Origin of the sequence: Kineococcus halophytocola (assembly GCF_041276425.1) — a bacterium.
Classification (GTDB): domain Bacteria; phylum Actinomycetota; class Actinomycetes; order Actinomycetales; family Kineococcaceae; genus Kineococcus; species Kineococcus halophytocola.
Genome location: NZ_JBGFTU010000023.1, coordinates 1 through 57,671, shown reverse-complemented (window position 1 = coordinate 57,671; position 57,671 = coordinate 1). Strand labels below are relative to the sequence as shown.

Annotated in this window: 55 protein-coding genes, 1 tRNA gene and 1 pseudogene (1 of these 57 running past the window's edge); 33 read left to right on the top strand and 24 right to left on the bottom strand. The window is 74.8% G+C overall.

Annotated features, from left to right (window positions below):
• Positions 1-597 carry the end of a diguanylate cyclase domain-containing protein gene (locus AB2L27_RS17450; RefSeq protein WP_370442765.1) on the top strand. Its footprint begins 672 nt before the window's first position, so only the last 597 of its 1,269 coding nucleotides appear in the window; its start codon lies beyond the left edge, outside the window; the stop codon is at positions 595-597.
• A 113-nt stretch (positions 598-710) separates the two neighbouring features.
• Entirely contained in the window at positions 711-2,747 is a 2,037-nt protein-coding gene (locus AB2L27_RS17445) for a SpoIIE family protein phosphatase (protein WP_370442764.1), read from the top strand.
• A gap of 13 nt (positions 2,748-2,760) precedes the next feature.
• On the opposite strand, the gene pip is transcribed toward AB2L27_RS17445, so the two are convergent.
• From pip to AB2L27_RS17420, 5 genes are all read right to left on the bottom strand, one after another.
• Positions 2,761-3,726 (bottom strand): prolyl aminopeptidase, encoded by a 966-nt coding sequence (gene pip, locus AB2L27_RS17440; RefSeq protein ID WP_370442763.1) that lies wholly within the window; start codon positions 3,724-3,726, stop codon positions 2,761-2,763.
• 45 nt (positions 3,727-3,771) lie between these two features.
• Positions 3,772-4,275 (bottom strand): putative immunity protein, encoded by a 504-nt coding sequence (locus AB2L27_RS17435; protein ID WP_370442762.1) that lies wholly within the window; start codon positions 4,273-4,275, stop codon positions 3,772-3,774.
• A complete protein-coding gene (locus tag AB2L27_RS17430) occupies positions 4,272-4,541 on the bottom strand; it encodes a hypothetical protein (RefSeq protein ID WP_370442761.1) in 270 nt (89 codons plus the stop codon). The genes AB2L27_RS17435 and AB2L27_RS17430 overlap by 4 nt, the downstream gene beginning before the upstream one ends.
• A 65-nt stretch (positions 4,542-4,606) precedes the next feature.
• A complete protein-coding gene (locus tag AB2L27_RS17425) occupies positions 4,607-5,332 on the bottom strand; it encodes a type IV toxin-antitoxin system AbiEi family antitoxin domain-containing protein (RefSeq protein ID WP_370442773.1) in 726 nt (241 codons plus the stop codon).
• Between the two features lie 9 nt (positions 5,333-5,341).
• Entirely contained in the window at positions 5,342-6,439 is a 1,098-nt protein-coding gene (locus AB2L27_RS17420; RefSeq protein ID WP_370442760.1) for a PucR family transcriptional regulator, read from the bottom strand.
• Positions 6,440-6,528: 89 nt separating this feature from the next.
• On the opposite strand from AB2L27_RS17420, the gene AB2L27_RS17415 reads away from it, so the two are divergent.
• The 5 genes from AB2L27_RS17415 to AB2L27_RS17395 are packed head-to-tail and all read left to right on the top strand — an operon-like array spanning position 6,529 to position 10,192.
• Positions 6,529-7,446: a proline dehydrogenase family protein gene (locus AB2L27_RS17415; RefSeq protein ID WP_370442759.1), complete on the top strand. Its 918-nt coding sequence runs from the start codon at positions 6,529-6,531 to the stop codon at positions 7,444-7,446.
• A 29-nt stretch (positions 7,447-7,475) separates the two neighbouring features.
• Positions 7,476-9,110, top strand: coding sequence for an L-glutamate gamma-semialdehyde dehydrogenase (gene pruA, locus AB2L27_RS17410; RefSeq protein ID WP_370442758.1), 1,635 nt, complete (start codon positions 7,476-7,478; stop codon positions 9,108-9,110).
• A gap of 32 nt (positions 9,111-9,142) precedes the next feature.
• Entirely contained in the window at positions 9,143-9,616 is a 474-nt protein-coding gene (locus AB2L27_RS17405; RefSeq protein WP_370442757.1) for a phage holin family protein, read from the top strand.
• A complete protein-coding gene (locus tag AB2L27_RS17400; protein ID WP_370442756.1) occupies positions 9,613-9,915 on the top strand; it encodes a DUF3618 domain-containing protein in 303 nt (100 codons plus the stop codon). Before AB2L27_RS17405 ends, AB2L27_RS17400 begins: the two co-directional genes overlap by 4 nt.
• Positions 9,916-9,922: 7 nt before the next feature.
• A complete protein-coding gene (locus tag AB2L27_RS17395) occupies positions 9,923-10,192 on the top strand; it encodes a DUF4235 domain-containing protein (protein WP_370442755.1) in 270 nt (89 codons plus the stop codon).
• Positions 10,193-10,350: 158 nt separating this feature from the next.
• On the opposite strand, the gene AB2L27_RS17390 is transcribed toward AB2L27_RS17395, so the two are convergent.
• The gene (locus AB2L27_RS17390; protein ID WP_370442754.1) at positions 10,351-11,388 is read right to left on the bottom strand and encodes an LLM class flavin-dependent oxidoreductase; all 1,038 of its coding nucleotides are present in this window, start codon (positions 11,386-11,388) and stop codon (positions 10,351-10,353) included.
• A gap of 148 nt (positions 11,389-11,536) precedes the next feature.
• Between AB2L27_RS17390 and soxR the strand changes: the two genes are divergently transcribed.
• Both soxR and AB2L27_RS17380 read left to right on the top strand, forming a co-directional pair.
• Positions 11,537-12,007 (top strand): redox-sensitive transcriptional activator SoxR, encoded by a 471-nt coding sequence (gene soxR / locus AB2L27_RS17385; protein ID WP_370442753.1) that lies wholly within the window; start codon positions 11,537-11,539, stop codon positions 12,005-12,007.
• A 20-nt stretch (positions 12,008-12,027) separates the two neighbouring features.
• A complete protein-coding gene (locus AB2L27_RS17380) occupies positions 12,028-14,061 on the top strand; it encodes a SpoIIE family protein phosphatase (protein WP_370442752.1) in 2,034 nt (677 codons plus the stop codon).
• Here AB2L27_RS17380 and AB2L27_RS17375 read toward each other — a convergent pair.
• The 7 genes from AB2L27_RS17375 to AB2L27_RS17345 form a co-directional block, all read right to left on the bottom strand.
• On the bottom strand, positions 14,013-14,477 hold the full coding sequence (locus tag AB2L27_RS17375; protein WP_370442751.1) for a hypothetical protein: 465 nt from the start codon (positions 14,475-14,477) through the stop codon (positions 14,013-14,015). The genes AB2L27_RS17380 and AB2L27_RS17375 overlap by 49 nt on opposite strands.
• A 23-nt stretch (positions 14,478-14,500) precedes the next feature.
• A tRNA-Gly gene (locus AB2L27_RS17370) sits at positions 14,501-14,573 on the bottom strand.
• Between the two features lie 17 nt (positions 14,574-14,590).
• Positions 14,591-15,490 carry a glycoside hydrolase family 6 protein gene (locus AB2L27_RS17365; RefSeq protein ID WP_370442750.1) on the bottom strand — a complete coding sequence of 300 codons (900 nt, stop codon included), beginning with the start codon at positions 15,488-15,490 and terminating at the stop codon, positions 14,591-14,593.
• An 809-nt stretch (positions 15,491-16,299) separates the two neighbouring features.
• Positions 16,300-16,470 carry a hypothetical protein gene (locus AB2L27_RS17360; protein WP_370442749.1) on the bottom strand — a complete coding sequence of 57 codons (171 nt, stop codon included), beginning with the start codon at positions 16,468-16,470 and terminating at the stop codon, positions 16,300-16,302.
• A 446-nt stretch (positions 16,471-16,916) separates the two neighbouring features.
• Complete coding sequence (locus AB2L27_RS17355; RefSeq protein WP_370442748.1) at positions 16,917-17,645, bottom strand: hypothetical protein; 729 nt, start codon at positions 17,643-17,645, stop codon at positions 16,917-16,919.
• Between the two features lie 96 nt (positions 17,646-17,741).
• Positions 17,742-18,263: an FBP domain-containing protein gene (locus AB2L27_RS17350; protein ID WP_370442747.1), complete on the bottom strand. Its 522-nt coding sequence runs from the start codon at positions 18,261-18,263 to the stop codon at positions 17,742-17,744.
• Between the two features lie 20 nt (positions 18,264-18,283).
• Positions 18,284-21,019 carry a putative bifunctional diguanylate cyclase/phosphodiesterase gene (locus AB2L27_RS17345; RefSeq protein WP_370442746.1) on the bottom strand — a complete coding sequence of 912 codons (2,736 nt, stop codon included), beginning with the start codon at positions 21,017-21,019 and terminating at the stop codon, positions 18,284-18,286.
• A gap of 154 nt (positions 21,020-21,173) precedes the next feature.
• Between AB2L27_RS17345 and AB2L27_RS17340 the strand changes: the two genes are divergently transcribed.
• The gene (locus AB2L27_RS17340) at positions 21,174-22,946 is read left to right on the top strand and encodes a putative bifunctional diguanylate cyclase/phosphodiesterase (protein WP_370442745.1); all 1,773 of its coding nucleotides are present in this window, start codon (positions 21,174-21,176) and stop codon (positions 22,944-22,946) included.
• On the opposite strand, the gene AB2L27_RS17335 is transcribed toward AB2L27_RS17340, so the two are convergent.
• On the bottom strand, positions 22,927-24,540 hold the full coding sequence (locus tag AB2L27_RS17335) for a methyl-accepting chemotaxis protein (protein WP_370442744.1): 1,614 nt from the start codon (positions 24,538-24,540) through the stop codon (positions 22,927-22,929). The genes AB2L27_RS17340 and AB2L27_RS17335 overlap by 20 nt on opposite strands.
• 135 nt (positions 24,541-24,675) lie before the next feature.
• Positions 24,676-26,373, bottom strand: a complete 1,698-nt coding sequence (locus AB2L27_RS17330; RefSeq protein ID WP_370442743.1) for a CYTH and CHAD domain-containing protein — start codon at positions 26,371-26,373, stop codon at positions 24,676-24,678.
• Between the two features lie 58 nt (positions 26,374-26,431).
• Between AB2L27_RS17330 and AB2L27_RS17325 the strand changes: the two genes are divergently transcribed.
• The 8 genes and pseudogenes from AB2L27_RS17325 to AB2L27_RS17290 all read left to right on the top strand — a co-directional run bounded on the left by AB2L27_RS17325 (position 26,432) and on the right by AB2L27_RS17290 (position 33,174).
• On the top strand, positions 26,432-26,749 hold the full coding sequence (locus AB2L27_RS17325; RefSeq protein WP_370442742.1) for a hypothetical protein: 318 nt from the start codon (positions 26,432-26,434) through the stop codon (positions 26,747-26,749).
• A 231-nt stretch (positions 26,750-26,980) separates the two neighbouring features.
• Positions 26,981-28,099: pseudogene (locus tag AB2L27_RS17320) on the top strand (IS110 family RNA-guided transposase).
• A 148-nt stretch (positions 28,100-28,247) separates the two neighbouring features.
• Positions 28,248-29,630: an APC family permease gene (locus AB2L27_RS17315; RefSeq protein ID WP_370442741.1), complete on the top strand. Its 1,383-nt coding sequence runs from the start codon at positions 28,248-28,250 to the stop codon at positions 29,628-29,630.
• Positions 29,627-30,259 carry a maleylpyruvate isomerase family mycothiol-dependent enzyme gene (locus AB2L27_RS17310; protein ID WP_370442740.1) on the top strand — a complete coding sequence of 211 codons (633 nt, stop codon included), beginning with the start codon at positions 29,627-29,629 and terminating at the stop codon, positions 30,257-30,259. The genes AB2L27_RS17315 and AB2L27_RS17310 overlap by 4 nt, the downstream gene beginning before the upstream one ends.
• Before the next feature lie 130 nt (positions 30,260-30,389).
• Positions 30,390-31,493 carry a spore photoproduct lyase family protein gene (locus AB2L27_RS17305; RefSeq protein ID WP_370442739.1) on the top strand — a complete coding sequence of 368 codons (1,104 nt, stop codon included), beginning with the start codon at positions 30,390-30,392 and terminating at the stop codon, positions 31,491-31,493.
• A 113-nt stretch (positions 31,494-31,606) separates the two neighbouring features.
• A complete protein-coding gene (locus AB2L27_RS17300) occupies positions 31,607-32,068 on the top strand; it encodes an OsmC family protein (RefSeq protein WP_370442738.1) in 462 nt (153 codons plus the stop codon).
• Between the two features lie 46 nt (positions 32,069-32,114).
• Positions 32,115-32,690 (top strand): GNAT family N-acetyltransferase, encoded by a 576-nt coding sequence (locus AB2L27_RS17295; protein WP_370442737.1) that lies wholly within the window; start codon positions 32,115-32,117, stop codon positions 32,688-32,690.
• 4 nt (positions 32,691-32,694) lie between these two features.
• Positions 32,695-33,174 carry a VanZ family protein gene (locus AB2L27_RS17290; protein ID WP_370442736.1) on the top strand — a complete coding sequence of 160 codons (480 nt, stop codon included), beginning with the start codon at positions 32,695-32,697 and terminating at the stop codon, positions 33,172-33,174.
• Between the two features lie 417 nt (positions 33,175-33,591).
• Here AB2L27_RS17290 and AB2L27_RS17285 read toward each other — a convergent pair whose 3' ends face one another.
• A complete protein-coding gene (locus tag AB2L27_RS17285) occupies positions 33,592-34,347 on the bottom strand; it encodes an IclR family transcriptional regulator (protein WP_370442735.1) in 756 nt (251 codons plus the stop codon).
• Positions 34,348-34,418: 71 nt separating this feature from the next.
• Between AB2L27_RS17285 and hutH the strand changes: the two genes are divergently transcribed.
• From hutH to AB2L27_RS17255, 6 genes are read left to right on the top strand one after another with little or no spacing between them, the layout of a single operon-like run.
• A complete protein-coding gene (gene hutH, locus AB2L27_RS17280; RefSeq protein ID WP_370442734.1) occupies positions 34,419-35,963 on the top strand; it encodes a histidine ammonia-lyase in 1,545 nt (514 codons plus the stop codon).
• Positions 35,964-35,973: 10 nt separating this feature from the next.
• Positions 35,974-37,641, top strand: a complete 1,668-nt coding sequence (gene hutU, locus AB2L27_RS17275) for a urocanate hydratase (protein ID WP_370442733.1) — start codon at positions 35,974-35,976, stop codon at positions 37,639-37,641.
• The gene (locus AB2L27_RS17270) at positions 37,638-38,951 is read left to right on the top strand and encodes a formimidoylglutamate deiminase (RefSeq protein ID WP_370442732.1); all 1,314 of its coding nucleotides are present in this window, start codon (positions 37,638-37,640) and stop codon (positions 38,949-38,951) included. Before hutU ends, AB2L27_RS17270 begins: the two co-directional genes overlap by 4 nt.
• Positions 38,948-40,093, top strand: coding sequence for an imidazolonepropionase (hutI, locus tag AB2L27_RS17265; protein ID WP_370442731.1), 1,146 nt, complete (start codon positions 38,948-38,950; stop codon positions 40,091-40,093). The genes AB2L27_RS17270 and hutI overlap by 4 nt, the downstream gene beginning before the upstream one ends.
• Before the next feature lie 28 nt (positions 40,094-40,121).
• Positions 40,122-40,739, top strand: a complete 618-nt coding sequence (locus AB2L27_RS17260; RefSeq protein WP_370442730.1) for a phospholipid scramblase-related protein — start codon at positions 40,122-40,124, stop codon at positions 40,737-40,739.
• Positions 40,726-40,872 (top strand): hypothetical protein, encoded by a 147-nt coding sequence (locus AB2L27_RS17255; protein ID WP_370442729.1) that lies wholly within the window; start codon positions 40,726-40,728, stop codon positions 40,870-40,872. The genes AB2L27_RS17260 and AB2L27_RS17255 overlap by 14 nt, the downstream gene beginning before the upstream one ends.
• Here AB2L27_RS17255 and AB2L27_RS17250 read toward each other — a convergent pair.
• Positions 40,869-41,432, bottom strand: coding sequence for a hypothetical protein (locus AB2L27_RS17250; protein WP_370442728.1), 564 nt, complete (start codon positions 41,430-41,432; stop codon positions 40,869-40,871). The genes AB2L27_RS17255 and AB2L27_RS17250 overlap by 4 nt on opposite strands.
• A 93-nt stretch (positions 41,433-41,525) precedes the next feature.
• Here AB2L27_RS17250 and AB2L27_RS17245 point away from each other — a divergent pair, with 93 nt between their 5' ends.
• The gene (locus AB2L27_RS17245) at positions 41,526-42,425 is read left to right on the top strand and encodes a hypothetical protein (RefSeq protein ID WP_370442727.1); all 900 of its coding nucleotides are present in this window, start codon (positions 41,526-41,528) and stop codon (positions 42,423-42,425) included.
• A gap of 3 nt (positions 42,426-42,428) precedes the next feature.
• Here AB2L27_RS17245 and AB2L27_RS17240 read toward each other — a convergent pair whose 3' ends face one another.
• Complete coding sequence (locus AB2L27_RS17240) at positions 42,429-43,601, bottom strand: ATP-binding protein (RefSeq protein WP_370442726.1); 1,173 nt, start codon at positions 43,599-43,601, stop codon at positions 42,429-42,431.
• Between the two features lie 242 nt (positions 43,602-43,843).
• Between AB2L27_RS17240 and AB2L27_RS17235 the strand changes: the two genes are divergently transcribed.
• The 4 genes from AB2L27_RS17235 (at position 43,844) to AB2L27_RS17220 (ending at position 46,197) form a co-directional block, all read left to right on the top strand.
• Positions 43,844-44,677: a thymidylate synthase gene (locus AB2L27_RS17235; RefSeq protein WP_370442725.1), complete on the top strand. Its 834-nt coding sequence runs from the start codon at positions 43,844-43,846 to the stop codon at positions 44,675-44,677.
• On the top strand, positions 44,677-45,168 hold the full coding sequence (locus AB2L27_RS17230) for a dihydrofolate reductase (protein WP_370442724.1): 492 nt from the start codon (positions 44,677-44,679) through the stop codon (positions 45,166-45,168). The genes AB2L27_RS17235 and AB2L27_RS17230 overlap by 1 nt, the downstream gene beginning before the upstream one ends.
• 78 nt (positions 45,169-45,246) lie before the next feature.
• Positions 45,247-45,417, top strand: a complete 171-nt coding sequence (locus tag AB2L27_RS17225; RefSeq protein ID WP_370442723.1) for a hypothetical protein — start codon at positions 45,247-45,249, stop codon at positions 45,415-45,417.
• Between the two features lie 69 nt (positions 45,418-45,486).
• A complete protein-coding gene (locus AB2L27_RS17220; RefSeq protein WP_370442722.1) occupies positions 45,487-46,197 on the top strand; it encodes a DsbA family oxidoreductase in 711 nt (236 codons plus the stop codon).
• Between the two features lie 112 nt (positions 46,198-46,309).
• On the opposite strand, the gene AB2L27_RS17215 is transcribed toward AB2L27_RS17220, so the two are convergent.
• Entirely contained in the window at positions 46,310-46,888 is a 579-nt protein-coding gene (locus AB2L27_RS17215; RefSeq protein ID WP_370442721.1) for a TerD family protein, read from the bottom strand.
• Positions 46,889-46,898: 10 nt separating this feature from the next.
• Positions 46,899-47,519, bottom strand: a complete 621-nt coding sequence (locus AB2L27_RS17210) for a TetR-like C-terminal domain-containing protein (RefSeq protein WP_370442720.1) — start codon at positions 47,517-47,519, stop codon at positions 46,899-46,901.
• 88 nt (positions 47,520-47,607) lie between these two features.
• Between AB2L27_RS17210 and AB2L27_RS17205 the strand changes: the two genes are divergently transcribed.
• Complete coding sequence (locus AB2L27_RS17205) at positions 47,608-48,867, top strand: MFS transporter (RefSeq protein ID WP_370442719.1); 1,260 nt, start codon at positions 47,608-47,610, stop codon at positions 48,865-48,867.
• A 1-nt stretch (position 48,868) separates the two neighbouring features.
• Here the strand turns inward: AB2L27_RS17205 and AB2L27_RS17200 are convergent, their stop codons facing one another.
• Positions 48,869-49,051, bottom strand: coding sequence for a hypothetical protein (locus tag AB2L27_RS17200; RefSeq protein ID WP_370442718.1), 183 nt, complete (start codon positions 49,049-49,051; stop codon positions 48,869-48,871).
• Positions 49,052-49,107: 56 nt separating this feature from the next.
• Here AB2L27_RS17200 and AB2L27_RS17195 point away from each other — a divergent pair, with 56 nt between their 5' ends.
• The 3 genes from AB2L27_RS17195 to AB2L27_RS17185 all read left to right on the top strand — a co-directional run bounded on the left by AB2L27_RS17195 (position 49,108) and on the right by AB2L27_RS17185 (position 52,817).
• A complete protein-coding gene (locus AB2L27_RS17195) occupies positions 49,108-49,350 on the top strand; it encodes a hypothetical protein (RefSeq protein ID WP_370442717.1) in 243 nt (80 codons plus the stop codon).
• A 191-nt stretch (positions 49,351-49,541) separates the two neighbouring features.
• Positions 49,542-50,828 carry a multidrug effflux MFS transporter gene (locus tag AB2L27_RS17190; RefSeq protein ID WP_370442716.1) on the top strand — a complete coding sequence of 429 codons (1,287 nt, stop codon included), beginning with the start codon at positions 49,542-49,544 and terminating at the stop codon, positions 50,826-50,828.
• A gap of 9 nt (positions 50,829-50,837) precedes the next feature.
• On the top strand, positions 50,838-52,817 hold the full coding sequence (locus AB2L27_RS17185) for a M13 family metallopeptidase (RefSeq protein ID WP_370442715.1): 1,980 nt from the start codon (positions 50,838-50,840) through the stop codon (positions 52,815-52,817).
• A gap of 4 nt (positions 52,818-52,821) precedes the next feature.
• Here the strand turns inward: AB2L27_RS17185 and AB2L27_RS17180 are convergent, their stop codons facing one another.
• From AB2L27_RS17180 to AB2L27_RS17170, 3 genes are all read right to left on the bottom strand, one after another.
• A complete protein-coding gene (locus AB2L27_RS17180) occupies positions 52,822-53,988 on the bottom strand; it encodes a GGDEF domain-containing protein (protein ID WP_370442714.1) in 1,167 nt (388 codons plus the stop codon).
• Positions 53,967-54,392, bottom strand: a complete 426-nt coding sequence (locus tag AB2L27_RS17175) for a histidine kinase N-terminal 7TM domain-containing protein (protein ID WP_370442713.1) — start codon at positions 54,390-54,392, stop codon at positions 53,967-53,969. The genes AB2L27_RS17180 and AB2L27_RS17175 overlap by 22 nt, the downstream gene beginning before the upstream one ends.
• Before the next feature lie 138 nt (positions 54,393-54,530).
• Entirely contained in the window at positions 54,531-57,173 is a 2,643-nt protein-coding gene (locus AB2L27_RS17170; protein WP_370442772.1) for an MGH1-like glycoside hydrolase domain-containing protein, read from the bottom strand.
• Positions 57,174-57,671 lie beyond the last annotated feature (498 nt).

The following is a 57,671-nucleotide window of genomic DNA, read 5'->3' as shown; positions in this document are numbered from 1 at the left end:
GTCCTGGTGAGCCGCGACGTCACCCCGGTGCGGGAGCTGGAGCAGTCGCTGCGGGCCGCGACCCGTGCGCTGCGCGACCGCGCGACCCAGATGGCCAAGGCCACGCACCGCGACGCCCTCACCGGTGTCGCGGCGCGCAGCCTGCTGCAGGAGCGGCTGTCCGCGGCCCTCGGCGCGGCCGTCGAGACCGAGGCCCCGGTGTGCGTCCTGACCGCCGACCTCGACGGGTTCCGCGCCGTCAACGACTCCTACGGGCTGGCCGCCGGGGACGCCCTGCTCATCGCCTTCGCCGCCCACCTGCGCGCGGCCCTGCCGCCCAGCGCCACCGCGGGCCGGCTGGGGGCCGACGAGTTCGCCGCCGTCCTGCCGGGCACCGAGGAGGGCACCGCGCAGCGCATCGCCGACGCCGTCCGCGCCTGGACGCCGCCCTCGCCGCTGCCCGCGCGGGGCCGGCGCTCCGACGACCGCGTCGTCGGGGTCACCGTGGGCGTCGTGCGGGCGACGTCCCTGGAGTGCCGGTCCCCGTTCGACACCGGGGTGCGCTCGGTCCTGCAGCGGGCCGAGGAGGCCGTCGCGGCGCAGAAGACCGGGCGCTGAGGTCGAGCGGCCCGCGAGGGTCCCGCGGGCCGGCAACACGAGAACTCCCCTCACGGTGCGCTGCTCGCGCACTACAGTCGGTGCGACAACGGGTCGTCGAGGAGGTGGCGAGCGTGCTGGAGCCCGCGGGGTCCCTCCCTGTCCGGGATGGCCTGCGCGACGCCCCGTTCGACCTCGTCCTCGCCGCGGCCCGCGTCGCCGTCTTCGACTACGACCTCACGACCGGGGAGCTGTCGGCCGACGAACGGCTCGCCGCCCTGCTGGGGGAGCCGGCCGTCCCCACCGCCACCGGCTACGCCGACCGGTTCGCCGAGCTGGCCGGCCCGGAGGAGACGCACCGGTTCCGCGAGGCGGTGACCCTCGCCGTGCGGACGGCGACCCCGTTCCACGTGGAACTGCGCCTGCGACCGGGCCCGGACCGCCCAGCGTGGGTCGGCGTGCGCGGCCGGGTGGTCCTGGACGGGGACCGGCCCGCCCGCCTCACCGGGGTCGTGCACGACACGAGCGCCGACCACGTCGTCGACGCGGCCAGCGCGCTGGAGTCGTTGCCGGCGGCCTACTACGCCCTCGACCACGACGGGCTGCTGCGGGCGCTGAACGCCGAGGCCGAGCGGCTCGCGGGCCGGCCCCGCACCGACCTGGTCGGCCGCCCCTGGGGGGACGTGTTCCCACTGGCCTCCGGGTCCGAGGCCGACCGCGTCCTGCAGGCCGTGGAGCGGACCGGGCGGGCCGAGACCGTCGAACTGCTCCACCCCGAGCCGCTGTCGCTGTGGTGCGAGCTGCGCGCCTGGCCCGACGGCGACGGGACGAGCGTCCTGCTGCTGCCGTCGGCGGCGCGCCGGCAGGCGGAGGAGGCGGCCCAGCGGGCCAGGACCCAGGTGCAGGTCCTGACGCGGGTCGGGGCCCACCTGTCCGGGACGCTCGACGCCGAGACGGCGGTGGCCCGCCTGTCGGGCATCCTCGTGCCCGTCCTGGGGGACTGGTGCATCGTCTCGGTCGTGGAGGGGCAGTCGACGCTGCGCGACGTCGGCTGCCAGCACGCCGACCCCACCCGCCAGGACCTGCTGGAGTCCTACCGCTCGCACCGCATGCGGGCCCTCACCGAGCACCACCCGGCCGGGCCCCGGTACATCCTCGAGGCCGTGCGCACGGGGCGTCCGGTGATCCTGCCCGTCCCGGCGGTCACGACGATCCAGGACCTCGTGGGCCCGGGGCAGGCCCACGACGAGATCAGCGCCCTGGACCCCGAGTTCGTCGTCGTCCTGCCGCTGCGCGCCCGCGGCCGCACCGTCGGGCTGGTCACGCTCGCCCGCGACCACGGCCGGCGGCCCTTCGACCCCGAGGACCTCGCCACCATCTCCGGGGTCGCCGAGCGCGGGGCCCTGGCCCTGGACAACGCGCGCCTGTACGGCCAGCAGCAGCGCATCGCCGAGGACCTGCAGCGCCACCTGCTGACCCCTCCCGCGCGGTCCCCGCACTGGGAGACCGCGGTGCGCTACCGGCCCGCGGCGCACGCCGCGCAGGTCGGGGGCGACTGGTACGACGCCTTCCACCAGCCCGACGGCACGACGACGCTCGTCATCGGTGACGTCGTGGGCCACGACACCGCCGCCGCGGCCGCCATGGGGCAGCTCCGCAACCTGTTGCGCGGCATCGCCTTCGCCGCCCCGGACGGGCCGGCCGCGTTGCTGGGTCGGCTGGACGCGGCCGTCGCCGGCCTGGGGCTGGGCACCCTGGCCACCGTGCTCGTCGGCCGCCTGCACCCGCAGCCGGGCGGTGTCGTCCTGCAGTTCTCCAGCGCCGGGCACCCCGCGCCGGTCGTGGTGCGCGGCGGCAGCGGAGTCGCGGTCCCGCTCGTGGTGGCCGAGGGGCGCGACGGCCCGGACCTGCTGCTCGGCATCGACCCGGCGACCCCGCGCCACGAGGGGGAGGTGGTCCTGCGCCCGGGCGACACGGTCCTGTTCCACACCGACGGCCTCGTCGAGCGTCGCGACCAGGGCCTGGACGAGGGGACGGCGCTGCTCCTGGACGCAGCCTCCCGGCACGCCGGGCTCGACTTGGAGGGCTTCTGCGACGCGGTGCTCGACGACCTGCTCCCCAGCCGGCCCGAGGACGACGTGGCCGTCGTCGCGGTGCGCACCCTGAGCTGACCCACCCGCTCGCTCACCCGAGCGCGGCGAAGCGGTCCGTGGCGGCCGTGACGGGAGCGAGGAACGCGTCACCGCCGTGACCGGCGTCCTCGACGACGACGAGTTCGCTGCCGGGCCAGGCGCGGTGCAGGTTCCAGGCGACGTCGAGCGGGCTGGACACGTCGAGCCGGCCGTGGACGAGGACCCCCGGGGTGCCGGCGAGCCGGTCCGCGCCGGCGACGAGGTCACCGCCCGGAGCCAGGTCGGCCAGGAACCCGGCCGCGGCGAAGTAGTGGGTGACCAGCCGGGCGAAGGCGAGGCGGAACGCGGGGTCGGCGTAGCGGGGGTTCGGCCGGTCGCCCGGGGCGAGGGAGACGTGGACGTCCTCCCACGCGCACCACGCCGCCGCCGCGCGCTCGCGGACGTCCGGGTCGGGGTCGTGCAGCAGCCGTGCGTACGCGGCGGCCAGGTCCCCGTCGCGCTCGGCCGGTGGGACGGCGTCGCGGAACGCCTCCCACTCGCGGGGGAAGACCCGGCCGACGTCGCGGGTGATCCACTCGACCTCCCGCCGCGTCGTCGTCGCCACGGCGAACAGGACGAGCGCCCGGACGCGGTCGGGGTGCCGCTGCGCGTAGGCGAGCCCCAGCGTGCTGCCCCACGAGGCGCCCAGGACGACCCAGCGCTCGACGCCGAGGTGCTCGCGCAGCCGCTCGACGTCGGCGAGCAGGTGCGGGGTGGTGTTGGTGGACAGGTCCACGACGTCGCCGGCCGCGGACGGGGTGCTGTGCCCGCAGTTCCGCTGGTCGACCTGGACGATCCGGTAGCGGGCCGGGTCCAGGTACCGCCGCCACGCCGGTGTCGACCGTCCGCCCGGACCGCCGTGCAGGACGACCGCGGGCGTCCCGGCCGGGTTCCCGCTCACCCACCACGCGACGCGGTGGCCCTCGCCGGCGTCGAGCGTCCCCTGCTCGTGCGGTGCGCCCTCCGGGTAGCCGGGCACGAACCACCTCCGGTGCAACAGCGCTGGTGCACCGGACGGTACCGGTCAGAGGGAGAAGACGCCCCAGCAGATCGCGTCCCGCCGTTCCTGGTCCTCCAGCACGAGCGCCCGGACCGCCGCGGGCAACCAGTCGCGCTGCCGGTCCCGCTCCCGACGGCCGGCCGCGACGCCCGCGTCGGCGACGACGGCCTTGACCGCGTACGCGGCCGCGCCGAGGTCGTGCTCGGCGACGTGGGCGACGCACGCGGCCTGCCCCGCGGCGTAGGCGGCGAAGCGGGCCGTGCCGCGCAGGGGCCGCGCCGTCCCCATCGCGTGCCCGCCGAGGGCCCGGCACTCCATCATCGGCAACGATCCCGCGACCCAGCCCCGGGCGGCGTCGACGGCCTCGCGCGGGCGCCGGTCGTCCGGGAGCTCGCGCTCGAACAGCTCCAGGACGTGCTCGGCGCAGTCCGCGGCCCACAGCGCCAGGAGGTGGTGGTCGGCGTCGGTCAGCGTGCCGCCGCGACGGGTCGTGACGAGGCGGGGGTCGCGGACCGCGGGGAGGATCACCGGGAGCCCAGTCGCCGCACGTCCCTCACCCGGTGCAGCGCCCCGTGCCGGTTCCGCAGCTCGGCGTCGCGCGCTGACGCCGCACTCATCAGCAGCTCCCCCCGTGCGAGGGCCGAGTCGAGCCGGGCCACGGTGGCGTCCTGCCCGGCGTCCGCTGCCTCGAGGCGCTCACGCTCGAGGTGCTCTCGACCGGAGGTCGTGGCCGCCACAGCCGTCGCGAGGTGCAACCAGCCGGCGTCCATCCACGCCGTGTCCTGGGACGACACGTCGGTCCACCAGCTGTCGGCTGGCCTCTGCGCCCGGTAGCGCGCCAGTGCATCCTCGCTCCCGCTCACGCCGGCCTGCCCGACGACCGGCTCGGCGAGGGCTCCTGCCCTTCGCGGGCTGCGAGGGCACGTCGGAGGGCGGCGCGTCCGCGTTGCTCGTGCGCCAGGCGCTCCAGCTCCGCCGGGTCGCACCGCGGCCACAGCCCCCTGACGGCGTCCCACACCTCGCCGGGGAGGTCGAGCAGCCCCGGCCGTCGGGCCAGGTCGAGGAGCGTCTGCTCGGGGCTCGTGACCAGGACCGGGCCGAGGTCGGTTCCTTCGAGCTGAGCGTCCAGTGCGTCGACCGCTCGCTGGACGAAGACGACCCGAGCGTCGTCCCGGTCCTCCAACACCAGGGGAGGGCGTTGCTCGGGCACCGCGACGACGGCGACGGCCAGTGCCCGAGGGACGGCGCCCAGCACCCGGGCAGCGGACAGGTGCATGAGCACCGGAACGCGGTCCCCGAAGGCTGCGGTGGCCACCCCGGCGGCCAAGCTCTCCAGGCTCGGTCGCCATCCGCTGTCGGCCCCGTCCGGCACCAGGTAGTGCACGCCCCGGGCGGCTCGCCTGACCCGGCCCTGCTCCCGCAGCCGGTGCAGTTGCACAGCGGGCTGCGTGTAGCGCGCTGCCAGGACGTCGTTGCGGAAGGTGCGCAGCGGAGCGCGGGTGAGTTCCGGGGGCAAGGCGGCCACGTCAGTCCTCCGGTCAGTCAGTACTCGCGAGCTTATCTCTTTCGATAAGCAGATCGCCATCACGTGCGGTCAGCCGCCGAGCACCAGCGCCAGGTGGAGCGCCAGCCGGTCCCGCCCGTCGTCGAGGTCGAACCCGCTGACGGCGGTGATCCGCCGCAGCCGGTGGTAGAGCGTCTGCCGGTGGATCGAGAGCGCCTCGGCGCTCCGCTGCGCCGACCCGGCGAGGTCCAGGTAGGTCCGGGCGGTGAGGACCAGCTCGGGGTCGGCGGCCAGCAACCGGCGGGCCCGCTCGTCCAGCACGACCTCGGCGAGCGCCGCCGGGTCGCCGAGGGCGTGCAGCCGCAGCGCCCCGAGCCGTTCCCACTCCCGCACCCCGGGCCCGCCCGAGCGCAGCGCGGCGTCGGCCTGCTGCCAGCCCGTGTGCGCCGACCCGGCGGCGACCGGCCCGGAGACCCCGACGGCCAGCCCGCCCGGGTGCTGGGACAGCAGGGCCGCGGCGGCCCGTTCGGCGACGACGCGCCCGGCGAGCGGGGTGGGGACGACGAGGGCGGCGCGGTGGCCGACGGCCGCGGACAGCACCGCGCGCGGCAGCAGCCAGCCGTTGACCGCGCCGGTCGGGCCGCCGTCGACGGGGGCGATCGCCACGACGGTGACGGCCGGGGTGAGCAGCCCGTCGCGCTGCAGCTCCTCCACGGCCCGCGCCCGCGAGCCCGCGTCGGTGGACAGCAGCTCCCCGACGGCCCACGTCGTGCGGTCGGCGGTGCGCGCGCGGGTGGCGAGGTGGGCGGCGACGAGGTCGAGGGCGTCGTGGACGCGGTCGAGGTGCTCGGCGCGGACCCGTTCGTGCGGGTCGAGCAGCCACAGGTAGCCGTAGGTGACGCCGCGCCAGCGCACGGGTAGGCACCACCGGGCGAGGCGACCGGACGCGCCGTCCCCGGGGATGCGCAGCGGGCCGGTGGCGCGGGCGATGCCGAACCCGGCGAACAGCTCCTGCACGCGCGGGTCCGAGCGGCGGCGCAGGATCGAGCGCCGGCGCACGTCGTCGATGACCTCCTCGTGCCCGGAGCTGGCCACGAGGAGCAGGTCGCGGTCCTCCAGCGTCACCGGGGCACCGGTCAGCTCGGCGACGGTGTCGACGAGGTCCTGCACCTGGTCGGTCGGGTTCACCGGCTCATCATCCACGTGGATGACGAAGCAGGACGACGACGTGGCAGACGTCAGTGGCCCCGCTCACGCGGACGTTCTAGCGTCGAGGGGTGTTCGGACAACTCCTCCTGGGCGTCGCCGGCAACGACGGTGTGCGCCGGCTCGTGACCGGCAGCACCCTCAGCCGGCCCGTCGTCTCCCGCTTCGTCGCCGGTGACGACGTCGACGCGGCCGCCGGTGCGGTCCGCGACCTCGCGGCGCAGGGCATCGCCGCGACCCTCGACCGGCTCGGTGAGGACATCACCGCCCCCGAGCAGGCCGACGAGACCGTCGCCGGCTACACCGACCTGCTCGACCGCCTCGCCGGTGAAGGGCTCACCGGCGGCAACGAGATCTCGATCAAGCTGTCCGCCCTCGGCCAGGGCCTGGGCCCCGACGGGCCCCGCCGGGCCACCGAGCGCGCCCACCTCCTCGCCGAGCGCGCCGCCGCCGCCGGGGTCGACGTCACCGTCGACATGGAGGACCACACCCGCGTCGAGGACACCCTCGCGACCGTCCGCGCGCTGCGCGCCGACTTCCCGCGCACGGGCTGCGTCCTGCAGTCGATGCTGCGCCGCACCGAGGGCGACGCCCGCGACCTCGCGCACCCCGGGTCCCGCGTGCGGCTGGTCAAGGGTGCCTACAACGAACCGCCGGAGGTCGCGTACCCGGCCAAGGCCGACGTCGACAAGGCGTACGTCCGCTGCCTGCGCGCGCTGCTCGACGGCGGCGCGTACCCGATGATCGCCACCCACGACCTGCGGATCGTCGCCCTCGCCGAGGAACTGCTGCGGGGGAAGCCGGCGGGGTCGGCGGAGTTCCAGATGCTCTACGGCATCCGCGCCGGCGAGCAGCAGCGCCTGGCCCGCGAGCACACCGTCCGCGTCTACGTCCCCTACGGCACCGACTGGTACGGGTACTTCTCCCGCCGCCTGGCCGAACGTCCCGCGAACCTCGCGTTCTTCGCCCGCTCGCTCGTCGCCGGCTGACCGAAACCCGACACGGAAGGAAACCCGTCGTGCAATCCGTGACCGACGTCCCCGCCCCGCGCAACGAACCCGTCCACGGGTACGCCCCCGGCAGCCCCGAGCGGAAACTGCTCACCGACGCCCTCGCCGCGCACGTCGCGAACCCGGTGGAACTCACCCAGACCATCGGCGGTGAGAAGGTGTTCGGCGGCGGGGAGCGCGTCGACGTCGTCCAGCCGCACCGGCACGCGAGCGTCCTCGGCACGTTCGGCACCGCCACCGGTGACCAGGCCCGCGCCGCGGCCGACGCGGCGCTCGCCGCCCGCCGCGACTGGGCCGCGATGGACTACGACGACCGCGCCGCGGTGTTCCTGCGCGCCGCGGACCTCCTCGCCGGTCCGTGGCGGGAGAAGATCGCCGCCGCGACGATGCTCGGGCAGTCCAAGACCGCGCAGCAGGCCGAGATCGACGCCCCCTGCGAACTCGTGGACTTCTGGCGGTTCAACGTCGCGTTCGGCCGCCGCCTGCTGGAGGAGCAGCCCGTCTCCGGCCCCGGCGTGTGGAACCGGCTGGACCACCGCCCGCTGGAGGGTTTCGTCTACGCCATCACGCCGTTCAACTTCACGGCCATCGCCGGGAACCTGCCGACCGCCCCGGCGCTCATGGGGAACACCGTCGTCTGGAAACCCTCCCCGACGCAGACGCTCGCGGCCTGGCACACGATGAAGCTGCTCGAAGCCGCCGGGTTGCCGCCGGGCGTCATCAACCTGCTGACCGGTGACGGCAGGGACGTCTCCGACGTGCTGCTCGCCGACCCGCACCTCGCCGGCATCCACTTCACCGGCTCCACCGCCACGTTCCAGCACCTGTGGCGCACGGTGGGGGAGAACATCGCGGACTACCGCACCTACCCGCGCCTGGTGGGGGAGACCGGCGGCAAGGACTTCGTGCTCGCCCACCCCTCGGCCGACCCCGCGACCCTGTCGACGGCGATGACCCTCGGCGCGTTCGAGTACCAGGGGCAGAAGTGCTCCGCGGCCTCCCGCGCGTTCGTCCCGAAGTCGGTGTGGGACGTCATGGGTGAGGAGTTCCTCGCCCGCGTCGACTCCCTCACCTACGGCGACGTGAGCGACCTGTCGAACTTCGGCGGCGCCGTCATCGACGCCCGCAGCTACGCCAAGAACGTCGCCGCGATCGAGCGCGCCCGCGCCACCGACGGCCTGACGATCGCCGCCGGCGGGACGTACGACGACTCCGAGGGGTACTTCGTCCGCCCCACCGTCGTCCTGGGGCAGGACCCGACCGACGAGGCGTTCTGCACCGAGTACTTCGGGCCGTTCCTCGCCGTCCACGTCTACGACGACTCCCGGCCCGGCGCCTGGGCCGACGTCCTGACGACCGTCGACGAGGGCGCCCCGTACGGGCTGACGGGCGCCGTCATCGCCGACGACCGCACCGCCGTGGCGCAGGCGTCGGCCGCGCTGCGGTTCGCGGCCGGGAACTTCTACGTCAACGACAAGCCCACCGGCGCCGTCGTGGGGCAGCAGCCGTTCGGCGGGTCGCGCGCCTCGGGCACCAACGACAAGGCCGGCTCGATCCTCAACCTGCAGCGCTGGACGAGCCCCCGGGCGATCAAGGAGACGTTCGTCGCGCCGACGACGCACACCTACCCGCACATGGGTTGATTGAGAACGAGCTGTGCGGGTAAGGGCCGGGCATGACTCAACCCACTGGGTCCGGAACCCGGACCGACGATCTCAGCGTGTCGCACGGGCCGGGGCCTGCCGTCTCGACGACCCCGCACCGGCGCGACGAGAGCGTCGGCCAGCTCGTCGGCCAGCTCACCGAGCAGATGTCCCGCCTCGTGCGGGACGAGGTCCAGCTCGCCAAGGTCGACCTGACCGCCAAGGGCAAGAAGGCCGGCGTCGGGATCGGGATGTTCTCCGGTGCCGGTCTGCTCGCGTTCTTCGGCGTGGGTGCCCTGGTCACCACGGCGATCCTCGGCCTGGCGTACCTCGTCCCGGCCTGGCTGTCCGCGCTCATCGTCGCCGTCGTGCTGTTCGCCGTCGCGGCGGTGCTGGCGCTCATGGGCAAGAAGGAGGTCCAGGAGGCCACGCCCCCGGTGCCGCAGGCCGCCGTCGACGGGCTCAAGCAGGACGTGCAGACGGTGAAGGAGGGACTGCAGCGATGAGCGGCGCGACCCCGGCCCCCGGTACGGGCCCGACCCCCACCGACCGCGACGCCCTCGTGGAGGACATCGAGAAGACCCGCGAGCGCCTGGCGGCCACCGCCGACGCCCTCGCCGCCAAGGCCGACGTCAAGGCCCAGGCCACGGCGAAGGTCGACGAGCTCAAGGCCACCGCCCAGCACCGCGTCCACGAGACGAGCGAGCGCGCCCCCGGCACGCCGCCGCAGCAGACCGCGGTCCTCGTCGGCGCCATCGTCGCCGTCACCGCGTTCGCGGTGTGGCTCGTCGTCCGGGAGCGGTGAGGCGCGCGTGAACACCGCCAAGCTCCTCTACCGCCCCCTCGGCCTGGCCACCGGCGCCCTCGGCGGCGTGCTGGCCGGGACGATCGTCAAGCAGGTGTGGCGCAAGGCCTCCGGTGAGGAGGACGCGCCCGACGCGTTGCAGCACGAGTACCCGTGGAAGGAGGTCCTGCTGGCGGCCGCCCTCCAGGGCCTCGTCTTCGCCGTCGTCAAGGCCGCCTCCGACCGCGGCGGCGCGGTGCTGTTCGAGAAGCTCACCGGCTCCTGGCCGGGGGACTGAGCGTCCACCCGGGTCCACAGGATGCCTGTGGACAGTGTGGACAACCCTGTGCACAGCGCCAGGCCGGGTTGGGGTCGTTGACGCGAAGCGCCGAACCTAGTGGCGCGTCGCGTCAACGACTCAAACCCCCCGCCCCGCACAGTGACGCAGCGTCGAACTCAGCCCAGCTCCTTGCGCACGAGCGGCGCGACCTCGGTCCCCAGCAGCTCCACGGCCCGCATGACGTCCGCGTGCGGCATCGTCCCGGCGGACAGGTGCAGCATGAACCGGTCGATCCCCAGGTGCTGGTGCTGGAAGAGGATCTTCTCCGCGACCTCCTCGGGGGAGCCGACGAGCAGCGCGCCGCGGCGGCTGCGGGCGGCCTCGTAGGACGTGTGCGAGAAGTAGCCCCAGCCGCGTTCCTGCCCGAGCTGGTTCATGACGCCCTGGTAGGGCGTGAAGTGCACGTCGGTCGCCTGCTGCGTCGTCGGGGCGACGAACCCGTGCGAGTGCGTCGCCACGCGCAGCACCGACTCGTCGTGACCGGCGCGGCGGCCGGCCTCGCGGTACAGCTCGGCCAGCGGGGCGAACTGCTCGGGCATCCCGCCGATGATCGCGATGGCCAGCGGCAGCCCGAGGGTCCCGGCGCGCACGACGGACTGCGGGTTGCCGCCGACGGCGATCCAGACCGGCAGCGGCTGCTGCACGGGCAGGGGGAACACCCCGAGCCCGGGGATGCCGGGACGGTGCTTCCCGCCCGCCCACGTCACGTTCGACGGGTCCTCGCGGAGGGCGAGCAGCAGGTCCAGCTTCTCGGCGAACAGCTCGTCGTAGGCGTCGAGGTCGTAGCCGAACAGCGGGAACGACTCGATGAACGAGCCGCGCCCGGCCATGATCTCCGCGCGCCCGTCCGACAGGCCGTCCAGCGTCGCGAACTGCTGGAACACCCGGACGGGGTCGTCGGAGGACAGGACGGTGACGGCGCTCGACAGCCGGATGCGCGACGTGCGGGTCGCGGCGGCGGCCAGGACGACAGCGGGGGCGGACGCGGCGTAGTCGGTGCGGTGGTGCTCCCCGAGGCCGTAGACGTCGAGGCCGACCTGGTCGGCGAGCTCGATCTCCGCCACGACCTCCCGCAACCGCTGCGCGTGCGAGATGGTCGTACCCGTCCCCGGGTACGGCGTGGTCTCCGCGAACGCGCTGATCCCGATCTCCACGATCCCCAGCCCCCTGCTTGAAGTCTCAACGATACGAGGCGAGGGTACCCGGGTTCAGCAGCAGCACGCCACGCCCGCGTGTCCCCGGCGGCGGGAGGTCCAGGCGCACCGACCGGGACGACGTGGCCGGCGCCGCCCGCAGGTCACGATGTCCCTCGTGGCCGACCTGCTGAGCATCGGGACCGTGGCCGCGCGGGCGGGCGTCTCCGTCGCCGCGCTGCGGCACTACGAGCAGCGCGGCCTGGTCCACCCCGTGCGGGACGCGGGGGGCCGGCGCCGCTTCCCCCGCCACGTCCTGCGCCGCCTCGCCGTCGTCGCGGCCGGTCAGCGCGTGGGGTTGTCCCTGGCCGACATCGCCGAGGCCCTGGCGGCCCTCCCGACGGACCGCGCCCCCTCGGCGCGGGAGTGGGCGCGGGTGGGGGAGCGGTGGCAGCGGCTGCTGGACGAGCGCATCCGCGAACTGGAGGCCCTGCGCACCTCCCTCACCGGCTGCATCGGCTGCGGGTGCCTGTCGCTGACCCGGTGCACGTTGTTCAACCCGCACGACAGCGCCGCGGCGGAGGGGGAGGGGTCGCGCTGGCTGCGGGCAGCGACCGGCGACGGTGCGCCGAGCGTCTAGATCGGCACTAGGTTCGAGGTGTGGTCGCCCAGCTCCCGTTCGGTTCCGCTGCGGAGCTGCGGCACGCCTACGAGCAGGTCGACTGGTCGGCGACGGCGCTCGGCGCGCTGGAGGGCTGGCCCCGTGCGCTGCGCCGCGCGCTGGAGCTGGCGCTGGAGACCCGTTTCGCCATCCTCATCTGCTGGGGCCCGGACCTGGAGATGGTCTACAACCAGGCCTACGCCGACATGATCGGCGACAAGCACCCCGCCGCCCTCGGCCGTCCCGTGAGCGAGGTGTTCGCCGAGGCGTGGGACGACCTGGCCCCCCTGTTCGCCCAGGCCCGCACGGGCGAGGCCGTCTCCTTCGAGGACATGCCGCTGGTCATGGACCGGCACGGTCACCCCGAGGAGACCTACTTCACCTTCTCCTACTCCCCGGTGCGCGACGACGACGGCGAGATCGCCGGGGTCATGGACATCGCGGCCGAGACGACCCGCCAGGTCCAGGACCACCGCCGCCTGGAGCTGCTGACCCGCCTCGGCGACCTCGCCTCGGAGCTGCAGCCGCCCGCCGAGCTGGCCCGCAAGGCGCTCGACGTCCTGTCCACCGCCCCGGTGGACCTGCCCGACGTGGACCTGCAGCTGCCGGGCGGGGACACCCGGCTGCCCCCGCCGCCCGCCGCGCTGCAGCCCCGGCAGGTCCTCGTGCAGGAGGCCGGTGCGGGCGACGGTGCGGGCCACCTCGCCTGGGTGCGCATCCCCGCCGCGCTCGGCGGGGACTCCCCGGGGGTCCTGGCGGTCCGGCTCAACGACCAGGTGCCGCTGGACGCCGACTACCGCGACTTCGTGCGCCTCGTGGCCGCCACCGTCGGCGACGCGTTGTCGGCCGCGGCCTCCTACGAGGCCGAGCGCCGCCGCGCCGACCTGCAGCAGTGGCAGGCCCAGCGGCTGGCCGGGCTGGTCGCCGTCGCCCAGGCGCTGCCGACGGTGGAGACCGAGGACGACGTCCTGAAGATCCTGGGCCGGGGCGCGGCCGGGCTGCTGGGCGCCGACGGCATCGTCCTGGGACTGCTGGAGGAAGGGACGCTGCGCGTGCGCGGCGACGAGCGCGACCCCGCCGTGTCCGCGCTGGGGGCGGCCCTGCGCGGCACGCCGGTCGTCTCCGACGACGGCGTCACCGCGTGGCCGCTGTGGGTGGGCGACCGCGTCATCGGCGCGCTGGGGTTGTCGTGGCGCCGGCCCCGGGACCTGTCGGCCGAGGACACCGACCTGGTGACGGCGCTGGCCGCCTCCACGGCCCAGGCCCTGGACCGGGCCCGGGCCACGCAGGCCGAACGCACCGCCGCCGCGGCCGTGCGGACGATGGCCGAGACGTTGCAGCGCAGCCTGCTCACGTCCGCGCCGCAGCCGGAGCACCTGGAGACCGCCGTCCGCTACCTGCCCGCGGCCGAGCACGCCCAGGTCGGCGGCGACTGGCACGACGCGTTCCTCACCGCGGCCGGCGCGGCCTGCCTGGTCATCGGCGACGTCACCGGCCACGACCAGGACGCCGCCGCGGCCATGGGCCAGGTGCGCAACCTGCTGCGCGGCATCGGCTACTCCCTGGAGGTCTCCCCGGCCGCGGCGCTGTCCGCGCTGGACCGCGCCATGCGCGACCTCGGCGTGGGGGCGCTGGCGACGGGCATCCTGGCCACCGTCGAACCCCTGGAGGGGTCGGCCACCTGGCGGCTGCGCTGGTCCAACGCGGGGCACATGCCCCCGCTGGTCGTCAACCCCGACGGCACCGCCGAACTGCTGCGCACCGCCCCCGACCTCCTGCTCGGGCTGGAGGCGGGCTTCGTGCGCGCCGACCACGTGCACGGGCTGGCGCCGGGCGCGACGGTCCTGCTCTACACCGACGGGCTCGTCGAGCGCCGCGGCGCCTCCCTCGACGAGGGGCTGACGTGGCTGGCCGAGACGGCCGGTGGCCTCTCGGGCCTGGGCCCGGAGGAGCTGTGCGACCGCGTCCTGGAGCTGGTCGCCGGTCACGCCGAGGACGACGTCGCCGTCCTCGCGGTGCGCGTCCGGCCCTGACGACGACGGCCCTGACGGCGGCGGGCCGGGCGCGCGTACCCGCCGTCCTCCAGACCCGCCCACCGCTCGAACACGTTGCGGTGCGGCAGGTTCCGGGTCACCAGGGCGTTCAGGCCGTAGAGCGCGAGGAACGGCAGCGTCCCCAGCAGCGCGTACTGGTCCGCGTGGCGCAGCTCGTGGCGGCGCCGGCGCTCGCCGCCGAGGTCGCCGTGCAGCCACACGTTGCCGACGGTCGTCCCGCCCCGGCCGTACGTGCCGCGCGGCATCCCGGAGCACTCCACGAACAGGTCCTCGCCCACGAAGACCGTCGCCCCGTGGTGCAGCGCCCAGGCCAGGGCGAGCGCGCTGGCGGGCAGGTTCCGGGCGGCGCGGAACGCGATCCAGCCCCGAGAAGCAGAAGAGCGCCGGTCCCTCACGGGGACCGACGCTACTTCGACCGAGCGGACGACGAGACTCGAACTCGCGACCCTAACCTTGGCAAGGTTATGCGCTACCAACTGCGCTACGTCCGCAACGTGCGGTGATGAGTCTACACGCCCACGAGCGCCAGGGCGTACTCCTCGAACCACTCACCCGCCGCGGGCTCCCCCGGGCGGCAGCTCCCGTCGGACTCCCCGGGCCGCTTCACCCACAGCCAGGCGTCCACGACGTCCACCCCCGTCAGCGTCGAGGGCACCCGCCCGATCCGGCGCCCCGGCGGGTTGCACCAGTCCTCGACGCGGCCCGTGGCGACCGGCGCACCGGCCCCGTTGCGGCTGGTGTCGACGACGAAACGCGCCCCGCCCAGGAGGCGGGACAGCCTGCGGCCGTAGGCGACCGTGGCGTCGGTGGGCTGGACGTTGGACACGTTGAGGGCGAAGCCGGCGGCCCGGTCGACCCCCGCCGCCCGCAGCGCGCCCGCCAGGGCGGGCAGGTCCCGCACCCAGCCCGGGTGGCCCGCGTCGAGGTAGACGTGGGTGGCGGGCAGGGCGGTGAGGACCCCGACGGCCCGGCGCAGCAGCGCGAGCCGGGCCCGGGCGTCCAGGTCCCGGCAGCCGGTGACCGCGGCCGCCACGGCGTCGGGTTCGAGCACGACGACGGCCGGCCGGTCGCCGATGCCGGCGGCCAGCTCCCCGACCCACGCCAGGTAGGCGTCCTCGTCGGCGGCGCCGCCGGCGGAGAAGGAGCCGCAGTCGCGGCCGGGCACGTCGTAGGCGACGAGGACGGGCAGCGCCCCCGCCGCGGCGGCTGCCGTCGTCAGCGCCCGGGCCCGCTCGCGCGGTGCGTCCCCGGTGAACCAGGTCGCCGTCGGTGCCTGTGCCAGCGGTCGCAGCGCGTCGGCCAGGTCGGTGCGGCCGCTGTTCTCGTACGCGGCGAGCTGGCGCCGGGCCAGGGAGTCCGGGTCCGACCACAGCGGCCGCAGGCCGAGCCGGGGGACGGGCTCACCCACGGCGCCTCCCCCCACGGTCAGGGTGGCGAGGAGACCGCCGAGAACCCCCAGCACCCCGGCCCGCCGCACCCGTCCCGACCGCACGCCCACCTCACCGACACCCACCGATCGCGCGGGCCGGTCCCGCCGCTCCCAGTGCACCGCACGGGGCCGCACCCCGGCCACGACCGGTGACCGTCACGGACCCGGCCGGGTGAGGGGACCGCCCGTGCGGCGCAGCCCCCGCGCGTGCCGGTGGGGCGCGATCCGTGTTGGGCGGCCGGGGTGCCGCAGGGCACCGCTGCCGGTTCGACGGCTGGTCCGATGTCGGAACGGCGGTGGGATCGGCGAGAACGTCGCCCTGACGGCCACCAAGCCGTTCTCACCGCCGTTCCCATCCCCAGCTCGACGTCACGGTCATCCCGCTGTCGTGGACGTTGACGGTGCGGCCCTGTCGTCGACCGCACGTGGGGCGCCTTCAGTCCCCTGCTCCTGGGGCAGGGGGCTGCCCCGTCTGCCGCGCGTGGTCGATCACCCGACGCACGGCCTCACGCCGCTCGGCTCCGGTGCCTCCCAGCAGCCGCTGCACGTGCGGGGGCATGTCGTCCTCGCCGATCCACCCACCAAGAACGGCTGGAGGAGCAGAGGCGCCGGCCGGGGTGCTCTCCTCGTTCACGCCTCCGTCGTGCTGGGTCCTGCTCACCGACGACAGCCCCAGGGCGTCAGCACGTGCCTGCCGACCTCCCGCGCGAGGAGGCGCCGGACGGGCCGCGTCCGGTGCATCCCGCCGTCCGCGACGGCGCGGTCGTGCCGCAGGTGAGCGCGGCAGCTCAGCCGAAGAGGTCGACGGCGTGGAGGAGGACGTTGGCCCCCAGGCCCCCGCCGAGGGCGAGGGCCAGACGACGCCACCACGCTCGACTGCCCACCGGACGGAGGCCGGGCTCCTCGACGAGCCGCAGGCGCTCCGCGACCCGCCACGCACGAGACCGTCGTCGTTCCACGTCACCACCGTAGGGGCCAGCGCGCGGTGCGTCTGTTCGTCCCGCCCTCCGGGGGGGGGACGTGACGATCCGCGGCACCGCCGGGACGTCGCTGGAGCGGCACGTTCCGTCCCACCACCTCGCGGTGAACGTGTCGCGCCGGGCCACTTCCGCGGCGCGGTGCGTTCGCGTGCGGCACACCGGCGACGTCCGTCCCGCCGTGCTGGCAGGGCCCACCGTCGACCGTGCGAACTCACCCCGCGGACACGCCCCGTGGCACGGGTGCTGCTCAGCCCGTGACGGTCGTCGGTCTCCGCGAGCTGGCCCAGCGAGCCCCCGCCTCCCTCCGCCGAGGTCGTCTCCGTCCGCCGGTCACCGGGCGGTCGCGGAGGGGTGTGACCACCCGCGCACCGGGGCGATCCGGGGTGCAGCCACGGCGGTCCTCGACCCGGGCACCGCGGTCACCGTCACAACGCGCCGGCTCCGCCCACCGCCCCCGCCAGCAGCAGCGAGACGACGAACGCCTTCCCACCCCGCCACCGGCCAGGTCCCGGCGCCACGGGACGCCGCCCCGGCAACGGCCCCGACGCCAGCAGGAACACCGTCACCCCGAACGGCAGGGCGAACAGCCAGAACCACCCCCACCGGCTCACCCACCGCGGTTCCGGCCCGTTGACGAGCAGGAACACCGCTCCCAGCCACTGCAGCAGCGGCAGCACCCCCACCCAGCCGGACAACCCCACCCCCAGCACGGTGGCGGAGAAGGAGGATCGGGAACCGTGGTCGAGGCGGTCCACCCGCACGGTGGAGTCCCACTCCCGCACCCGTGCCCCCGCGTCCTCTCGCACGACGGGCAGGGGCGAACCGTCGTCACCGGTCATGGTGGTGCCCGGTTCCCGGGGGCCGGTCACCAGCTGCACCGCCACGTGGTGCGCCTGCCACCCCGAACGCCACCGCACGTCCTGCCGGACCGTTCCCGTCGTCCCCGGGGACGTGCCGCCGGTGACCTGGACCCGGGACACCCGCCCCGCCTCGACGTCGGCCTGCAGATCGCCCAGTGTCGCCGTGCGCTCACCCCACACCAGGGTGGCCAGCAGGACCACCGGCGTGATCACCAGCAGCAGGGCGCGCACCCCGGCCCACCCGCGCCAGGACGCCGGGAGCGCGGAGCTGGGAACGACGTCGGTGTCCAGCACGCCTCGACGCTACCGCTGCAGCCCCGCCCACCGAGGGGTCTCACCACGACGAGTGCGCGACGTCGCGCCCCGCCGACCTGCGCCCGGGCCCGCCCCTCAGTCCCGCGTCGCCAGCACCTTCGCGGCGAACGCGGCCGCCCGCTCGCGCAGCGCCTCCTGCCGCTGGGACACGCTCAGGCCCGGGTCCGGCTTGAGCGTCGGGGTGGCCCGCAGGACGCGGACGTGGTCGGCGCAGGCGAGGTCGGAGCAGGCGTACGTGCCGATCGTGTTGTGCTTGCGGCCCGCCTCCCCGGCGCGGGCGGCGACGAACAGCGAGACCTCCCCGGGTGAGCGGGTCGTGCGACACAGGTCGCACATGGCCGTGGCCCGCACCCCCTTGCCGGGCGTGGCCCGCAGGGCCAGGCCCACGACGGCCTCCCCGCAGGGGACGAGCAGCCAGCCGCGCTCGGGGGCCTTGGGGTCGCGCCAGCCGACGACCTCGTGGCCGGGGTCGCGCTCGAGCACCCAGCCCGGCACGCGCATCCGGTGCGCCTCGCCGCGGGAGCAGTTCGTCATCGTGGAGCGGACGACCTCGTCGGTCAGCCGACCGTCCTGGAGGTCCATCGTTGCCGGGGACACGAGCGCCGAGGGTACGCCGGTCAACCGGTCGGTTCGAAGCGGCAGGTCGCGTCGTACCGGGTGTGGCAGCCGTCGACGGCGGTCGGCAGCCGGTCGGCGGCCACGGGCCGGGAGAAGTAGTACCCCTGCGCGGTGTCGCACCCGACCGCCTGCAGCGCGTGCACCTGCGAGACCTGCTCCACGCCCTCGGCGACCACGCGCAGGCCGAAGCTGCGTGCCGCGCCCACGACGAGGCGGACGAGCTCGACGGTGCGCGGGTCCTCGGAGTCGACGAAGCTGCGGTCGATCTTCAGCACGTCGACGGGGACGCGGGCGAGCTGGCCGAAGGAGGTGTAGCCCGTCCCGAAGTCGTCGATGGCGATCTGCACGCCGATGGCCCGCAGCTCCTCCAGGCGGGCCCAGGCGGCGTCGTCCTCGACCATGACGGTCTCGGTGATCTCCAGGGCCAGCCGGTGCGGGGCCGTGCCGGACGCCTCCAGCGCCGAGCGGACGTCCTCGACCAGGTGCGGGGAGCGCAGGTGGCGCCCGGAGATGTTGACCGCGACCTTCAGGCCCGCGCCGGGCCCGCCGGCGGCGTCGAACGCGCGCAGCTGCGCCAGGGAGGTCCGCAGGGCCCACCGGCCGAGGTCGCAGATGAGGTCTGAGGTCTCGGCGACGGGGATGAAGACCCCCGGGGGCACGAGCCCCTCGCCCGGTCTCTGCCACCGCACGAGCGCCTCGACGCTGCCGACCCGGCCCGTGAGGAGGTCGGTGACGGGCTGGTAGTGCAGGACGAGCTCGTCCCGGGCCAGGGCGCGCCGCAGCCCGTCCTCGACGGCGGCGTGCGCGGCCAGGACCCGGCGCAGGTCGTCGTCGTAGACCTCGACCCGGCCGCGGCCGCCGTCCTTGGCGCGCTGGGCGGCGGTGTGCGCCTCCTGCAGCAACCGGTCGGCGGCCCCGCCGGCCTCGTGCAGCGGGGTGTCGGCGTCGAGGCGGCCGAGGGCGATCCCGACGCTGGCGCCGACGACGAGCGGGGACCCGGCCGGGGACCCGTCCGGGCCGGGCGGGGTGAGGGGTTCGGCGACGGCGGCGAGGAGCGCGTGGGCGAGGTCGAGCAGGCCCTTCTCGTCCTGCACGGGTTCGACGAGCACGACGAACTCGTCCCCGCCCAGGCGCGCCACGACGTCGGCGCTGCGCACCCGCTGGCGCAGGCGGTGCGCGACGGCCCGCAGGACGGCGTCCCCGGCGACGTGACCCAGGGAGTCGTTGACCGTCGTGAACCGGTCCAGGTCCAGGAAGAGCAGTCCCACGCGCTCACCCGTGCGGTGGGTGCGGCGCAGGGCCCGGTCGACCTGGGCCAGCGCCTCGGCGCGGTTGGGCAGCGTCGTGAGCGCGTCGTGGGTGGCCTGGTGGGCCATCTGCGCCTGCAGCCGTTCCCGGTCGCGCACCGCGCCGAGGATCTGCTGGACCGAGGCGTGCACGACGGCCCCGAGGGGACCGCCGACGGGACGGCGCAGGATCTCGTCGTCCAGGTCGCCGTCGGCGACGGCCTGGGCCTGGGCCTGGACCGAGCGCAGGCTCGCCACGGCCGCTCCGAGACCGTGCGCCACGACCCGGCTCTCCGGCGGGCCCTCGACGGCGACGTCCACGAGCTCGCCGCGGCTGATGGAGCGGGCGGCGGCGGCGAGCCGGTCCAGCGGGCCCGCGATCGACCGGCTCGTGACCAGCGTGCCGGCGACCGACAGCAGCAGCAGCAGACCGGTGGCCCCGGCGTACCGGGCGAGCTGCCCCTGGACCTGGGCGCGGTACCGCTCGGCCGCCCCGACCGCGTGGGCCGCCGCCGTGTCCAGCACGGCCCGCAGCGCGTCGTCGCGTCCGACGACGGCGGAGCTGAGGGAGACCAGGACCGCGGAGTCCGGGACGCCGCGGCCGCCGGAGGCCACGGCCTGCGACAGGGTGCGGTCGACGACCTGCGTCTGCTCCTCGGCCAGGGCGGCGATCCAGCCCGAGCGGACGGCCTGCTGGCCCGAGGCGGTGACGTCGTCGGAGGCGGTCCGCGAGCCGGCCCAGCTGCGCAGGAACAGCCGGCGCGCGGGGCTCTCGGCACCCTCGGGGGCGGCCAGGAACCCGAGGTAGTAGGGCACCTCCTCCCCGGCGAGGGTCGTGGCGTGGGCGGTGCGGCGCAGGTCGGCCAGGGCGTTCTCCAGCCCGAAGTCCCCGCCGCCCTGGGCGTCGGCGGCGGCCAGGTGCGCGTCGACGCCCTCGCTCAGACCGTCCACGAGGTAGCGGTACTTCTCGAAGAGCTGACGGTCGCTGGTCTCGCGCCGGCTGGGCGTGCTGCCGGCCCCCCGGGAGGCGCGGACGGCGGCCAGGCGGGTCGTGATCTCCAGGACCCGGGGCCGGGCCAGGGGGTCGCGGGCGGCCGCGGCGGCGGCGGCGTCGGTCCGGGCGCTCGCCTGCGCGACCAGGTCGCGCAGCTCCCCGGCCAGGTCCGCGTCCCCGTCGGGGTCCTGCTCCCGGTCGTCGAGGTCGGCCAGTTCGACCCCGGAGACGATCGGGATGGCCTCCTCGGTGACGCGGGCGCGGACGGCGGCCAGCGCGACGGCGGCGCGGACCTGGCGCACGGCGTCCTCGGCGGCCTGCACGCGCTGGAAGCGTTCCGTGACGAGGATCGAGGCGAGGACCGAGAACCCGACGATGGGCACCAGGACGAGCACGAGCAACCGGCTGCGCAGGCTGGCCGAGCGCCGGCCACGCCGCTCCGGGAGGTCCACCACCCACAGGTCATCGGCGCGCGGGCCCGCCGGCCTGAGCGCACTGGGCGGCGTGGATCGCGGTGGGCGGATTGTGCGCGGGCGCGTGGGGCGGCACACTCGTGACACCCATCTTCTAGAAGATGGGGTGAGGTCCAGCGAGGGACGGAGGTGCGCCGTGCGGCAGGACGAGAGCCCTCCCGAGCCCGGCACGCAGGGGTTCGACGTCGCGTCCGCCGTCCTGCCGTCCAGGACGGGGCTGGTCGTCTGCGACCTGCGCGGCCTGGTCCTGCAGGCCGGGGACGCCATCGCCGCCGACCTGTGGGCCTCCTGCGAGGCGGACCTGGTGGGCCGCACGCTGGGTGAGCTCCTGTCCTCCCCGGAGGCCGCCGGGGAACCGCTGCCCCTGGACCGCTGCGTCGAGGAACTGCGGGCCGGGGCCGAGGACGTCCGCACCGGCACCCTCGTGCGCCGCCCGGACGGTGAGGTCGTGCGCCGCACGGTGCTGCTGACGCTCGCGACCGCCCCCGAGGGCGGGCCGGTCGTGCTCGTGCAGCAGCTGGACCCCGGGGAGGACCCCGCCGGGGCCGGGGCCGGGGCCGGGGCCGGGGCCGTGGTCGGGGCCGGGTGGAGGTGCGGGGGAGTGGTGCGGCCCGCACCGGGCCGGGACGCGCTGACGGGCCTGCCGGACCGGGCCGGGGCACTGGCGGACCTGGACGAGCGGCTGCGCGCCCGCGGCGGGGTGCTGGGCGTCATCGCCTGCGACCTGGACCGGTTCCGCGTCGTCAACGACAGCCTCGGGCACGACGCGGGCGACCGGGTGCTGACCACCGTCGCCTCCCGGCTGGCCCTGGGGGTCCGCGGGCACGACCTGCTGGCCCGCCTCGGCGACGACGAGTTCCTCGTGGTCCTGACGGACCTGGCCGACCAGGCCGAGGCGGTCGACATCGCCCACCGCCTCACCCGCTGCGTGGGGGGCCCGTTCGTGGTCGACACCCCCGCCGGGCCGCAGGAGATCCGCTGCACCGCCAGCACCGGGCTCGTCGTCGTGGACCTCTCCACCCCCACCGCGTCCCCCACCGCGAACCCCACCGCCGGGGCGGTGCTGCGCGACGCCACCACGGCCCTGGCCGCCGCCAAGGCGGCCGGCGGCGGGAGCTGCCACGTCGTGACGCAGGCCCTGCGCGAGCGCGCCGCGCACCGGCTCACCGTCGAGAACGACCTGCGCCGCGCCGTGGAGGAGGGCGAGCTGCGGGTGCACTACCAGCCCGTGGTCGACCTGCGCGACGGCCGCCGGACCGGTTTCGAGGCGCTCGTGCGGTGGGCGCACCCGCGCCGCGGCCTGCTGCTGCCCGAGCAGTTCCTCGACGTCGCCCGGGACTGCGGGCTGCTGGCCGCCGTCGACGGTCTCGTCCTGGAGGAGGCCCTGGGGTTCCTGGCCCGCCACCCCGGCGTCCACGTCGCCGTGAACACCTCCGCGCGCCGCCTCGACGGGACGTTCGCGGCGACGGTGGCCCGGGGCCTGCGCTGCCGGGGGCTGAGCCCGGACCGGCTCACCGTGGAGCTGCTCGAGGACGCGATCGTGCCCGGCGACCCCGTCACCGAGAGCGAGCTGTGCGCCCTGGCCACCCTGGGGGTCGGGGTGCTCATCGACGACTTCGGCACCGGGTACTCGGCCCTGTCCTACCTGCGGCGGCTGCCGGTGACGGGGCTGAAGCTGGACCGCTCCTTCGTCGCCGACCTGCCCCAGGACGCCGGGTCGGACCGGATCGCGGCGGCCGTGGCCGGTCTGGCCGGCGGTTTCGGCCTGACCTCCACGTGCGAGGGGGTCGAGACGGCCGCCCAGGCCCGCCACCTCGCCGCCCAGGGCTGGCAGTCGGCCCAGGGCTTCCACTTCGGCGTACCGGCCCCGGAGGAGCGGTGGTTCCCGCTCAGCTCCGGTAGCTGCTGACGAGCTCGCGCAGGACCGCCGCCGACGTCTGCAGGTCCCCGGCCGTGTCGGCCGTGCCGGTCGCGTCCGCCGTCGTCCGCGTCGCCGCCTCGGCCAGACCGGCCACGTTGGCGGCGATGTCCCGGGACCCGCCGGAGACCTCGTTGACGTTGCGCACCATCTCGGCGGTCGTGGCCGACTGCTCCTCCACCGCGGCGGCGATCGTGGCCTGCAGGGCGTCGATCCGGGCGATCACGGTGCCGATCTCACCGATCGCGGTGGCCGCCGCCGCCGCGTCGGCCTGCGTCGCCAGCACCCGGGCGGTGATGTCGTCGGTCGCCCGGGCGGTCTGCTGGGCCAGTTCCTTGACCTCCCCGGCCACGACGGCGAACCCCTTGCCCATCTCCCCGGCCCGGGCGGCCTCGATGGTGGCGTTGAGGGCGAGGAGGTTCGTCTGCTCGGCGATGGAGGTGATGAGCTTGACGACGTCGCCGATCTCCCGGCTGGAGGCGGACAGCCGTTCCAGGGTGAGCCCGGCCGCCGTCGCGGACTCCACCGCCGCGGACGCGGTGCTGGAGGCCTCGGCCGTGGACCCGGCGATCTCGCCGATGGCGGCCGTCATCTCCTCCCCGGCCGCCGCGACGGTCTCGACGCTGACCGAGATCTCCTCGGTCGCCGAGGCGACCGTGTGCGCCTGGTCGCCGGAGACGCGGGCCCGGTCGGACAGGTCGGCCGAGACGGCCGCCAGGGCGTCGGCGGAGGAGGCCACCTCGCCCGCCGTGGCGGTGATGCGCTGCAGGACCCGCCGGAACCCGCCCGTGGCCGCGTCGAGCGCACGCGCCATCGTGCCGATCTCGTCGCGGCTGTCCAGGCCGGCCGTGACCGTCAGGTCACCGGCCGCCACGTCCTGCAGGACGGAGGTGACGTGCCGCAGCGGGGCGACGATGGAGCGCCCGATGGCCAGGGCCGCGACGACGGCCAGCAGCAGGCCACCGACCAGCACCACCAGCACGCTGAGCTGGGCGCGGTCGGCGATGCGGGCGAACTCCCGGCCCCCGGCCAGGGCGTCGCTCGCGCGCTGGGTCTCGGCGGCGATGGTCGTCTCGTACTCCTTGCGCAGGTCGCGGTTGGCCCCGAAGGAGAGCGCGGTCGCCCCGGCGGGGTCGGTCCCGTACCGGTCGTACTCCGCCTCCAGCGCGGTGAACCAGCCCGTGACCTGCGCCTCGATCCGGTCCAGGGTCGCGCGCTCGCCCGGGGCGGCGACGGCCCGGGACCGCTGCAGGGCCGCCTCGAAGGCGGTGCGGCGCTCCAGGCTCTCCGTGGCGAACGTCGGGTCGCCGGTGATCAGGTACCCGCGTTCGTCCGTGGCGGCGGCCTTGGCGGCCAGGGCCGCCTGCTGCAGACCGGTGATGTACGGCACGGCCCGGCCGACCTCGTCCTGCCGCTGCGCCTGCAGGTTCCCCAGGGCCGCCCACGCCAGGGCCCCGACGACCGCGGCGGCGACCGCCACGACGGCGGTGGCCATGAGCAGCCGGGTGGCGACCCGCCGTCCCCGCAGCCACCGCGCGAGGGGTCCGGGCGGTCGGCCGCCGGGGGTGCGGGGGTGCTGGGACACGGGAGGGACCTCTCGACGGGCGGGACGCGTGGTCCGTCCATCGAGCCGGGCCCGGCCGACCTGAGCCGCCCGCCCCGCCGTTCATCCGACGTTCAACCGTCCGGCGCGGGGCCGGGGCAGGACGGGACGGGTCCCTCAGCGCAGCCAGCGGTGCAGGCGCTTGGCCCGGGCCGCGGCCCACACCTCCTCGACGTCGGCCTCGGTGGCCGCCGCGTGCACCTCCTCCTGCGCGAACAGGCGCCCGTAGGCGAAGGCGACCTCCGGGTGGGCCGTCGCCGCGAGGTCGCGCAACCGCTGCCGGGTCACGACGGAGTCCTGGTGCTCCCCGAGCACCTCCTGCAGCTCGGTGACCGCCTTGGCGAACCGCTTGGCGTCCTTGCCGAACACCACGACGACGGCCTCGGCCGCGTACCGGGTCTGCTTGGCCGCCTTGCGCGCCTCGTGCAGCAGCTCGTCGCGCGCGGGGCCCGGACCGGTGTCCTGGGCCTGCTGCACGAGGTCGGCCAGCGCGCCGAAGGTCTTCGCGACCCGCTTCGGCAGCACCTTCGCGGCCTTGCGCCGGCCGCGGGCGGAGAACTCCGGACGTTCGACGAGGTCCTGCAGCGCGTCGAGCAGCGACTGGTGCCGTTCGGAGTCCAGCTCGGCGAGCACCCGGTCGTGCGCGGTGCGGTAGTCGCCCTCGAGCTGCTCGCGCACGCGCTGCGGGACCCCGTCGGGAGCGGCGCCGTGCTGGTCGGCGTGGTCGGCGCTGTGGTCGTGGTGGTCGGCGTCGAGGGAGGCCACCGACCGCACCAGGCGGTCGCGCAGCACCTCGGCGTCGCGCGCCTCACCCAGCTCGGCGGCCAGCCGGCGCAGCTCCGCGCGCACCGGCTTGGTCGACGTCGCCAGGAGCGGGCCGTAGGTCTTCAGGGCGCTGCGCAGCCGGCGGGTGGCCACGCGCATGGCGTGCACGCTGTCCGGGGCGTCGGCCCGCACCAGCGGGTCCTGGTCCAGGACGCGCTGCACCTGCTCGGCGAGGTGGGCGACGAGGACGTCCCCGGCGCGCGATCCCGGGCCGAGGTCGGTGCGGCGCGGGGCGGCGGGCGTCAGGACCCGGTCGGCGGGCCGGGGCGCGTCGGGCCGGGGCGCGTCGGCTCCCGCCGCCGGAGCGTCGTCCGTGCGCGGCGCAGGAGCGCCCGCGAGCACCCGCGCCACCTTCGAGCCGGTCTCGGCGACCACCAGTCCCGCCGCCCGCAGGTGCGCGTCGACGGCGTCGAAGAGCTCGCGGTCGCCGTCGAGGAGCTCCAGCTCCACCTCGCGCCACTCCTGCTCGTCCTGGCCCACGGACCCCCCGGCCAGGCGCTGGGCCCGCACCCGGTCGTCGGCCAGTTCCACCAGGGCGGTCCCGGCGGCGTCCACCAGCGTGCGCACCGTGCGGTGCGTCGTGATCCGCGCGACGGGGACGAGGGTCTGGTCCCCCGTGACGTCGGCCACCAGCCGGCGCAGGGGGGCCGGCACCGTCTTGACGGCCCGGCCCAGGGGCAGGTGCCGCTCCTGGCGCGCCCCCTCCCGCCAGGGCGTCTTCAGGTGCCACCCGGCGTCGTGCCCACCGGTGCGGCGGCGCAGCGTCGTGCGGGCCGCGCTCAGCCGCAGGTCGCGGGTGTCGAAGTAGACGGCCTCCAGCTCGTGCTCGACGGGGTCGCCCTCGCGGTAGCCGCGCTCGTCGGCCCCGGGCAGGTCCCCCAGCAGCGCGCCCAGGGTGGGGGCCTCGGCGTCGGGCGCGAGGTCGTACTTGACCTCGACCTCCTCGTGGACCTGTCCGGGCTCTCCGTGCTCTCCGTGCTGGGTGACCATGACACGGTTCTACCGCCCGCCGTGGCCGTCCGCCCCTCCTCGCCCTACCGTTCCGAGGGTGGCGCGGGACGGCGGACGGCACTGGGGCGGCAGCGGCGACTACGTCGAGGGCGAGCGCGTCTTCGCGCCCCCGCACGGCAGCTTCGACCCCGACTGGGTCGCCGGGCTCGTCCTGGACCGGCTCGGCGCCGACGCCGGTCTGGCCCGGACCGCGCTGGCGACGGCGGCGCTCGCGGACGCCGGCCGACGCGGCGCCGGCCTCGGCGCCCCCGAGCGGGCGGCGGCCCTCACCGAGCACGACGGCGTGCCCGCCACCACCGCGGGTGAACTGGTTCGCGCCGTCGACGACTTCGCCGCCGCGTACTGGCTGGACTGACAGTGAGGATGTACGAGGGCTTCGCGCCGGTGGGTCTGACCCTTGGTTCTGACTGACTTCGTGTCTTCAACGCGATCTGTCGACCGGCCGGCGCGAAGCCCTTGTGCACCTGCCGAACGGGCGTCGTGACCTCATAGGAGCCTGGCCAGAGGCCCCGTCACTGTCTTGTCCGCCCGCCCGACCGGCGCGTGCCGCCCGTACCGGTCGAGGTGGAAGGACGGCGAGACCACGATGACATCGCAGCACAAGAGGGTCCAGCAGGCAGGGCTCCAGCAGGCAGGGCTCCAGCAGGCAGCCGTGGAGGTGACCGGCGGTGTGGACACCCACCAGGACACCCACACCGCGGCCGCCTTGGACGCCACGGGTCGCCTGCTGGGCTCGGCGCAGTTCCGCGCTGACGCCGCCGGCTACGTGGCGCTGCTGAGGTGGCTGCGCACCTTCGGGACCGTGGTGCTCATCGGCATCGAGGGCACGGGCGCCTACGGCGCCGGGCTGGCCCGCTACCTGCAGGGTCAGCAGGTGCCGCTGGTGGAGGTCGACCGCCCTGACCGCAAGGCGCGCCGCTGGCAGGGCAAGTCCGACCCCGTCGACGCCGAGGCCGCCGCCCGCGCGGCCCTGACTCAGCGGCGCACCGGCACTCCCAAGCAGTGCGATGGCCAGGTCGAAGCACTGCGGATGCTGCGGGTGGCCCGCCGCTGCGCGGTGGCGCACCGCGCTGATGTGCAACGACGCCTCAAGGCGTTGATCGTCACCGCGCCTGAAGCGCTGCGCACTCACCTGCGCGATCTGCCGCTGCGACAGCTGATCACCACCTGCGCGGCGGTTCGCCCTGACCGCTCGCGCGTGGGTGAGCCCGCCATCGCGGCGAAGGTCGCGCTGCGGTTCCTGGCGCGGCGCCATGAGCAGTTGAGTCAGGAGATCGACGATCTGGACATCCTCATCGCCGCCCTCGTGCAGCAGATCAACCCTGCCCTGCTGGCGGTCAAGGGCATCGGTCCCGACGTCGCTGGGCAACTGCTGGTCACCGCCGGGCAGAACAGTGAGCGGCTGCGCTCCGAGGCCGCGTTCGCGATGCTCTGCGGGGCAGCGCCCCTGCCGGCTTCGTCGGGCAGGACGAACCGTCATCGCCTCAACCGCGGTGGGGACCGCCAAGCGAACAACGCGCTGTAGCGCATCGCGATCACCCGCATGGGCACTGATCAACGCACCCGCGAGTACGTCGCGCGTCGCACCAGTGAGGGCCTGAGCAAGTCAGAAATCATCCGCTGCCTCAAGCGATACATCGCCCGAGAGGTCTTCACCTTGCTCGAGCCACCCGCGGACAGCAACTCCCTACCTGCAGCCGCTTGACGAACCATAGGAGCATCGCACCCCCGACCGCACCGCGCACCCGGACGGCGGCGGGTCTGGACCGCGCGCCCCGCCGCTGCCACAGTGGTCGGGGTTCCGCACGTCGTCCGCCCCGGCCCCTGGCCGCGGCACGTCGAGGGGGTTCAGCGTGAGCACGACCGTCGAGCACGACGCCCCACCGGAGCTCAAACGCGTCATCGGGCCGAAACTGCTGCTGCTGTTCATCGTCGGGGACATCCTCGGCACCGGGGTGTACGCCCTCACCGGGCAGGTCGCCGGTGAGGTCGGGGGAGCGGCGTGGTTGCCGTTCCTCGTGGCTTTCGCGGTCGCCACCGTCACCGCGTTCTCCTACCTCGAACTCGTCACGAAGTACCCGCAGGCGGCCGGGGCCGCCCTCTACGTCCACAAGGCGTTCGGCCTGCACTTCCTGACGTTCCTCGTCTGCTTCGTCGTCATGTGCTCGGGCATCACCTCCGCCTCCGCAGCCGCGCGGGCGTTCGCGGCGAACCTCGTGGAGGGGTTCGGCCTGGAGTTCGGCGACGGCGGGATCCTGCTGGTGGCGCTCGCCTTCATGCTGCTCATCGCCGCGGTGAACCTGCGCGGGGTGAGCGAGAGCGTCAAGCTCAACGTCGTCCTGACCCTGGTGGAACTGTCCGGTCTGCTCATCGTCATCGGGCTGGGGTTCTACGCCGTCGCCGGCGGGAACGCCGACTTCTCCCGCGTGGTGCTGTTCGAGACGCCGGAGGACAAGAACCTCCTGCTCGCCGTCAGCACCGCGACGTCGCTGGCGTTCTTCGCCATGGTGGGTTTCGAGGACTCGGTGAACATGGCCGAGGAGACGAAGGACCCCAGCCGCGTCTTCCCCCGCACCCTGCTGACCGGGTTGAGCACCACCGCCGTCATCTACGTCCTCGTCTCGATCTGCGCCGTCGCCGTCGTCCCGGTCGGGGTGCTGCGCGAGAGCGAGACCCCGCTCGCCGAGGTCGCGACGACGGCGGCCCCGGGTTTCCCGGTGGCGCAGGCGCTGCCGTTCATCTCGATGTTCGCCGTCGCGAACTCCGCCCTCATCAACATGCTCATGGCCTCCCGCCTCATCTACGGGATGGGCCGGCAGGGCGTCCTGCCGCCGGCCCTGTCGGCGGTCCACCGTTCTCGGCGTACCCCGTGGGCGGCGATCGCGTTGACGACGGCCATCGCGCTGGCCCTCATCACCTACGTCTCCCTGGACCCGGGTTCCCCGGTCGTCGCGGTGCTCGGCGGCACCACGTCGCTGCTGCTGCTCACGGTGTTCTGCGTCGTCAACGTCACCGTCCTCGTCCTGCGCCGCGACCGGGTGGCGCACGAGCACTTCTCCGCCGGCCGGGTGCTGCCCGTCGTGGGCGCGGCGGCGTGCGCGTACCTCGTCCTGCCGTGGACGTCGGGCCGGGCGGTCGAGCAGTACGGGATCGCCGGCGTCCTCGTCGGGGTGGGTGTGCTCCTCGGGGCCCTCACGCACCTCTGGCGCCGCTCGGCCTCCCGGGCCGCGCGGTGAGCGGCGCGGACCTGTTCGCGCAGATCGCCGACGAACGGCGCGGGCTGGCGGACCTGTTCGCGGCGGCGAGCGAGCAGGACCTGCGGGCCCGCAGCCTGTGCCCGGCGTGGACCGTGCACGACGTCCTGGCCCACCTCGTCACGCCCCTCGCGGTGGGGCTGCCGCGGATGGTGCTCGCCGTCGCCCTGGCCGGTGGGGACTTCGACCGGGCCAACCGCCGCGTCACCCGCCGCCTGGCCCGCCGCTCGCGCGAGGACCTCGTCGACGCCCTGCGCCGCGGTGCGGACTCGCGGTTCACCCCGCCCGGCGCCGGCCCCGAGGCGCCCCTGGTCGACGTCCTCGTGCACGGGCTGGACGTGCGCCGCCCGCTGGGGGTGCGGCGAGAGGTCCCCGCCGCACGGGCGCGGCCCGCGCTGTCCTTCCTCCTGACCGCCCCGAAGGGCCTCGTCCCGGCCGGGCTGCTGGACGGGGTGCGGGTGGAGGTCGAGGACGTCGACCTGCGGCACGGGAACGGCGCGCCCGTCCGCGGCCCGGCCGACGACGTCCTGCTCGTCCTCACGGGGCGGAGGGCCGGGCTGGACGGGCTCACCGGTGCAGGGGCCGACCTGCTGGCCCGCCGGCTCGGCTGAGCGCGGCCGGGGGAGGCGTCGACGTGCCGGCGCCGGCCGCTGGACCTGCGGCGCGGCTGAGTCCCCGGCGTGCCCCACCTCACGGCCGGTCCCGGGATGCCGCCGGCCCCGCCGGGGGTTGCACTGGACGATGGCCACCAGCGCCCCGTCCCCACTCCCGAACCCCACCCGCGGTCCCGTCCTGTGGACGCCGCGGCACGTCCTGGTCACCGCCTCCGCGCAGACCGAACCGCACGGCCGCGCGATCCTCGACCGCCTCGCCGCCGCCGGGGTGCAGGACGTCCGCCTCCTGCCCGGCGACCGCCTCCCACCCCTGCGCGGGAAGGACGACCGGGAGACCTACGCCCGCGCCAAGCGCACCCTGGCCGTCGTCACCAGTGCCCCCTCCAAGCGCCGCCCGACGCCCATCCCGCCGAGCGCGGACTTCTCCTTCCCCCTCGCCGAGGGCTGCCCCGGGCACTGCCAGTACTGCTACCTCGCCGGGTCGCTCACCGGCCCGCCCATCACCCGCGTGTACGCCGACCTGCCGCGCATCCTCGCCGGGCTCGACGAGGTCGTCGGCACCGGCGGGGTGACGTCGGGGACGGCCGCGCGCGGGCACGAGGGCACGACGTTCGAGGCCTCCTGCTACACCGATCCGCTCGCGCTGGAGCACGTCACGGGGTCCCTCGCCGCCACCGTCGCGCACTTCGGCACGCACGACTGGCCCGGCCCGGTGCAGTTGCGCCTGACGACGAAGTACGACGACGTCAACGGGCTGCTCGACCTGCCCCACCACGGCCGCACCCGCGTGCGGGCCTCGGTCAACGTCGCCGGCGTCGAACGGTTCGAGGGCGGCACCGCCCGCGTCCCGGCCCGGCTGCGCACCCTCGGCCGCCTCGCCCGCGCCGGCTACCCCGTCGGCCTGACGATCGCCCCGATCATGCCGGTCGAGGACTGGCGCACCGCCTACGGCGACCTCCTCGACGCGGCCGCCGCCGAACTGCCCGCGAGCGCCGACCTGACGGTCGAGTGCATCACCCACCGGTTCACCCCGAAGAGCAGGGACGTCCAGCTCGGCTGGTACCCGGCGACGAAGCTCGACCTCGACGAGTCGACCCGCAGCCGCAAGCACGGGAAGTTCGGTGCGGTGAAGCACGTCTACGACCGCGACACGATGCGCGAGCTGCGCGGCTGGTTCGAGGCGGCGCTCGCCGACCGGCTGCCCACGGCCCGGTACCTGTACTGGACGTGACCCCGCCCGGCCGTGCCCGGCCCGGTCCCGTACCGCCGGCGGGGCGACCGCCGGTTGCCGCTCGCCGGGGTACGGGTGACGCTTCAGGTACCCGTTCGAGCAGAGGAGCACCCGTGAGCCCGAAGACCGTGCCGTTCGTCGTCCAGGCCCAGGGGACGGGGGTCGCCCAGGACCTCACCGTCCCGGGGGAGAACGAGCACACGTTCCAGGCCGACACCTACCCCTCGTTCGGCGGGCAGGACGCCGCGCCGAGCCCCCTGAGCTACGCCCTCGGCGCGCTGACGTCGTGCAACCAGGTCACGGGCAGCATCGTCGCCAAGGGTCTGGGGGTGCAGCTCGGCGCGTGGACGTTCCACGTCCAGGGCGACCTGAACCCCGCCGTCATCGGCACCGGCGCCGAGGGCAACGCGAACTTCGACCGCGTCAGCGTCCAGGTGCGGATCGAGACCGACGCCGACGACGCGACGTTCGCGACGCTGCGGGAGGAGACCGAACGCCGCTGCCCCGTGACGCAGTTGTTCAAGCGCAGCGGCACGGAGTTCAGCAGCGACTGGCAGCGCTCCCCGCTCACCTGAGCGCCGCGCGGGCCGGGGTGCCGGGGCCTCCTGACAGGATCACGAGGTGTTTCCCGCTCCCTGGCCCGCCCGTTCCGGCGCCCTCGTCCTGCGCGACCCGCGCCCCGACGAGCTGGACGGGTTGGCGGTGCTCCGCAACGACCCGGCCGTCAACCGGTTCATGCTGCGCACCCACGTCGAGCCCGAGGAGTTCCGCCGGGAGTGGTCGACGGTGCCCGGCAGCGACACCGACTTCTCCTGCGTCGCCGAGCACGGGGGCCGGACCGTCGGGCTGGGGTTCCTCGACGTCCTCGACGGCCTGGGCCAGCCGGGGATGCCCCGAGGCACCCAGGGCCGGATCGGCTACGTGCTGGACCCTTCGGCGTGGGGCCGGGGCCTGGGCACCGACCTGGCCCGCGGCCTGCTGAGCGCCGCGTTCGACGTGCTGGGCCTGCGGCGCGTGACCGCGAGCTGCAACGCGGACAACCCGGCGTCGGTGCGGGTGCTGGAGAAGGCCGGGATGCGCCGGGAGCAGCACGGCGTGCAGGACTCCTGGCACGCCGAGCTGGGCTGGGTCGACGGCTACGAGTACGCGCTCCTGGCTCCCGAGTGGGCCGCGCTGCACCCCACGGGTGCGCGGTGAGCCGGTGCTGAGCACCCTCCTCGTCGCCCACCCGTGGGTGACGCCCCTGGTCCTGGTGGTGGTCGTCGTCGTGGGGCCGTTCGCCGGGGCGTGGCTGGTCCGGCACCGCCGGCTCGCCGTGGTCCTCACCCTGCTGGCCCTCGTGCCCGTCGCGATCCTCACGCTGCTGCCCGTCGACCGCGAGCTCTACGCCCGGTGCGTGGCGGAGTGGGCGCTGCCGACGCCCGCGCGCGTGGAGTCCTTCGCCAACCTCCTGCTGTTCGTCCCGCCGGTGCTGCTGGCCGGGGTGGCGACCAGGCGCTGGCTGCTCGTCGCCGCGCTGGGGAGCGCGACCTCGGCCGCGATCGAGCTGGTGCAGGCGCTCGTCCCGGCGCTCGGACGCTCGTGCGACACCGGCGACTGGCTGGCGAACAGCCTGGGCTCGGTCGTCGGCGGGGTGCTGGCGTTCCTGGCGCTGCGGCTGGCCCGGCGCCGCGCGGCCTGACCGCGCCCGGTCTCACACCCGGTCTCACACCCGGTCGACGTGGGTGCGGACGTGGGACCGACCCGGCGGTCGTCGGGGCGACGCGCAGACCGGCCCCGTTCCCGCACCCACCGGGGCACCCACGTGGAGCGAGGTGCGGGTGTCCCGTCCGCGTCGCCGGGACGACGTCCACCGGGCACCCACGGCTGCCCCCACGCCCAGCCCCCTTCTCCCGGCCTGCTACTCCCAGCTCCCGGCCGCGACGACCTCGGCGACGGCCAGCACCTCCCGCGTGCTCAGTGCCCCGATCCCGACGAGGACCGGGACGTCCCCCGCGGACCGCAACCCGAGCCGGCCGGGCGGGGTGGGTGCCCGTTGCCTCCCCGAGGACGATCATCGTCCCCGAGGAGGCAACGAGGCCCACCCGCGCCGCCCGGCTCACCCCCCGACCAGCCGTCGCCGCAGCTCCCCGGCGCACCCCCGCACCGCGACGACCAGCGCCTCCCACCGCCCCGCGTCCACGGCCGTGCTCTCGAACGTCACCGCCAGGCTCGCCACCGGCCACCCCGCCCGGTCGGTGACGGCGACCGCGACGGAGGCGAACCCCGCGGTGATCTCCCCGTCCTCGACCGCGAACCCCCGCTGCCGCGTCCGCACCAGCTCGGTCCGCAGGTCCCGCAGCGTCGTCGTGCCCCGCCCGTCCAGGGTCGCCGCGTCGGGGAACAGCGCCCGCACCTGCTCGCGCGGCAGCTCCGCCAGCAGCGCCCGACCGCTCGCGGTGAGGTGCGAGGGCAACCGCACCCCGACGTCCGTCACGAGAGCGGGCCGCCGGGGCGCCCGCTCCTCCACGAGGTAGACGACCTCGCGGCCCACGAGGACGGCCAGGTGCGCGGACTCCCCGACGCGGTCGACGAGCCCGGCCAGCACGGGCCGCCCCAGCCGGGTCACGGGTTCCTGCCGCACGTACCCCGAGCTGAGCTCGAACGCCGCGATCCCCAGCCCGTACCGCCGCGCCTCGGGGAAGTGCAGGACGAAACCCTGCCCGGCCAGTTCCCCCAGCAACCGGTAGACGCTGGACCGCGGCAGGTCCAGCGCCCGCGCCAGCGTCGCCGCGGCGACGGGGCCCTGCTGCGCCGCCATGAACGACAGGATGCGCAGCGCGGCCCCGACGGTCGGTGCACCGGTCGACGACACCCCGGGAGTGTCCAGCACTCTGGACACCGACGCCGCGCCGGGCGCTGACGGGACGGCGCCCGCGCTGCAGAGTGAGGGACGTGAAGAGCGTCCTCGTCTCCACCGGACCGGTCGGCATCGCCGACGTCGTCGCCGTCGCCCGCCACGGTGCCCTCGTCGAGCTCGACCCCGTGGCGCTCGACGCCGTGGAGGACTCCCGCGCCCGCATCGAAGCCCTGGCCGACGACGCCGAACCCCACTACGGGATCTCCACCGGTTTCGGGGCCCTGGCCACCAAGCACATCCCCACCGACCAGCGCGCCGCGCTGCAGCGCAGCCTCGTCCGCTCGCACGCCGCGGGGTCCGGTGCCGAGGTCGAGACGGAGGTCGTGCGCGCGACGATGCTGCTGCGGTTGTCGACGCTCATGACCGGCCGCACCGGCGTCCGCGCGCGCACCGCCCGCGCCTACGCCGACCTGCTCAACGCCCACCTCACGCCCGTCGTCACCGAGTACGGCTCCCTCGGCTGCTCCGGCGACCTCGCGCCGCTCGCGCACTGCGCGCTCGCCGTCATGGGCGAGGGCCACGTCCGCGCCCGCGACGGGGAACTCCTGCCCACCGCCGACGCCCTCGCCGCCGCGGGCCTGGAACCCGTCGTCCTCGCCGAGAAGGAAGGCCTGGCCCTCATCAACGGCACCGACGGGATGCTCGGCCAGCTCGCCCTCGCGCTCGACACCCTCGACGTCCTGTTCGCCACCGCCGACCTCGCCGCCGCCCTGTCCGTCGAGGCGCTGCTCGGCAGCGACGCGGTGTTCGCCGACGACCTGCAGCAGCTGCGTCCCCAGCTCGGCCAGCGCGTCGCTGCGGGGAACATCCGGCGGGCGCTCGCGGGCTCGCCGATCGTCGCCAGCCACCAGGGTCCGGAGTGCACGCGCGTGCAGGACGCGTACTCGCTGCGCTGCGCCCCGCAGGTCCACGGCGCCGGCCGCGACACCGCCGCCCACGCCCGCGCCGTCGCCGAACGGGAACTCGCCGCCGCCGTCGACAACCCCGTCGTCACGCTCGACGGCCGGGTCGAGTCGAACGGGAACTTCCACGGCGCTCCCGTCGCCTACGTGCTGGACTTCCTCGCCATCGCGGTCGCCGACCTCGCGAGCATCTCCGAACGCCGCACCGACCGGTTCCTCGACCGCGCCCGCAACCAGGGGCTGCCGCCGTTCCTCGCGCACGACGCCGGGGTCGACTCGGGCCTGATGATCGCGCAGTACACCGCGGCCGGGATCGTGTCGGAGCTCAAGCGCCTCGCCGTCCCCGCGAGCGTCGACTCCATCCCGAGCTCGGCCATGCAGGAGGACCACGTCTCGATGGGCTGGTCGGGGGCACGCAAACTCCGCCGCGCGCTCGACGGCCTGACCCGCGTCCTCGCGATCGAGGTCATGACCGCCACCCGCGCCCTCGACCTGCGTGGACCCCTGGAACCTGCGCCCGTCACGGGCGAACTCCTGCGCCTCGTCCGCACCGTCGTCGCCGGTCCCGGCCCCGACCGGTTCCTCGCCCCCGAGATCGAGGCCGTCACCGGTCTCGTCGCCTCGGGGCGGCTCGTGTCCGCCGCCCGCTCGCTCACCCAGGTCGACTGAGGAGAACGCCATGTCCGGGAACCCCCACGGGCCCAGGCCCGTCCGCGCCCACCGCGGCACCGAGCTGCACGCGAAGAGCTGGCAGACGGAGGCCCCGCTGCGGATGCTCATGAACAACCTCGACCCCGAGGTCGCCGAACGCCCCGACGACCTCGTCGTCTACGGTGGCACGGGGAAGGCGGCCCGGTCGTGGGAGGCGTACGACGCCATCGTCCGCACCCTGGAAGCCCTGGAGGACGACGAGACGCTGCTCGTGCAGTCCGGCAAACCCGTCGGGGTGTTCCGCACCCACGCCTGGGCGCCGCGCGTCCTCATCGCCAACTCCCACCTCGTCGGGGACTGGGCCACCTGGCCGGAGTTCCGCCGCCTCGAGGCTCTGGGCCTCACGATGTACGGCCAGATGACCGCCGGGTCGTGGATCTACATCGGCACCCAGGGGATCCTGCAGGGCACGTACGAGACGTTCGCCGCCGTCGCGGAGAAGTCCTTCGGCGGAACCCTCGCCGGCACCATCACCCTCACCGGCGGCGCCGGCGGGATGGGCGGCGCGCAACCGCTCGCCGTCACCCTCAACGAGGGCGCCGTCCTCGTCGTCGACGTCGACCGCGCCCGGTTGCAGCGCCGCGTCGACCACGGCTACCTCGACGAGCTCGCCGACGACCTCGACGACGGCCTGGCCCGCGTGATCGCCGCCCGCGACGCCCGCCGTCCCCTGTCCGTGGGGGTCGTCGGGAACGCCGCCACGGTGTTCACCGACCTCCTCGACCGCGGCGCGCCGATCGACGTCGTCACCGACCAGACCTCGGCGCACGACCCGCTGAGCTACCTGCCCGAGGACGTCACGCTCGAGGAGTGGCACGAGCTGGCGGCGAAGGACCCCGAGGACTTCACCCGCCGCTCCCGCGCGTCGATGGCCAGGCAGGTTGAGGCGATGGTGGGGTTCCAGGACCGCGGCGCCGAGGTGTTCGACTACGGCAACTCCCTCCGCGCGGAGGCCCGCCTCGGCGGGTGCGACCGCGCGTTCGAGTTCCCTGGGTTCGTCCCGGCCTACATCCGTCCGCAGTTCGCCGAGGGGCGGGGCCCGTTCCGCTGGGCGGCCCTGTCGGGTGATCCCGCGGACATCGCCCGCACCGACCGCGCGATCCTCGAACTGTTCCCGCAGGACGAGAAGCTGCGCCGCTGGATCACCGCGGCGGGGGAGAAGGTCCGGTTCGAGGGGCTGCCCGCCCGCATCTGCTGGCTGGGGTACCAGGAGCGTCACCTCGCGGGCCTGAGGTTCAACGAGCTCGTCGCCAACGGCGAGATCTCCGCCCCGATCGTCATCGGCCGCGACCACCTCGACTCCGGCTCGGTGGCCTCCCCGTACCGGGAGACCGAGGCCATGGCCGACGGGTCCGACGCCATCGCCGACTGGCCGCTGCTCAACGCCCTGCTGAACACCGCGTCCGGGGCGACGTGGGTATCCCTGCACCACGGCGGCGGCGTCGGCATCGGCCGCTCGATCCACGCCGGCCAGGTCACCGTCGCCGACGGCACCCCGCTCGCCGCGGAGAAGATCGAGCGGGTCCTCACCAACGACCCCGGCACCGGCGTCATGCGGCACGTCGACGCCGGGTACGACCGCGCCGTCGAGGTCGCCCGCGAGCGCGGGTTGCGCGTCCCGATGTGGGAACAGTGAGCGTCCACGCGGAAGCCGCCTGGCTGGACGGCACGGTCGTCCGGGACGTGCGGATCGAGGTGGCCGCCGGCCGCATCACGGCGGTCACCCCGGGGGTGGCCGCGGAACCGGGCGACGAGGTGCTGACGGGCCTGGTGTTCCCGGGGTTCGCCAACGCGCACTCCCACGCGTTCCACCGCGCCCTGCGCGGCCGCACCCACCATCGCGACGGGACGGACGGCGGCACGTTCTGGACGTGGCGCACCGCGATGTACGAGCTCGCTGGACGTCTGGACCCCGACTCCTACCGGGAGCTGGCGACGGCCGCGTTCACCGAGATGGTGCTGGCGGGGTTCACCGCGGTCGGGGAGTTCCACTACCTGCACCACCGCCGGGACGGCACCCCGTACGAGGACCCGAACGCGATGGCCCTCGCCCTGCGCGACGCGGCCCGGACGGCCGGCATCCGCCTCGTGCTGCTCGACGCGCTGTACCTGACCTCGGCGCCGGGAGAACCCGTCCTGCCCGAGCAGCGGCCGTTCTGCGACGGCGACGTGCGGGCCTGGGCGCGACGGGTGCGACAGCTCCCGGCCGACGAGTTCTTCCGCGTCGGGGTGGCGGCCCACTCGGTGCGCGCCGTCGCCCCGGCCGACCTGTCGGTGGTCGCCGAGACGGCGTGGGACCTCGGCGCCCCCGTCCACGTCCACCTCTCCGAGCAGCCCGCCGAGAACGAGGCGTGCCGCCGGGCCTACGGCTGCACCCCGACCGAACTCCTCGACCGCGCCGGGGCCCTCAGCCCCGCCTTCTCGGTGGTCCACGCCAACCACGTCACCGACGCCGACGTCGCCCTCCTCGGGGCGCGGCAGGCCTCCGTCGTGGCGTGCCCGACGACGGAGGCCGACCTCGGCGACGGGGTGGGCCGGGCCCGGGTGCTGGCCGAGGCGGGAGCCGTCCTGGCCCTGGGCACCGACCAGCACGCCGTCGTCGACCCGTTCGCCGAGACCCGCGGGCTGGAGGCCGCCGCCCGGCTCGGCTCGTTGCGCCGGGGTGTGTTCGATCCCGCCGACCTCGTCGCCGCGCTGACGACGGGCGGGCACCGCAGCCTCGGCCTGGACGGCGGGACGATCGCCGTCGGGCAGCCCGCCGACCTCGTCGCCGTCCGCACCGGGTCGGTCCGCACCGCCGGCTCCGACCCCGCCCAGCTCGCGATGACCGCGACGGCGCAGGACGTGACGCACGTCGTCGTGGCGGGGGAGGTCCGCGTCCGCCAGGGTGGGCACACGGCGGTGGGGGAGGACCGCGTCGCCGACGTCCTGCGGAGGTTCGCGTGAGCACGCTCTACACCGGCATCGCCGAACTCACGACGAACGACCCCGAGCGGGCCACCCGTGAGGACCCGCTGGGCCGGGTCCTCGACGCCGCCCTCGTCGTCGAGGACGGTCTCGTCGTCTGGACGGGGCGGCAGCACGAGGCGCCCGAGGCCGACGACCGCGTCGACGTCTGCGGTCGCGCGGTCCTGCCCGGCTGGGTCGACGCGCACTCCCACCTCGTCTTCGCCGGTGACCGCACGGAGGAGTTCGAGGCCCGGACGGCCGGCCGGCCCTACGCCGCCGGGGGCATCGCCACGACCGTCGCCGCGACCCGCGCCGCCACCGACGAGGAGCTGCGCCGCGGTCTGCGCCGGCACGTCGCCGAGGCCCGCGCCCAGGGCACGACGACGCTGGAGACGAAGACCGGCTACGGCCTGACCCCCGCCGAGGAACTGCGCGCCGCGCTGCTGGCCACGGAGTTCACCGACGAGGTGACGTGGCTCGGGGCCCACATCGTGGCCCCCGGCGAGGAACCCGCCGACTACCTCGCCGAACTCGTCGGACCGCAGTTGCAGGCCGTCCGCGACCACGTCCGCTGGGCCGACGTGTTCTGCGAGACGGGGGCGTTCGACGAGGAGCAGTCCCGCACCGTCCTGCTCGCCGCGCGCGAGGCCGGGTTGGGCCTGCGCGTGCACGGCAACCAGCTCGGCCCGGGGCCGGGGGTGAGGTTGGCCGTGGAGGTCGGCGCCGCCAGCGTCGACCACTGCAACCACCTGTCCGACGCCGACGTCGACGCCCTGGCGGGGTCGGACACGGTCGCCACCGTCCTGCCCGCCTGCGACCTGTCGACCCGCCAGCCCCTCGCCCCCGCCCGCCGCCTCCTGGACGCCGGTGCGACCGTCGCCATCGCCAGCAACTGCAACCCCGGGTCCAGCTACACGAGTTCCCTCGCGTTCTGCGTCGCCACGGCCGTCCTGCAGATGGGGCTGACCGTCGCCGAGGCCGTGCACGCCGCGACCGCCGGCGGTGCCCGCGCGCTGCGGCGCACCGACGTGGGCCACCTGGCCGTCGGCGCCCGCGCCGACCTGCACGTCCTCGACGCCCCGTCGGTGACGCACCTGGCCTACCGGCCGGGGGTGCCGTTGACGCACTCGGTCCACTGACCGGGTCCCCCTGCGCCATGCTGCGACGGTGACCGCGGTCTTCGACGCCCCCGAACTCGTCCTGCGCGAACAGGGCCGCGTGTTCTCGACCCGCCACCACTACGACCTGCTGGCTCCCGACGGGAACGCTCTCGCGGTGGTCGAGGAGGAGCAGCGGCGCGGTTTCCTGGGGATCGTGACGTCCTCCCGCTACGTCGTGGCCGCCGACGGTGCGCCGGTGCTGTTCGTCGAGCGGCCCGCGCGGTGGGGTCAGCGCCTGGAGTTCCACGCCGTCCGGCCCGACGGCAGCCCCCTCGGCCGCGTCCGGCAGGAGAACTCCTGGGGCGCGCCGCGCCTGGAGATCGCGACCCCCGACGGCGTCCTGGCCCGGATGACCGGCGGGGCGTGGGGCAGCCGCGAGTGGACCGTCACCCTGCACGCCGACCCGCGACCGACGAGCCTGCGCACGGCGGGCGACCTGCTCGGCGGGGTGCACCGCCGCCACCGGACGTTCGGCCGCGCCGTCGCCGACGCCGACGAGTTCGTGCTGAGCACGGACCCGGCCCTGGACCCGGACCTGCGGGCCCTCCTGCTCGCCGCGGTCATCGCCCTCGACGGGGTGCGGGACCAGCAGAAGCGGTCGGCGGGCCGACGTGGTGCGACGTAGGCGCCGCCGCCGGGACAGGGCCGGTGAGGTCGCCCAGGGTTCCGCCGACGTCGTGGACCTGTTCTCCCTGGTGTGGACGGTCGTGAAGCTCCCGTTCACGGTCGTCAAGGCGGTCCTCGACGCCCTCGACTAGGGCGCGGGCTCCACGCCGGACCCGACGGAGGACCCGACGGAGGGCCCGCCCACGTCGTCGACGTACCGCGCGCGGTACTCCTCCAGGCCCATCCCCATCCGTCCGGCGGCGGCCCGGTCCTCGGCGTCCACGAACGCGTTCCAGTCGTCGACGACGCGCTGGGTCAGCCGGGGGCCCTCGACGCAGAGGAACGCCTGCCCCTCGGCCAGGTCGGGGGGCGGGGTGCACGGGGAGGCCCCCGGGTAGGCGGACGGGTCGAAGCAGCTCGTCCAGGAGAGCCCGGACACCGCGACGAGGTCGTCGGGGTCCGTCGTCGCCAGTTCCTCCTCGGTGGGCTCGTGCCGCGTGCAGGTGCGCGTCGGCATCGACGTCGCCGGCGGTCCTGCCTGCAGCCACTCCTCGTGCGCGATCTGCTCCGGGCTCGGCGTCCAGACGTCGACGTCGGGCGCCGTGGTGGGGACGTCGGTGGGCGTGCCCGCAGCGGGCGACGCGGCCCCGGCCCCGCAGGCGGTGAGGGCCAGGAGGACGGCCGCGAGCGGCGGGACGAGCACGAGACGCACCCACCGAGCCTGCCAGGGGACGCGGGCGGGCCGGTGGGAACACCGGCCCGTCACCCGTCCAGCCCAGCGCGGCGCGGGTGGGAGGATCGGGACGTGACGACCGCTCCCGCCTTCGGCCTGCTCCTCGACGTCGACGGCCCGATCGCCAGCCCCGTGACCCGCTCGATCAGCGCCCCCGGCCTGCTCGACAGCCTCCTGGAACTCCTCGCCGCGGGGATCCCGGTCGTGTTCAACACCGGCCGCTCCGACACGTTCCTGCGCGAGCAGGTCGTCGGCCCCGTCCTCGCCGCCGGTCTGCCCGCCGCGGCCCGGCTGCACGCGGTGTCCGAGAAGGGGGCGGTGACGTTCAGCGTCACCGCCGACGGCATGGGCCCGGTGGAGGTCAACGAGGCCGTCGCCGTCCCGCGCGAGGCCGTCGTCCGGCTGGAGGCGCTGGCGCGCACCGACTTCGCCGACGTCCTGTTCGTCGACCGCGGCAAGCGCGCGATGGTGTCGCTGGAGCAGCGCCTCGACGTCGACTCCGCCACCTACCTGGCCCGTCAGCCGGAGTACGAGAAGGCCGCGCTGCAGGTCTTCGCCGACCTCGACCTCGGCGTCACCTGGAAGGGCGCGACGATGCCCGACGCCCGGGGCGCCGTGGACTGGCGGATCGACCCGACGATCATCTCCACCGACATCGAGTCCGTGCTGCTCGGCAAGGACCGCGGCGCCGAGATGGCGCTGCGGATGCTCGCGCAGGACGGGGAGCTGCCGCGCGCCTGGCGCACCGTCGGCGACTCCCGCACCGACTACGCCATGGCCGACTGGCTGCACGCGCAGGGCCACGACGTCGTGCACGTCGACGTCCGCCCCGCCGACGGCGTCCCCGTCACGCCCTACCCCGTGCTCGAACCCCGGCACACCGTCCACGACGAAGCCGGTGCCGCCTGGCTCGCCCGCCTCGCGGCCGTGGTGCGGGGTGAGGCGGCCGACGACCGCGACTTCGACGCCTGAGGGTCAGGGTTCGGGCTGGCGGGCGATGAAGGCGGCCATGCCCGGCACGGTGAAGGCGACCACCCCGTGCTCGGGTGCGTGGATCAGCCCCTTCTCGATGAGCTTGGCCCGCACCGGTCCGAGGCTGCTGCTCCGCTTGCCCAGACGTGAGGCGACCTCCCCCGAGGGGCTCCCGACGTCGCCGTCGACCGCCATGGCGCGCAGGTACTGCTGCTCACCTCGCGTCGCCCGGTCCCAGCGGGCGCGGAAGAACCCGGAGTCGAGGGTGGCCCGGCCGGCGACGACGCCGACTCGTGCGTCGTCCAGGCCGATCGACGGACCCGCCGCGTGGTTCCACGTGTCCTGGCCGAACTGCTGGATGAAGTAGGGGTACCCCGATGCCTCGCCGAGGACCAGCGCCGTGGCCTGCGCCTCCCAGATCACCGATTCCTCCCGAGCAGGAGCCGCGAGCGCTTCCTCGGCGAGGACGGGGTCCAGGTGCTCGATGCGGGAGTAGTCGAAGAGCCGTTCGGAGTACGACTTCGCCTCCGACAACTCGCGCGGCAGGCTGGGCAGGCCGGCCAACGCCGTCGTGAGGTGCCAGCCTTCCTGCCCCGCGACGTGGACGGAAGAGCACAAGGCGGTCAGCTCGTCCGTGCCGAGGTCCTGTGCTTCGTCGATGAGGACGGCGAGCCCACCGCCTTCCTCGGCCGCTGCCGCTGCGACGTCCCGCAGCAGCTTGGACAGGTCGGTCTCGAGGACCCCGGTGTCGGCTCCACCGCCCGAGACGTCGCTCAGGTCGAGGCCGAACGACCAAGCACCCGAGGAGTCGTACGACGCCTTGAAGCTGGTCGCCGTCTTCAGCGCCCTGAGCAGGCGCACCCCCGCGGACGGACGCGCCAGGTCGGAGAGGGGGCCGTGCAGCGCTTCGCCGAGCAGTTCGCGCAGCGACTTCCCGACCCCCGCCTCGATCGTGGCGACGACCCACCCTCGACGACGTGCCTCCTTCGCGAACTCGCCCAGCAGCACGGTCTTGCCCACTCCGCACAGGCCGTAGAGGACGACCGGTTGCGCCCCTCGGCCCCTCTCGATGCGTTCGAGGGCCACCTGCCAGGCCCGACGCTGCCGGTCCCGTCCGACGAGGGCCACGGGCGGGCGGCCGGCGCCGGGTGAGTAGGGGTTCCGAACCTCGTCCACGCCTACCAGTCTCTACAGGAGTATGACGATCTGCAATACCTCGTCATACGCGGTCATACGTCGTCATACGTCGTCATACGTCGTCATACGTCGTCATACGTCGTCATACGTTGTCATACGTTGTCATACGTTGTCATACGTCGTCATACGTCGTCATACGTCGTCATACGTCGTCATACTCCGGTAGATCGCACCCCCGCCGCTCGTCCTGGCCCACCCACCGCCTGACCTACGCTCTCCCCGTGCCCGAGCCGCTCCCCACCCCCGCCGTGGACACCCAGGACGTCGACACCCAGTACGAGGACCTCCTGCGCCACGTCCTGGCGACCGGGACCCCGAAGTCCGACCGCACCGGCACGGGCACCCGCAGCGTCTTCGGCCACCAGATGCGCTTCGACCTGGCGAAGGGCTTCCCGCTCGTCACGACCAAGCGCGTCCACTTCAAGTCCGTCGCCCTGGAACTGCTGTGGTTCCTGCGCGGGGACGGCAACGTGCGCTGGCTGCAGGAGCGCGGTGTCACGATCTGGGACGAGTGGGCCGACGAGGACGGTGACCTCGGCCCGGTCTACGGCGTGCAGTGGCGCTCCTGGCCCACGCCCGACGGCCGCCACGTCGACCAGATCACCGAGGTCCTGCACACCCTGCGGACGAACCCGGACTCCCGGCGCATGGTCGTCTCGGCGTGGAACGTCGCCGAGCTCGACAAGATGGCCCTGGCCCCGTGCCACGCCTTCTTCCAGTTCCACGTCGCCGACGGGAAGCTGTCGTGCCAGCTCTACCAGCGCTCGGCCGACCTGTTCCTCGGCGTGCCGTTCAACGTCGCCAGCTACGCCCTGCTGACGGTCCTCGTCGCGAACGAGGTGGGTCTGGAGCCGGGCGACTTCGTCTGGACCGGCGGTGACGTGCACATCTACGACAACCACGTCGACCAGGTGCGCGAGCAGCTGACCCGCGCCCCGCACCCGTTCCCGACGCTGCGGGCCGCGCGCAAACCGCTGCTCGACGTGACCTACGAGGACCTCGAGGTGGTCGGCTACCGGCACCACCCCGCGATCAAGGCCCCGGTGGCCGTCTGATGATCGGCCTCGTCTGGGCGCAGTCCGCGGACGGTGTCATCGGCGCCGACGGGCGCATCCCGTGGCGCGTGCCGGAGGACCTGGCGCACTTCTCGGCGTTGACGACCGGGACCACGGTCGTCATGGGCCGGGCGACGTGGGAGTCCCTGCCGGCCCGCTTCCGCCCGCTGCCGGACCGGCGCAACGTCGTCCTGTCCCGCACCGCCGGCTACGACGCCCCCGGCGCCGAGGTCGTCACCGACCTCGACGTCGCGCTGGCGATGGGGACCGACGTCTGGGTGGTGGGCGGGCAGGCCGTCTACGCGGCGGCGCTCGACCGCGCCGACGTGCTCGTCGTCACCGAGGTCGACGTCCACGTCGACGGCGACACCCGCGCACCGGCGGTCGGTGACCCGTGGCGGCCGGTGGAGACGGGGCAGTGGCGGACGTCCTCGGCGGGTCCCCGGTTCCGCGTCGTGACGTGGCGGCGGGACGACCCCCCGACGGGGTGAACCCCTGGCGCGGCAGGGGTTCTCGTGCCACCGTGAGGCACCGGGCCCTGCTGGGGCTCCCCGCCGAAGGAGGCAGTCGTGGTGACGCTCTTCCTCTCCCTCGCCGTGATCCTGGTCGTGGCCGGTGTGGTCGGTCACCTGTGCTCGGCCTCCCGGCCCGGGGACCGCAGGCTCGGCCCCGTGCCCCCTTCGAGGCGGCACCGCTCCGACATCGCCTGGCCGGGCGTCTTCGGCCGCGGCGACGACTGACCGCTCCGGGCCCATCACCCGGTTGCCCGGAACAGCGGCGCGCCCGGGCCGGTTGCGCCCCTCGTGAAGGTGGAAATCTGGTCCGACGTCGTCTGTCCGTGGTGCTACATCGGCAAGCGCCGGTTCGAGAGCGCGCTGCGCGACTTCGAGCACGCCGACGACGTCGAGGTGGTGTGGCGGTCCTTCGAGCTCGACCCTACGACCGAGACGGTCCACGAGAAGGCGGACGGCCCCGGCGACGCCCACCTGCGGCGGCTGTCGGCGAAGTTCGGCCGGCCCGTCGAGGAGGTCGCGCCGATGGTCGCCCACGTCGACGAGACCGCCGCGGCCGAGGGTCTGGAGTTCCACCAGGACGTCTCCGTCCCGGCCAACACCGTCAAGGCCCACCAGCTCCTGCACCTGGCGGCCGAGCGCGGCGTGCAGGACGCCGTGAAGGAACGCCTGCTGCGCGCCCACTTCACCGAGGGTGAACCCGTCGGCGACGAGGAGACCCTGGTGCGCCTCGTGGCGCAGGCCGGGCTGGACGCCGAGGAGGCCCGCGCGGTCCTGACCGAGGACCGCTACCTCGCCGCCGTCCGCGCCGACGTCGCCGAGGCCCGCGCTCTCGGGGCCCGTGGGGTGCCGTTCTTCGTCGTGGACCGGACGTACGGGATCTCCGGGGCCCAGCCCACCGAGCAGTTCGCCCAGGTGCTGCGCCGGGCGTGGGCCGAGAGCCACCCGCTCACCCTCGTCGGGGAGACGTCCGCCGACGCCTGCGGCCCCGACGGCTGCGCGATCTGACGGTCGCGGGAACCGCCCACCGGCTGCGCAGGGTGCCCTCGTTGCCTCCCCGGGGACGATGATCGTCCCCGGGGAGGCAACGAGGCACCCCGCGGTCCGCGTGCCCCCGTCGTCAGGACACGTTCACCCCGAAGTCCTGCGCGATCCCGAGCAGACCGGAGGCGTACCCCTGCCCGACGGCGCGGAACTTCCACTCGCCGCTGTGGCGGTACACCTCCCCGAACACCATCGCCGTCTCGGTCGAGGCGTCCTCGGACAGGTCGTACCGGACGACCTCGCTGCCGTCGGCGCGGTTGACGAGGCGGATGAAGGCGTTGACGACCTGCCCGAAGCTCTGCCGGCGCGCCTCGGCGTCGTGGATGGAGACGGCGAACACGATCCTGTCGACGTCGGCGGGCACGCTGCGCAGGTCGATCTCGATGCTCTCGTCGTCCCCCTCGCCCTCACCGGTGCGGTTGTCGCCGGTGTGCCGGACGGTCCCGTCGGGGCTGGCGAGCTGGTTGTAGAAGACGAAGTGCGCGTCGGACAGCACCTTCCCGCTCGTCCCGAGCATCAGCGCGCTGGCGTCGAGGTCGAAGTCCAGGCCGGTCGTCGTGCGCACGTCCCACCCCAGGCCGACGGTCGCCTCGTCGAGGTTCGGGGCCACCTTGGCCAGCGAGACGTTTCCACCCTTGGCGAGAGTCACACCCATGCCCCCGAACCTACCTGCGCGGGCTGGACGTCGCCCGGGCGGTCGCCGGGTCCACGAGCCGGTCCACGAGCCGGTCCACGAGCAGGTCGACGAGCACCTCCACGGCCGGGGCGGGCAGGCCGAAGAGGGCGCGCAGGTAGATCGGTGCGACGAGGTGGTCCAGGACGCGGGTGGGGCTCGGGGCCTGCTCGCCGCGCGCCTGCGCGGTCGCCAGGATCGTCTCGGCCTGGCTGCTGCGCCCGACGAGGCAGGCCGAGCAGGCGGACTCGACCCGTTCGGGCGCACCGGGATCGGCGGGTCCGGCGGCGACGGCGGCGCGCAGCAGGGCCAGTTCCTCGGGGCGGCCGGCCTCCTCCACGAGCGCGGCACCCCAGGCCAGCAGGTCCCCGCGCAGCGAACCGGTGTCCGGCACGGCCGAGCTCGTCCCGAACCGCACGAGCGCGGTGTCGGCGAGCAGTCCGGCGACGTCGCCCCAGCGGCGGTAGACGCTGGTGGCGTTGACCCCGGCGCGGGCGGCGACCTGCGGCACGGTCAGCGGTTCCCCCGCGGCGAGCAGGTCCACGACGGCTCGGTGGACGGCGGCCGTCACCTTCGCGCTGCGCCCGCCGGGGCGCGCCATCGTCGGCGTCATGGTGGCAGCTTAACGCAAACGGTGTTGCGTTAGCCGGCGACCCCGAGTAGTTTCCCCATGACACTTCCCCGACGTCCCAGGAGCGCCCGTGCCCCGCCCCGCGACCAGTCCCCGCACGGGGTTCGTCCTGGTCACCCTCACGCTCGGACTGCTCGTCGCCGCGAGCTCGGCGCCCTCACCGGTCTTCCCCGTCTACCAGGAGCAGTGGGGGGTCGGCCCGGCGGCGATCACCGTCGTCTTCGCGGTCTACGCCGCCGTGCTGCTCGTCGCCCTGCTGACCGTCGGGTCCCTGTCCGACCACCTGGGCCGCCGCCCCGTGGTCGCGGCCGCCCTCGTGGGCGTCCTGGTCTCCATGCTCGTCCTGTCCCGGGCCGACGACGTCGCCACCCTCGTCGCCGGCCGTGCGCTGCAGGGCTTCTCCACCGGCACGGCCATCGGGGCGCTCGGGGCCTGGCTGCTCGACCTCGCCGGGCCCGACCGCACCGCGCTGGCCCAGCTCGTCAACGGGGCCGCCCCGCCCACGGGCCTCATGGCCGGCGGTCTGGGCGCCGGGGTGCTCGTCCAGTTCGCCCCCGGACCCACCCGGCTCACCTACCTGGTCCTCGCCGGGCTGCTGCTCGTCGCGCTCGTCGCCGTCGCCCTCACCCCCGACGCCGTCGGCCGCGCACCCGGTGCGCTGCGCTCGCTGCGGCCCGTCGTGCGGCTGCCCGCGTCCTCCCGCGGCCCCTTCGCCGCCAGCCTGCCCGGGTTCCTCGGCAGCTGGGGCCTGGGCGGCCTGTGCCTGGGACTGGGACCCTCTGTCGTGGCCGGGGTCCTCGGCCTGCACGACCACGTCGCCGGTGGCCTCGTCGTCGCCTCCGTGGCCGGGGTCGGCGCCGTGACGGGTCTGCTGACCCGGCACCGGGACCCCCGCCGCGTCGTCACCCTGGGGATGGCCGGGCTCGTCGTCGGCCCCCTCGTCCTGACCCTCGGTCTGACCCTGTCGTCCGTGCCCGTCTTCTTCGCCGGGGCGCTGCTGTCCGGGGTCGGCTTCGGCGCCGGGTTCCAGGGCGCCCTGCGCGGCGTGCTCGGCACCGCGCCCGCCCACGAGCGCGCCGGGGTCCTCGCCGCCGTCTACGTCGTCAGCTACCTCGCGTTCGGCGTGCCCGCGGTCGTCGCCGGCTTCCTCGCCCCGCACCTGGGCCTGCGGCCCGTCGTCGACGGCTACGCCGCCCTCGTCGTCCTGGCCGGTGCGGCCGGTCTCGTGACGAGCGTCCGCGCCGGCCGCCGGGTCCCGCGCCACTCCGCGGACCTGCCCGGCCAGCGCCGGCGCTCGTCGGACGCCCGCCCGCTGCGCGAACGCGCCTGACCTACCGCTGCGAGCGGTGCAGCACCAGCCCCGCACCGCAGACGACGACCAGGACCCCCGCCGGCCACATCACCCGGGCCGGCGGGGGTGCGGCGGAGAAGGAGGCCGCGACCAGCAGCACCAGGACCGCCCCGGACACGGCCGTCGCCAGGACCAGCAGGGCCGTCACCGTCGATCGTTCCACCCACCCACGGTAGGCACCGGGTCAAGCTCCCGGCGCCGCCTGCCGATCACCACGGCGTGACCCTGCGCCCCGGTCAGCACGTCGCCTTCAGCGGCCACTTCCTCCTGCCCCGCGCCGACCTCCGGGCCCGCGCGCGCCGGGCCGGCCTGCACGTCGACGAGGTCGTCACCGAGGCCACCGACGTCCTCGTCGCCAACGACGCGGGATCGGGGTCGGCCGCCGTCCGCGCCGCGCTCGCCCTCGGCACCCCCGTCCTGGACGAGTACACCTTCGAGAGCTCCCTCCCGCTGGCCGCCTGAGCCCGCGCCGGGATCGGCCGCCGCCCCGCGGCCGGACCGGACCGACGAGACCGGTACCGGGTTCGGAATCTGGCAGGACGCCGTCGCCCCCCGCGTCCTAGGGTGGGGGGGACGGCGGCGCCCGGCCGCGTCGAGCCCCGCCCGGCGCCGTGCGAGGCACCTCCGCGACTGCCCCCGAGGATCCCCCGCGCATGTCCGCGCTCCAGACCGCGCCCCCCACCCGCCGCCGCTCCACCGTCGGGCTCGTCGTCCTGCTCGGCGCCATGGCCGCTCTCGGCGCCGTGACCATCGACCTCTACCTGCCCTCGCTGCCCGAGGTCGCCCAGGACCTCGGCACGACCCGCGCCCGCACCCAGCTCACGATCACCGGTGTCCTCGTGGGCTCCGCGCTCGGCCAGCTCGTCGTCGGCCCCCTCTCCGACGCCTTCGGCCGCCGCCGGCCCGCGATGGTCGGCTTCGCCGTCTACGTCGTCGCCAGCGCCCTGTGCGCGCTCGCCCCGAACCTGCCCACCCTCGTCGCCTTCCGCGTCCTGTCCGGGGTGGGCGCCTCGGCCGGCGCCGTCATCGGCATGGCCGTCATCCGTGACCTGTTCACCGGGCCCGCGGCCGCCCGGCTGCAGTCCCGGCTCGTCCTCGTCATCGGCGTCGCCCCGCTGTTCGCCCCCACCGTCGGCGGGGCCATCGCGAACCACACGGGCTGGCGGCCGGTCCTGGGCCTGCTCGTCCTCGCCGGCGCCGGCGTCCTCCTCGCCGTGTGGCGCTCGCTGCCGGAGACGCGGCGGGAGCTGTGCGACTCGGCCGGGCAGGCCCGCACCGAGGCACGGGCCGCTCCGGTCGTGCCCGAGCGGACCCGCCGCGTGCTGCGCACCTTCGCCGGCTACCGCGAGCTCGTCCGCGACCGGCGCTTCCTGGCCCTCGCCGCGATGCCCGGCCTCGCCCTCGCCGTGATCATGTCCTACGTCTCGACGTCGGTCTTCGTGCTGCAGGACGGCTTCGGCCTCGTCGGCACCGGCTTCGCCGTCTTCTTCGCCCTCAACGGCACCGCGCTCATCGGTGGCACGCAGCTCAACGCGGCCCTCGTCGAGCGGATCGGCTCCCCCCGGTTGCTGCGGGTGGGCGTGACCGCCGCCGCCGTCTTCGGCGCGGCCCTCACCGTGTCGCTGCTGTCCGGCACCGACCGCCTCGTCCTGTTCGCCCTCCCGCTGTACCTGCTGCTGCTCAGCCTGGGCCTCATCATGCCCAACGCGGTGGCGCTCGCCCTGGAACCGTACGGCGACAGCGCCGGGGCGGCCGCCGCGCTGGTGACGGCCCTGCAGTCCGGGGTGGGCGGGCTCGTCGGCGTCCTCGTCGGCCTGCTCGGCGGGGACGCGCACGCGATGGCGTTCGTCGTCCTGGGCGCGGTCGTGCTCAACGTCGCGCTCCTGCTCTCGGTCTGGCCCGCGGTCCGGCCCGGCGCGGGACCGACGGCCACGCCCTAGGGTGAGGTCATGAGCTCGATCACGGACGCCCAGCCCGCGGGCAGCGACGTCGACCCGTCGGTGCGCCCCCAGGACGACCTCTTCCGGCACGTCAACGGCCGCTGGCTGGCGACGACGGAGATCCCCGACGACCGCGCCGTCGACGGGGCCTTCATCCGGCTGCGCGACCAGTCCGAGGCCGAGTGCCGCACCATCGTCGAGGCCGCCGCCGACGCCGCGGCCACCGGCGAGGCGGTCCCCGGCACCGTCCGGCAGAAGATCGGCGACCTGTTCGCCAGCTTCATGGACACCGACCGCATCGACGCGCTGGGCACCACCCCGCTGGACCCCGAGCTCGCCGCCGTGGACGCGATCACCGACCACGCCGACCTCGTCCGCCGGCTCGGCGCCTTCGAGCGCTCCGGGGTCGGCGGCCCCTTCGCCTACTGGGTCGACACCGACAACGCCAAGTCCGATGAGTACGTCGTCTACCTCACCCAGTCCGGTCTCGGCCTGCCCGACGAGTCGTACTACCGCGAGGAGCAGTACGAGCAGGTCCGCGCGGCCTACCTCGGGCACGTCGAACGCATCCTGACCCTCGGCCACCGCCCGGACCCGGCCGGTGCCGCGCAGCGCGTCCTGGACCTGGAGACGGCGCTCGCGGCCCACCACTGGGACCGGGTGCGCAACCGCGACGCCAACGCCACCTACAACAAGGTGGACCGCGCGGGTCTGGACGCCCTGCTGCCCGGTGTCGACCTGGCCGCCTGGCTCGAGGCCGCCGAGCTGCCGGCGTCGGCCTTCGCCCAGGTCGTCGTCCGCCAGCCGAGCTACCTGAGCGGCATGGCCGAGGTGCTGCTCGCGACGCCGGTCCAGACGTGGAAGGACTGGCTCGGCTGGCGCGTCCTGCACCAGGCCGCCGCCTTCCTGCCCGGGGAGTTCGTCGAGGAGAACTTCGCCTTCTACGGCACGACGCTCACCGGTGCGCCCCAGCTGCGCGAGCGGTGGAAGCGCGGGGTCGGTCTGGTCGAGGGCACCCTCGGTGAGGCCCTCGGTGAGCTCTACGTCGCCGAGCACTTCCCGCCGGCCGCCAAGGCGCGCATGCAGGAGCTGGTCGCCAACCTCGTGGAGGCCTACCGCCAGGACATCGAGGCCCTGGACTGGATGACGCGGGAGACGAAGGACCGGGCGCTGGACAAGCTCGGGAAGTTCACCCCGAAGATCGGCCACCCCGACCGGTGGCGGGACTACTCGGCGCTGACGATCGACCGCACGGACCTGATCGGCAACGTCCGGCGCGCCTTCGCCGTCGAGGTGGACCGCGAGCTGGCCAAGCTCGGCGGGCCCGTGGACCGCAGCGAGTGGTTCATGACGCCGCAGACGGTCAACGCCTACTACAACCCGGGCATGAACGAGATCGTCTTCCCCGCCGCGATCCTGCGCCCGCCCTTCTTCTCCCTCGACGCCGACGACGCGGAGAACTACGGCGGCATCGGCGCGGTCATCGGCCACGAGATCGGCCACGGCTTCGACGACCAGGGCTCGAAGTACGACGGGGCGGGCAACCTCAACGACTGGTGGACCGACGCCGACCGCGCCGAGTTCGGCCAGCGCACCCAGGCCCTCATCGACCAGTACGACGCCCTGGAACCCCCCGAGACGCCGGGCAGGACGGTCAACGGCTCGCTGACGGTCGGGGAGAACATCGGCGACCTCGGCGGGCTGACGATCGCGCACAAGGCCTACGAGATCGCCCTCGGCGGCCAGGAGGCCCCCGTCGTGGACGGCCTGACGGGCAGCCAGCGCCTGTTCTTCGGCTGGGCGAAGGTGTGGTGCGGCAAGGTCCGCCCCGCCGAGGTCGAGCGGCGCCTGGCCATCGACCCGCACTCCCCGCCGGAGTTCCGCTGCAACGCGGTCGTGCGCAACCTCGTGGAGTTCCACGACGCGTTCGGCACCCGGCCCGGGGACGGCCTGTGGCTGGACCCGGCCGAGCGGGTCCGCATCTGGTGACCGGCTAGTCCGCGAGCGCGACCCGGTCGCGGCCGCCGCCCTTGGCCTCGTACAGGGCGCGGTCGGCCGAGAGCAGGAGCTCGTCCGGCGTCGTCCCGTGCTCCGGTGCCGTGGCCACGCCCGCGCTGATGGTGATGCGCAGCGACTCCACGCCGACGCGCACGCCCGCGCAGGCGGCGCGCAGGTCCTCGGCCCGGGCCCGGGCGGCGTCGGTGTCGAGGTGGGGCAGCAGGACGACGAACTCCTCCCCGCCGTAGCGGACGACGTCCTCGGGGCGGGCGTGCGCGCCCAGCGCCCGGGCGACCTCGACGAGCACGTCGTCCCCGACGGCGTGCCCGTGCGCGTCGTTGATCGCCTTGAAGTGGTCGACGTCCAGGAGCACGAGCGAGAGCGGCCGACCGGTCTCGACCGTCGTCCGCAACCGCGCGGTGAGGTCCTCGACGAACCGCCGCCGGTTGCGCAGGCCGGTGAGCGGGTCGCGCGCCGCCTCCTCGGCCAGGTCCGCCTGCAGCCGCTCGATGGTGGCGACCTGGTCCCGCAACCGCTCGTTGGCCCGTTCCAGCGCACGCTGCGCCTGCAGCCGCTCGGTGACGTCGCGGGCGACGACGACCCGTCCCAGCGGGGTGCCGCGGTCGTCGCGGATCCAGCGGGTGCGGACGTCGAGGTGGTTCCCGCCGGCCAGCCGGACGACCGTCTCCCCCTCCCCGGCCCTGACGGAGTCGGCGACGACCGCCTCCACGAGGTCGCCGAAGGGCCGGCCGACGACGGCGTCGCGCGGCCCGGCGTCCGGTCGCAGCAGGGCGTGCCCGGCGGGGTTGACGTCGACCAGGCGTTCCCGGAAGTCGACGACGAAGACGGCGTCGGTGACGGTCTCCACGACGAGCGAGCGGGCGACCGGCACGAGGCGCAGCAGGTCCTGCTGCAGCACGGCGTAGGCGAAGAGGACCCCCGTGACGGCGAAGGCCAGCGGGGTGACGTCGACGGCGAGGGCGATGCCCGGCAGGACGACCGCCAGGTTGCACACCAGGGGGGCCAGGACCGCGACGAGCATCGTCGTGGCCTGCCGGCGCAGCAGACCCCGCGTGCTGCGGCGCAACCGCCAGACCGAGGAGGCGGCCGAGAGGACCACGGCGTAGCTGTAGGCCGTGTTCACCCAGAACAGCGGCCCCACGGTGACGATCCGCCGCGGGGGTCCCCGACGTGCTCGACGGTGGCGTGGAACCAGTGCAGGTGCGGGTCCACCGCCAGGGCCACGAGGGCCAGGGCGGGGACGACGCCGAGGGCGAGGACGCGGCGGGGGCGCAGCGCACGGCCGCCGACGGCGTCGACGAACAGCCGCAGCGAGAGCACGGTGCCCCCCACGCCGAGGAACTGGGGGAAGACCGTCAGGTCGAGCCACCGGGCGGGCAGCCAGGTGTTCTGCAGGACGACGGAGACGCCCCACAGGGTCACCGAGGCCAGCCCCGCGGCGAGGGGGAGCGCGGCGGGGGTCTCCCGCCGCCGCCGGAACGCGAGCACGCCCGTCGTCGCCGTGATCGTCGCGGCGAGGGCGATCAGCAGCGCGATCGGTTCCACCGCCGTCATCGACGTCCTCGCCCCCGGTGCGTCAGGCCGGCCGCGGTGACCGGTCCTCCAGCCTGGCATCGACCACCGACGGTGGGCAGGACATGGGCCGTCCGGGGGACACCGGACGGCCCGCACGTCCTCGCCGGGTCAGCGGCCGGGCGGGCTGGGGGGCAGCCGCGGGTGCAGGAGGTGCGCGACCAGGGCCGTCCAGCCCGTCTGGTGGGTGGCTCCCAGCCCCTCACCGGTGTCGCCGTCGAAGTACTCGTTGAAGGTGATGTGCTCGCGCCACAGCGGGTCCTCGCTCGCCTCCAGGCGCTGCCCGTCGGCCGGCCGGCGCCCGTCGACGGGGCGGAAGAGGTTGACGAGGCTGTCGTCGATGAGGTCGGCGGCCTGGACGAGGTCGATGCGCCGTCCCGAGCCCTTGGGCACCTCGATGGTCAGCTCGTCGCCGAAGAAGCGGCCCAGCGTGCGCAGCTTGTCGGCCAACAGGACGTTGACCGGGAACCAGATGGGCCCGCGCCAGTTGGAGTTGCCCCCGAACATGCCGGTCCGGGACTCACCCGGTTCGTAGACGACCGAGGAGCTCTGCCCCTCGACCGACGTCCAGACCTCCTCCTTCACCGCCGCCGACAGCGAGCGGATGCCGAAGTCGGACAGGAACTGGTCGTGGTCGAACATCCGCTCCAGGATCCGGACCAGCCGGGGCCGGTCGACGAGGGACAGCAGCATCCGCCGCCCCTCCGGCGTGGAGCGCGTCAGCAGCGGCAGCGTGAGGTCGGGCCGGCGCTTCTGCAGCCAGCGCAGCCGGGCGGTGAGGTCGGGGGTCTCCTCGGCGATCCACGACGGCACGTCGGTGGACCCCAGGATCGGCAGCAGCCCGACCATCGAGGGCACGCGCATGGGCTCGGAGGACCCGTCGGGCCGCAGCAGCACGTCGTAGTAGAAGCCGTCCTCCTCGTCCCACAGCGACGCGTCGTGGGAGCCGAAGGAGTTCATGGCCTGCGCGATGGACAGGAAGTGCTCGAGGAACTTCGTCGCGGCGTCCTCCCACGCCGGGTCGTGCCGCGACAGCTCCAGGGCGATCTTGAACATCTGCTGGCAGTAGAAGGCCATCCAGCTCGTGGCGTCGGACTGCTCCAGCCGGTACCCGGGGGGCAGCTCGGCGGACCGGTCGAACAGGCCGATGTTGTCCATCCCGAGGAAGCCGCCCTCGAAGAGGTTGGACCCGCTGGAGTCCTTGCGGTTGACCCACCACGAGAAGTTCAGCAGCAGCTTGGTGAACACCCGCACGAGGAAGCCCTGGTCGCGGTAGCCGTCGAGCCGGTACACGTGCCAGGCGGCCCACGCGTGCACGGGCGGGTTGACGTCGCCGAACGCCCACTCGTAGGCGGGGAGCTGCCCGTTGGGGTGCATCGACCACTCGCGGCACATGAGCACGAGCTGTTCCTTGGCGAACTCGGGGTCGACGTGGGCCAGGGGGATGGCGTGGAAGGCCAGGTCCCAGGCCGCGAACCACGGGTACTCCCACTCGTCGGGCATGGAGATGACGTCGGCCAGCGACAGGTGGCTCCACGTGACGTTGCGCGCGCCGCGGCCCTTGCGGGACTCCGGCGACGGTTCGGTCTCGGGGTCCCCGCCGAGCCACTGCCGGACGTCGTAGCGGTACAGCTGCTTGGTCCACAGCAGACCCGCGTAGGCGCGGCGGGCGATGTGCCGGTCGGACTCGCCGAGGCCGGGGTGGATGACCTGGTCGTAGAAGTCGTCGGCCTCCCGCCGCCGGTCGCGCAGCACGGCGTCGTAGCCGGGGCCGAACGTGTCCCGGCTCGGGGCCGGCGGGGACAGCCGCAGGCGTACCTGGACGGTCTCACCGGGGGCGACGGAGTCGAAGGAGTACCAGAACGCCGCCTTGGTGCCCTCGCGGCGCGGGTTCACGGCGGTCGTGTCGCCGTGGACGATCCGCCGGTCGACGCCGTCCTTGGTGAAGGCCGTGGGGTTGGACGCGGCCCCGAACAGCTCGACGAGGTTGGTCTCGTTCTCGCAGAAGAGCACCTCGGGAGAACCCTCGGCGCTGACGTGGTACCGGCCGAGGTGGCCGTGCTCGCACTCCACCGACTCCAGCCCGCCGACGGCCAGCGTCGGCGGCAGCAGCTGGGTCATGGTGCCGCGGCGCCGGTCCCAGCCCCAGGACCAGGTGTTGCGGAACCACACCTGCGGGACGAGGTCGAGGGGGGCCGGGTCGGGCCCGTGGTTGGTCGCCGTGACGACCATGCACAGGTCGTCCGCGCCCGCCTTGGCGTAGGTGACCTCGACGTCGAAGAAGCGGTTGCCGTCCAGGACGCCGGTGTCCCCGAGCTCGTACTCGCGCTCGTCGCGCCCGCGCTGGGCGTTCTCGGTGCGCAGCTGCTCGTAGGGGAACTCGGCCTGCGGGTACCGGTAGAGCCACCTCATCCAGGAGTGGCTGGGGGTGCCGTCCAGGGCCCACCAGTACTCCTTGGCGTCCTCGCCGTGGTTGCCCTCGCCGTTGGTCAGCCCGAAGAGACGCTCCTTGAGGAAGGGGTCCTCGCGGTTCCACAGGGCGACGCCCAGGTTCAGGAAGCCGAACCGGTCGCACACGGCACCCAGGCCGTCCTCGCCCCAGCGGTAGGCGCGCGCCCGCGCCTGGTCGAAGGGGAAGGCGGACCAGGCGTCCCCACCGGGGGTGTAGTCCTCGCGGACGGTGCCCCACTGCCGCCCGGCCACGTACGGGCCCCACAGTCGCCAGGGGCCGTCGGCGCCGGGCGATTCCGCCATGCGGGCGTGCTCGGCGCTGCGGTGCTCGGGAGCCGGCTCGGGGGAGTGGGTGGCCTCGGTCACCGGCACAGTGTCCCAAGAGCGGGCGAGGCCCGCGTGGTGACGGCCGCGGACGGCGGGAAGGCTTGCCGCGCAACGCGTCGCACCGGAGGGACCGAGGCGATTTGCCTGGGCGACGCCTGGCCGTCTAATGTTCTTCATGTCGCCGCGAGCAACGGGGCGGACGCCGAGGGTCACAACCCGAAGGGTCCGCACGATGCCTGGCGGCACCGGAAGCTTCTTGAGCGGGGCTGGGTTGAGGTTTGGCCTGGTTCCCGGTTAAGGTGGGAAAGTTGCCCCTCTTCCGCTGACCCTCTCGCTGAGGGTCGGTTCGGGGTGGGTGCGTCCGGTTCTTGAGAACTCAACAGTGCGCTAGAAAAATGTTGATGCCAATGCATTAACCCCCAATGGTCTCCACTCCTGTGTGGGTGGGGATCGGGGTTCCTTTGGGATCTACCC

Bases quoted from the DNA above. Each gene is read 5' to 3' on its own strand.
- AB2L27_RS17425 (WP_370442773.1), bottom strand. From the start codon at position 5,332: ATGGCGATCTGCTTATCGAAAGAGATAAGCTCGCGAGTACTGACTGAC.
- AB2L27_RS17405 (WP_370442757.1), top strand. From the start codon at position 9,143: ATGACTCAACCCACTGGGTCCGGAACCCGGACCGACGATCTCAGCGTG.
- AB2L27_RS17400 (WP_370442756.1), top strand. From the start codon at position 9,613: ATGAGCGGCGCGACCCCGGCCCCCGGTACGGGCCCGACCCCCACCGAC.
- soxR (WP_370442753.1), top strand. From the start codon at position 11,537: ATGTCCCTCGTGGCCGACCTGCTGAGCATCGGGACCGTGGCCGCGCGG.
- AB2L27_RS17330 (WP_370442743.1), bottom strand. From the start codon at position 26,373: ATGGTCACCCAGCACGGAGAGCACGGAGAGCCCGGACAGGTCCACGAG.
- AB2L27_RS17305 (WP_370442739.1), top strand. From the start codon at position 30,390: ATGGCCACCAGCGCCCCGTCCCCACTCCCGAACCCCACCCGCGGTCCC.
- hutU (WP_370442733.1), top strand. From the start codon at position 35,974: ATGTCCGGGAACCCCCACGGGCCCAGGCCCGTCCGCGCCCACCGCGGC.
- AB2L27_RS17230 (WP_370442724.1), top strand. From the start codon at position 44,677: ATGATCGGCCTCGTCTGGGCGCAGTCCGCGGACGGTGTCATCGGCGCC.
- AB2L27_RS17215 (WP_370442721.1), bottom strand. From the start codon at position 46,888: ATGGGTGTGACTCTCGCCAAGGGTGGAAACGTCTCGCTGGCCAAGGTG.
- AB2L27_RS17210 (WP_370442720.1), bottom strand. From the start codon at position 47,519: ATGACGCCGACGATGGCGCGCCCCGGCGGGCGCAGCGCGAAGGTGACG.
- AB2L27_RS17190 (WP_370442716.1), top strand. From the start codon at position 49,542: ATGTCCGCGCTCCAGACCGCGCCCCCCACCCGCCGCCGCTCCACCGTC.
- AB2L27_RS17185 (WP_370442715.1), top strand. From the start codon at position 50,838: ATGAGCTCGATCACGGACGCCCAGCCCGCGGGCAGCGACGTCGACCCG.
- AB2L27_RS17170 (WP_370442772.1), bottom strand. From the start codon at position 57,173: ATGGCGGAATCGCCCGGCGCCGACGGCCCCTGGCGACTGTGGGGCCCG.